Below are 57,671 nucleotides of genomic sequence, written 5' to 3'. Positions count from 1 at the left end.
AGGGTTAACAAAACGATGCAGCATGGTCTTTCCTGCTAGGCCTTCTTCAAAGCGAACAGGGATTTGCTTGAAAAGACCGATATTTACAGCCGCTCTCAATCTTTGTTGCAAAGCAGCACGGGTAACTTGGCCATCGGTTGATTCAATAATCTCGGTCGTTGAAACGTACCCATCTTTGCTGCTAAATCCACGAAGTGAAATTAGGTTAAGAAGCTCAACTATACTTTTAGTGACACCTTTGAAGTGTTGATATTGTTCTATCCATTCAACGGCTGTTTCAGATACCTCAAATAAATGACCATCTTTGTGGCTTCGTGCCTTAATTAACAATTTCTCTTCTGGTTTCATTTTTGATCCGTATCACACTAACCGTAATTTCACTATAGTTCCTGAATGATAAAGAAAGAATGATCATAAATAAAGAGAATTTATTGGCTTTTAAATAACTGATCTTTTTGATTAATATGATCTTAAATGATTAAGTGATCTAATGATCTGGCTGTAATTTTGCTTTTAAGTTTCTGAATTTAAAGTGTTAAATAAAATGCGCTTGGAAAGCATGATCATAAGTTACTCGAAACTATGATCATAAAACAGAAGAAAGCATGATCACAGAGAGTCAGAACGATGATCATTAAGTCATTGTAAGCATGATCATTATTGATTCGAAAGCATGATCATTATGGTTATACAGCTTATCCACAGTCGATCTTTGTCTATTTTGTTTCGAAGTACTTATTTGCAGCCAATGTGGACATTTTTGACGTCCAATTTATCGGAACAATGATCAAGCAAGTCGTGATTTTCATTGTTCCTGCTCTCTTTCGTACAAAATCCATTCGATATTGATTTATCACAGGTCGTCTCTAGTTTTAAAAAAGCACCTAATCAAAGGTAGGAAGCATGATCATGAAATTGTCATGTTTCTGTATTCCCATCTTGTGTCGATTGAATTTCCTAGCAATGAGGCTCAATAAGCCTTGAATCCCCATTCCAAAAGCATTTGTCCGTAAGTTAGCTCCAAGAATATATGCTTCCGGGACGATATCTACTTGATCATTTTTCCGAAGGTTGATCATTTTGAACTGACATTCATTCGGATCAATATTGGCGACGATGAACCTTGATCATGCTTCATAATCTGAGTTTATCAATTATAGAATTCGTCATTTACACCATGATCATTCTTCCGGTGTGATTCGATATGTCCATTATCCAATGGTACCGATTACTTTGAAATGGTGCGGTATCGGATCGTTTTTCTTAAATCGAAGTTTCAATTTTCATGTATTGTTATTTTTTGCCTGATTTACCTGTAATTTAGAATGAAAACCACATATACCGTAATCTATGGTTGTATTTCAATCGTTCCGGCGTTTTTTCTTGATATTAGCATTTACATTGTAAATAAGTGACGATGTAACATTTTAAATCTAGTGGAAAATCAGGTTGGTTATGCTCTATGAAAATGGTCAAATTTGTATTCGTTTTAGATACTATTTCATCAAACTGTAAAAATTCAGTCTATTTTATGTGATTTTACTCATAAATGTATGTTCATGTTTTTGTTGTTTTTATAGATTATCGCTGTACAATTTGTACTTAGTTAATCATTACGGAAACTGGCAATGAAAAGAGAACAAACGATTGATAAGCTCTATCAGCTAGCCGAACAAACTCAACAAGTTCAGGCTGACCGAATTGAGATTATTTTGGAAGAGCGAAGTGATGAGCATTTTCCGCCTATGTCTAAGGCTATGATGGAGACCCGTTCTGGCTTAACTCGACGTAAATTGGATGAAGCTATCACTAAGCTTGAGGCGGAAGGTCATCAGTTTACGAAGAATAATGCCAACCACTACTCAATTTCATTGACCGAAGCTCACATGCTGATGGACGCGGCTGAAGTGCCAAAGTTTCACCAACGTAAACAGCATGCGGGTAATAAGCCATGGGTTATCAACGTACAGAACCAAAAGGGTGGTACGGGTAAATCAATGACAGCGGTTCATTTAGCGGCATGTTTATCTTTGAATCTTGATAAGCGTTACCGTATCTGTCTGATTGACTTAGATCCACAAGGCTCTCTGCGCTTATTCCTAAACCCACAAATTAGTGGTGCTGAGCACGATAGCATTTATTCTGCTGTTGATATCATGTTGGACAACGTGCCAGAAGGCCAAGAAGTTGACCAAGAATTTCTGCGTAAAAATGTATTGTTGCCAACACAATATCCAAACCTAAAAACTATTTCAGCTTTCCCAGAAGATGCAATGTTCAACGCTGAAGCGTGGCAAAGCCTTTCTCAAGATCAGTCTTTAGATATTGTGCGTCTTTTAAAAGAAAAGCTTATCGATAAAATCGCGGATGATTTTGACGTGATTATGATTGATACCGGCCCGCATGTAGACCCGCTTGTATGGAACGCAATGTACGCGTCTAACGCACTGTTGATTCCATGTGCGGCGAAGCGTTTGGACTGGGCTTCAACGGTTAACTTTTTCCAACACTTACCAACCGTGTACGAAATGTTCTCGGACGATTGGAAAGGGCTTGAGTTTGTTCGCCTGATGCCAACCATGTTTGAAGATGATAACAAGAAACAGGTATCTGTACTGACTGAAATGAATTACCTGTTGAATGACCAAGTAATGATGGCAACCATTCCAAGAAGCCGTGCATTCGAGACTTGTGCAGATACTTACAGCACGGTTTTTGACCTTACTGTGAGTGATTTTGAAGGCGGTAAGAAGACTCTGGCCGTCGCTCAAGACGCGGTACAAAAAAGTGCTCTAGAATTAGAGCGAGTATTACATAGCAACTGGCCTTCACTTAATCAGGGATAACAAGAATGGCAATTAAAACATCTGACTTAAATGCAAAGCTATTTGGTAAGGCAAACAAACGTCGTGTTGCTACGCCTCAAGAAGCGCAAACTGCTGCTAAAGAACAGGCTCAAGTGATCGAGCTTTCTGTTGCTGGCGAAGATTTAGTTTCATTTGAATTGGTTCGAATTCCTGCTTCTGAGGTAGCAACTCGCACCGTTGTTTTTGAAGAGAATGCTCGTGAGCAATCTTTCCTAAACGAACATGCTCTTTCTGATGTTCTTACAACATTGAAAGAACGCGGCCAGCAATACCCGGCAGTAGGTCGTAAAAACAAAGACGGTAAGATTGAAGTTCTTGATGGTAGCCGTCGTCGTATGTCCTGTATTTTGGCTGACAAAGAGTTCCTAATCTATGTTGCTGAAAACATTAACGGTGAACACGCTAAGTTCTTATCTGATGTAGCCAATGCTCATAAACCACTTTCTCTGTACGAGAAGGGTAAAGAGATGCAAGCCAAGCTTGATAAAGGCGAAGCTGAAGACCAAAAAGCGTTAGCAAAAATGTTCCAGTGCAGCGAAGCGCTAGTGAGTGGTGCGTTGAAAGCCGCAGCTTTACCACTTGAACTACTTCAAGCGTACCCAAATGTGAGCGACCTTGGTCGTCCAACGATTGTTAAACTGCATAAACAATTCAGTGGCCTGACTGAAGACCAGCAGCAAACATTGCTCACTAAATGTGATGCGTCTGAAGGTTTTGTATGGCAGCGCAGTGAAGCACAAGGTGTGACTCGTCTAACTAAAGATGTAACGGAAACGCTAGAAGGTTGGATTCTTGAATTGGCTCCTGCACCAGCGAAAAAGGCATCACAAAAAATTGAACTGATCAAAGGCCGGGCATCATACAGCCGTAAGGGTTCAAACCTAGCGTTAAATCTTAAGAAAGTTGATGATGCAACGATGCAAGAAATCCTAGCATTCGTTCAATCAAAAATCGACTAAGTCGATTGCTTTCCAAAACTTCTCTAAAGCCGCTTTATGCGGCTTTTTATTTGGCTGTGATAAACTGTGTTTAGATGAATCTGGACACAAATTATGACAAGCCTAACCAACACATTTCTGCATACACTTTCTGATATCGCCCAACATAATGATCACCGTTACGGCGTGGTGTTTAATGGCGACGCGACATGGCAAAACTCCGCTATCTCTGGTTACCTCAAAGAGAACAAAACACAAACTGTTTTCCAAATTGGTGGGACTCCATTTGATGGCGTCATACATGCGCCTGTAAAGAAAGCTCAGCAGCTTCTCGGTCGCGAATGCCAAGTGCTTGTTTGTGATTTTAGAGAGCAGTTTGATGCGAATGGCTTTAGTGCAGCACTCGGCGCCTTGGTCGGTGGCGGACTGTTGTTGGTGTTACCGCCTGATATCGAAGATACTGAAGGTTTAGTGTTTGGCCAACGTTGGTTAAATATGTATTTCGAAAAGCTCATTTCAGTGTTTCAAGGTGATGGAGCGTCAGGGTTGGAGCGCAGATTCGAATCTCTCCCACAAAAGAGTAACGATCCAAAACATCTAGATCGATTTGAGCAGCAGAATGTCGCCATTGAGTTAGTCAAAAAAGTGGTGTCTGGTCATCGAAAGCGTCCTTTGATTTTAATTGCTGACAGAGGCCGTGGTAAAAGCTCGACGTTAGGTATTGCAGCAGCGCAGCTTTTGGCTGAACGTTCGAGCCTCAACATTGTTGTGACAGCTCCATCAGTTAAAGCCACTGAACCTGTTTTTGCACATGCGAATCAACGACTCAATGATTGCAAAGTCGTGAATGCCGCTCATATTCACTATCAAGGTGGCAGCCTTAGATTTGTTGCGCCAGACGAACTATTAAAATCAAAGCCCGAGTGTGATTTATTATTGGTTGATGAAGCGGCGGCGATTCCTATCCCAATGTTGAAATCTATGGTCGACAATTATCACCGTATGGTTTTTTCAACCACGGTGCACGGCTATGAAGGCAGTGGTCGAGGCTTTGGAATAAAGTTTGAGGCTTGGCTTACTAAACATCGTCCAGGTTGGAGGGGTTATAAGCTTGAACAACCTATTCGTTGGAAAAATCATGACCCGCTTGAAGCTTGGTTGTTTGATTGTTTCTTACTTGGTGCCGCCTCATCAAATGATGTAGCAGAGCGCGATGTTGAGCTGCTTGCTAGCGAGAAACTCAACTCACTAAGTTTGGTCGAGTTATCCAAGCGAGATTGTTTAACTAACCCGAGCATACTTCAACAATGTTTTTCGCTATTGGTTGATGCTCATTATCAAACATCCCCAAATGACTTGATGCAATTTCTCAACAACCCAGCGATTCAGTTGTACGCTGCTTGGCAGCAAGGAGAGTGTTTGGGTTGTATGTTGGTCACGCAAGAGGGCGGGTTAGACAGTGAATTGATTTCCCAGATTCAAATTGGAAAACGCAGACCACAAGGTCATCTGGCTCCGGTGTTGTTAGCTAATCAGCTTGGCGCAGTACAAGCGGCAACGAGCACCTGTACCAGAGTCATGCGTATTGCGGTTTCAACACGTCACCAAGGTCTTGGTATTGGCAGTTGGATGCTGGACGAGTTGTCACAGCATATTGAACAGGCCGACTACTTAGCGACAAGTTTTGGAGCGACTAGCGATTTGATTGCATTCTGGCGTAATAATGATTTTACACCAGTACATATTGGCCACCAGCGTGATCAGGCAAGTGGCTGTCACTCTGTGCTAATGGTTAAACCTCTTAATGCAAATTCAGAAAGTTGGATCAGCCAACTTGTGCACCATTTTGAGCGCAGCTTTTGTTTTGTCGTTTCTGGCTCTCTTGCATCTCTCGAAGTCGATATGGTGCGAGCACTTTTGCCAATTTATTCAGAATCGCTCTGCGAACTCGAAAGCCAGCTTATCAAGAACTATGTTGATGGAGGCAATAGTTACGACAGTATCGGCTACAGTGTGCTGAAGTTGGTACTCATTAGTAATGCACGCCAATCTCAGAAAGCGGCACTCGATTCTGAGAATGTTACTCACTCTTCCGTTTCTGATTTGTTGCTTGCCAAAGTTGTTCAACAGAAAGGGTGGGGGAGCTGTGTTGAACAGTTTAACTTTATTGGGCGTAAGCAAGTTGAGGCTCAATTTCGAAAAGATGTAGAAGCCTTATTGGTGAATTTACAGTGTAAATAGCGACAGTCAATTTCAAATGTGATTTACAGTGTAAATTAGAATGTTGAATTTACACTGTAAACTATTCATTAATCCCAAGCCTTCAGCCTCATTTCGATTCCACTATCTCAATTTTCTATTTAACTCAGACAACCCACCACATCACAGGACAGTGAAACTTAAAATTAAACCGTGTGAGAATTGAACCTTTTTTTGTAAAGGTGAGACAAATCATAAATGAGTACGTCTTATTTATGAGTCATCTTTGCAGTCACGAAAGTAAGTGATGTGACGCTGATTATTATAATGTGACGATTCTAAGCTCAGATTGATTTATATAGACTGAATAACAACTGAGTCATTAGGGATACTCAATTCGAATGTGGGATAACATCGTTACACTGTCGGAAGATAAGCAACAAGTGATGGCATGTCTGCCGTCAGGGTTTGTGGTTGATGCAAGCTTTGATAACAAGACACTGCCACCAGCCTTGGAAGCAATAGACGCATCAAGCTTTTTTCTTTTTGAAGAAGAAGTGCTGCGTTTTGTCACTCTTGCTAAAGAAGGCAAGGATGAAGCTTATGAAGGGATCTTGATTGCTGAAGTTCGTAATGCAAGTGTTGCGGTCGAATTGTCTGATGATGAGATGCTCGCAAGTCTTGTGGTTACGGGGCCATATAATGGACGCGCGCTGCGCGGAAGCGATATCATTCACTGTCTAGCTCAAGCCCATATAACAAAAGGAATTAATAAGTTAGCACTCAAAAAAGCATTGATGATGAGTAGTAAACTTGAACCCGGCGAAAATTTTACTCAGCCAGTTGCCAAGGGGACACAACCAGTAAATGGAAAAGACGCTAAGTTTGACGCTTTGGTTGAAGATATTACCCGCCAAGTCTTGAAGCCTCGCAGTAAAGACGAAGGCAAGATTGATATGCGAGACTTGGGTGAAACCATTACCGTCGGTCAAAATGATCAATTAATGAAGCGGACTCCCGCTACGAAAGGCATCGCTGGCTTTACCGTCCAAGGTCGAGTTATCCCTCCACTTCCTGGACAAGACAGTTTAATCAAGCCTGGCAAAGGCACCTTTATCTCCCCTGACGACCCTAACTTACTACTAGCCTCGTATCCTGGACTACCCATTGTTAAAGATCGAACCATTGAAGTGGATGACGCCTTATGTGTTAGCAACGTTGATGTATCAACTGGACACGTTAAATTTAAAGGTAATGTACTTGTCTCTGGCAACATTGAACCAGGAATGGTTGTGAAAGCTACGGGAAGCATTACGGTCGGTGGCTTCATTGAATCGGCTGAAGTTCAGGCGCAAGGTGATATCAAAGTCGCGAAAGGGATCATCGGACATACAACCAAAGAGGGAGAACCGAAAAGCTGTAAGGTATTTAGCAAAGGTTCTATCACGGCAAGCTATGCTCAAAACGCCGAGTTACAAACAGCGAGCGATATTCGCCTTGGCGTACACAGCATGAGTAATGAAATTCGCTGTGGTAACAACCTTATCGTGATGGACTCACTCAAGAAGCATGGCACACTCAGTGGCGGTGAAGCGAAAGTGGGTGGTAAGGTGGAGTGCGTTTTCTTGGGCGTTGAAGGGGATACTGCAACTAAGGTTCATGGTTTTGCACGCTATGATGGTTACCGACAGAAGATTGCTGAACTCAAGGACATCTATAGACATGCGCAAGAGCAAACTATGGATGTGATTCGCCTAGAGCTCGAATTTAAGAAACGACCAAAAGCTGAGAGAAGCGAAGAACAAGCGTTGAAAATTAAGCAGCAACGAGAAAAGAACAATCTAGCGATTGAAAATTTTAAGTCGCAGTTAGATACACTCGAAGCTGAGTTCGAAACTAACCTTGCCGAGTGCACCGTAGAGGTATACGAAAAGGTGTATACTCGAGTGACGATTCAGTTTGGTGATGAGACGGTCACGACTAAGCGAACTCATGGTGGAAGCGTATTTTCCTTCAATCAATACGAGATTCAATGTTCATTCAAGATGGAACAAGAAGGTATCTCATTATGAATTGAGGCAGGCTTGACCAAATTGCTGTTTTGACCGAAGAGTTGGCTCTATATAGGTTACGATAATCACCCCTGTCATTACTGAGATGAACAGATCAAGAAACATGAAATTAGTTCAAAAAAAATCCCTAAGCCACGGCTTAGGGATTTGTGTATAAGAGACAGGCTAATGCTCCCTCTTTGCTTTTTATTCTTCTGATTTACCGAGGTTATTTAAGTAACTTGAACGCTCTAGCTAGCAGCTCTTACTCGGCCTTGTTTAAGGTCTGAAAGAACTTGCGTTTTCGGACCATCGGCAATGATGCTGCCTTTCTCCATTACAATGATTCTGTCCACTACGTCTAACATAGAGGTTTTGTGAGTGATAAGGATCAGCGTCTCGCTTGGTAATAATTGGGAAAGCTGGTGCTTGATGTGCATTTCCGACCGGTTATCCATAGCACTGGTTGGTTCATCCATTAACAATACTGGCGGACGGCCTAGGAAGGCTCTAGCAATGGCAACCGACTGACGTTGACCACCAGACAGCAAAGCACCACCTTCACCTACTTGGCGTTCTAAACCTGCAGGATCTTGCTGAGTAAACGCGGTTACGCCCGCACGGTTCGCTGCATCCATCACGTCACGATCATCCACCAAAGGGTGACCTAAGGTGATGTTGTCTCTTACCGAGCCATAGAATAGGTTACTGTCTTGCGGCACACAGCCTATGTTGCGTCGTACGTCGACATGATGCAGTTGTTCCATGTCGGTTTCATCAATGCGTACGTGGCCTTCTGTGGGCTTGTATAGACCCATAATCAGACGTTCTAGTGTCGTTTTACCTGAACCAATTCGGCCAATAATAGCGACTTTTTCACCGGGTTCAATATTCAGGGTTAAGTCTCTAATGGAAGCGACCGGAGAGTTAGGGTAGTGGAATGTCACTTTGTCTAACGCGATATGACCTTTAATGATCGGACGGTGTATGTAGCGCTTACCTTCTTCTTGCTCATCTGGCATCGACATCACTTGTTCCATCAAAGTCATCGATGACTTCGCTTGGTTGTAACGTGTAGAAAGCAAAGACAGTTGAACAAGAGGGCCAATCGCACGGCCACTCAACATAGTTGCGGCAATCAAGCCGCCCATGGTAAGTTCACCTTCCGCTATGAGATGTACACCAAATATGATCATACCAACGTTAGTACTTTGCTGAACAAATCCTGCGGTGTTTTGGATGTTGTCGGTAATACGGCGACTTTTGATATTCCAATTTGCCATGTGCGCGACAGCTTCTTCCCATCGGAATTGGAATTGGCTTTGTGCACTGAAGAGTTTTACGGTTTCTAGCCCAGCTAAACTTTCGATTAAGTTTGCGTACTTTTGAGATGCAAGACGAGAGCCCTCTTCAATAGCGCGACGCAGGGGGCCTTGGATTAACAGTGCATAGATGATCAAGATTACAACACCAACGACGGGAACAAACACAAGGTTTCCGGCCATTAGCCAAATTAACGCCAAGAACATCAGCGCGAATGGTAAGTCGATTAAAGAGCCGATGGTTGCAGAGGCAAAGAACTCGCGGATTGATTCAAACTGTTGCAGGTTTTTAGCAAAAGCGCCGACAGAAGCGGGCTTCGCCTCCATACGAATGCCCAATACTTTACTGAATAGCTTGGATGAAATCAGAATATCGGATTTCTTACCGGCAACGTCAATGAAGTAGCTGCGCATTAACTTTAAAAGCAGGTCAAATAGGAAGACCACAAAGATACCACTTGCCAGCACCCATAAGGTTTCAAAGGCGAGGTTAGGGACTACTTTGTCGTAAACTAAGCGAGTAAACATGGGCGCGGCAATAGCAAATATATTGATCAGAATGGATGCAATCAATACATCTCGGTAGATGTTTTTCGACTCCCAAAGAGTGCTCCAAAACCAGTGACCTTTGCGTGTTTTTAGAACCTCTGGTGAACGTTCATCATAACGGAATTGCTTTTTCACCAAGAAGTAACGGCCGATAAATTGTTTTTTCAACTCTTCGATAGGAATGATAATAGGCATCATTCCGCTTTCCGTTGTAATAACTTCCGCTTCTTTTTTTTCTAAATCGATACTGTTGAGAACACATGCCTCGCCCTGTTTGAGAAGCAGAATAGCAGGGAGAATAAGGTGAGGTATACTTTCTAGGTCGGAACGGTTTTCTTGAGCCACTAATCCCGCTCGCTCCGCAGAACGAGGAAATAGGAAAGGGGATAGCTTTCCATTTGGTAGTGGTAGCCCATTGACCAACGCTTCGGGCGAGTTAGCTAACCCGTAATAGCGGCTAACGTAGATCAGTGAGTTCAATAGTGGATCTTGCATGCGATATAACCTTACAACTATTTATCAACAATGAAGCCTTGGAACACTTCTACGTAGTTATCAGACAAAATCTCGAGTTGAGTCTGAGTTTCAATTCGTGACGCAATGGTTGTCACACCAAGATTATGAGCCGTTCTTGAAATTGATGTTAATGTGAATTTCTGTTTTTCGTCGTCAAGGTTGTGAGTAAACAAGTAATCTAGCTTCACATAGCTAGGGCGGTATTCGTTGATGTAATCCAATGACTGGAAGTTACGTCCGTAGTTATCGACACCAAACACTGCTTCAGCGTTGCGAATGGTATTACACAAGAGTGCCGTGTAGTGCGGAACGTTAATGAAACAGTTTTCTGGAATCTCAAAGTGCAACAAGTGCGCGATTGAGGCACTGTGTTCAAGAGTTTTACCGATCCAACGGATGAAGCTTGGCTGAGAAATACTGCTTGGTGAGATATTGATAGCGACAGGGCTCGTTACTTCTTTCGCATTAAGTTTCTCAATCATCTTCTCGATAACGTATTGGTCGAGGACGTGGCTCATTTCAAGTTGTTCTAGTGCGTAGAGGTATTGGTTAGCCCCGTAATGAACACCATCTTTTTCAATCGCAGAGAACACTTCTTGGTGATACGTTTTACCAAAGGCATTGTTTGCAGCCTGAAGACGAAAGGTAATTAGGTCGTTGATGATCGCTTCTTCAACCAACATACGCCATTGTTGTTTGCCCATCACTGCGCCATGATCGTCAGCGGTGACGTAGCCATAAGAAAGCTCTCGATTTGCCTTGGCACTTGAGAGTGCGTTATCAACCAAAGACATGATTTCAGTGCTGGTTTTACGCGTATTGCTGTATGTCACGCCTAGCGCGATGTGCGGATTCGCCGTACCTGTTGGGTCTGAACCTAGGTTTTGAATGCAGTTTACGATGTTGCCAGCGACAAGTTTCAGTTCACTTTCGTCAATGTTTGGCATAATGAAGCCAAATTCGTCACTAGAAATACGAGCGATGGTGATATCTGGCGATGAGATTGCCCCCTTTAGCTGTTCAGCCAATTGATGAACTAAGGCATCACCTTCTTGGTAGCCTTTTTCGTCGTACTCTTCACCAATAAATTCGGCTTTTAGTAAGGCTAAACCACCTAAGCTGGACTCTTCTAACCACTGAGTTAATTGAGACATGTAATAAGCGCGGTTGCCTAGCTGAGATACAGGGTCGATATACGCTCTTTTACGCAGCTTTTGAGCTTCTTTCGCTTGGTTTTTGAATGCCAGTTCAACTTGTGTCGACATGTGGTTGATGCCATCAACAACCAAGGTAAGATCTTTTGTCTTCGGACGAGCCAGTGGTTCACCAAACTGATTCTTAGCGATTTGATCCATCTTAGTAATGATCAACGAGAGCGGACGTAAGGCACGCTTGAGGAGCCAAGAGATAGACACTAAACCTAACAAAAAGATCGTGCCAAAGATGCTTAATAAGCGGATGAATGCTTGCCAAAGTTGGTCGTAGGCTGGGCCAGGATGGCTTACTATCTCTACCTCTGCCAGTTGCATCCAGCCACTGGTGATTACGCGGCGGTCATGAACTGGCTCAAACAATTTAAGATTGGTGAACCATTGTGGTACTCCAGTTGGTTTTACAGGGTATGAACGGAGAATGTCTTCACCGCTGTCGAGAAAGATCAATCGAACGACGGAGTAAGAACTACCATCAAACAGGGCGTTGATAACAGACTCCACTGCCACCTTGTCCTTTTCTTCTAGGTAAGGGGCGAGAGCCAGTCCAACAGTATTAATGGTATTACTTACCTCAGAGCGTTGCTGCTCCTCTAAGTATCCACGGGTGGTATTGAATTCGATCATAAAAACTGACGTCATCAGTAGTATGAACACCGCAATCATCCCGACCACAAGCTGTTTATATAAAGTCATTGTACCTACTCATCGTAATTGATAATGGGTTTGTTTAATTTTAGATTGCGTTCACGAGAACGTAGGTCGTTCCATAAGCTCAATCTTGAAGATTTCCCTGCCAGCTTACCGCTGCCAGCTGCCGATTTAATTAACCAAAGGTTTTTACCATTGAAACTGTAAATTGGTCGTAGGTCTGGTCGCTTAGAGCCACGTTTTATTTCAGGGTTTAGGTTATCCAAAATTAGTGGTTCTGCACTGGGTGTTGAGTAGTACGCCAACACCATATGAAATTGGTTTAACTCAAGTGCTTTTACGTACACCAATCGTAATTTCTTATCTAGGACGCCGAGTTCAAGTAAAGAGAAGTATTTTGCGATAGTGAAGTCTTCGCAATCACCCGCGTTACTTCCTAAAAACTCCAGTGGTGTCGCCCAGTAGTCATTCTTCCCCCACAGCATGTTGTCAGCGGCAAAGTACATTTGGTTGAAGAATCGGTTTACCGAATCCAGCTTCTCTTTTTCACTTAACCCTTCGTATAACGTCATATTTGAGCGCCATGTCGCCACTCGTTTTCCGGCTCTTTCTCCGTAGGTCACAGTGACCGTGTCTATCCACTTTTGGTCGATCTTGTTGAGCGCCACAGAGGTGAAAGAAGTCAGGAGCATCAGCAATAGTAAAATCCGAGAGTTCATAGCCTTTGTTCTTATCTATTTGCAGTGTCTTGCAAGACGTTACCCAACATCCAATATCCTTATTCTCTTAACGCGTTGCTTTGAGCGCTTAATATTGGCTTCAACATAAAGTCAAGCACGGTTCTCTTGCCGGTGATGATATCGACAGAGGCCGTCATACCTGGAATGATAGGCAGCTCTTCGTTATATCCAAAGCTGTATTTTTTGGTACGTATACGTACGATGTAGAAGCTGTTGCCTTCTTCATCTTGAGTAGTATCGGCACTGATGTGCTCTAACACACCCTCTAGACCACCATATTTGGTAAAGTCGTAGGCACTGAATTTAACAATGGCGGTCAATTCTGGACGCAGGAATGCAATATCTTGCGGGGCGATTTTTGCTTCGACTAATAGTGAGTCTTCAGTCGGCACAATCTCAACGATGTTCATACCCGGTTGGATAACGCCACCGACAGTATTGATACCAAGTGTTTTGACTGTACCTGTTACAGGAGAGACCACTACAGTGCGGTTTACTCTGTCTTCTAGGCCAACTGCAGATTCGGTCAGTGCAGAGAGTTTATCTTGTGCTTGGTTGAGCTTTTCTTGTTGTTCCGAGCGGAAGTTGAGAGCCGCATCGATACGGCTGAGTATGGCTTCTTTGATTGCTGAGCGTAGTAGAGGGATTTTAAGCTCGCTTGAGGTCATTTCTCGGCGAGTGTCGTTGACTTGTCGTTGTAGCTTAAGCAACTCAATTCTTGGTACTACGCCTTCATCGGCAAGCGGCTTCGTGATGTCTAGTTCTTGGCGAGCGAATTGGTAACTCTGTTTTAGGTTTCGCACACGCGCTTTTATTTCAACAAGATCTTGTTGTTTCTGTTCAACTTGTTGATCAAAAACGGAAAGTTGGTTTTTAAGGTTGTTTAAATCTTGGCGGTATTCTGCTTTTTGGCGATTAACTAGGTCTGGCTGAACCTCGTAAAACTTAGGTGGGAAAGCGAGTTTTCCATAATCAAGAGTGACACTTTTCTTCCACTCTTTTTCGTTAAAGTCCTCGTTGATTACTACGCTGGTTAACGATGCGGAAAGCATCAATACGTTGGCGGTTAAGTTGGCAACTTGCTGTTCACGCTCACGGAAGTCAGAGCGGAATCGTGTGTCATCGATTAAAAGTAGTTGCTGGCCTTTTTGAACTTGTTGTCCTTCTTTTACTAAGATCTCTTTAACTAAGCCACCTTCAAGGTTTTGCACGATTTGGATTTGAGAGGAAGGGATCACTTTGCCTTGGCCAACGGTAACTTTGTCGATCTCTGCCCAAGCAGACCAGCCAACAGCAGCAATAAAAAACAGAACGATCACCCACAACATAATACGCGCACTGGTCGGCGTATTGAGGAGCAGTGCCGCTGTTTTATCATCGACATACTCAAGCTCGGTCTCGTTCAATTTGCTGAAATTTTTCTGACTCATAACAGTCCTTGTTCGCTAAATAAAAGTGCAAGCCTATTGAGTGTATTCCTACTTTTGATAAATGTTAAGAAATTGCTCCTTTAAATATTTGAATTTATATACATATTTTAATTCTTATCTGGTTTTGAAATCTGTTTTGTCGAGTTGGTGCTTTCTTAGCTTGTCATAGAGGGTTTTTCTTGATATTTGAAGCTCTTGTTGTACATCTTTTAAGCGCCCCTGATGGCGATGCAGTGCTTCAACCAAAAGGATTTGTTCAAAGCTGTCGGTTCGTTGGCTTAATGACAGCTGCTGTTCTTCAACGCCGGTAGTAAGCGAGCGGTTATCAGTTTGCTCTTGTTTATCATTTGATTCCACCTCATCACTGTCGAGGACTGGCTGCTTCACTTGAGTGAGCGCTCGTAATTCAGCATGTTGACGAAGCTGGCGAATATTTTCGCCCCAGTGAGTGGCTATCAAGCGTTGAATCTCTTTCTCTGTGATCACTGGCGGTGGCAACTGGTAACGACTTGCTGCACCTCTAGCAAAGTGTTTGAACAAAGAGCCAATATCCTCTGTTCGTTGCGCCAAAGGCAGTAAGTCAAATCGGCGCAGTTCACTTGTAATTGTAGTCGGTACTACTGCAGTTGCGATAATGATACAAGTTGCACTTGTCTTACATGAGTTTTCTCGAAGTAGAGTCGGTTTTAAAGCCGTCAACCACTGCCATTGCTCTGAAGTTAATGCTTCTGTTTCATGGATATAGAGTGTTCCGCCTTGATGTTTGTGAAAGAGCTGTAGGACAAACTGATGAAATGTCGTTTCGTCATTGCGTGGCAAATTAAACGCAGCAACCGGACAAAGTTCAGCGGTGGGATGGCTGTGTAAATCGTGAGTGTACTGCGCGGTGATTCGTTTACCTGTTCCTATGTCGCCAACAAACAGTAACAGCGGGTTCTGTTTGCAATCTAAGGTGATCAATTCGCGGCGCAACGCCTGTATTGATTGAGATTGACCAATCAGCTTTGGGCCAACTTGATTTTGCATCGCGAGCTCTTTTCTGAGTAGATTGTTCTCTTCAACTAAAGCGAGCTTATCGGCTGCTTTTTTTACTGCCGTTAATAGCGCATCAACAACAAACGGCTTCTCAAGAAAATCATAAGCGCCGGACTTCATGGCAGAAACGGCGGTTTGCACGTCACCGTGACCAGTGAGAACAATGATTTGAAAATTCGGATTTTGACTCAACAGCTTTTGCGTAAATTGAATGCCATCCATCACTGGCATGTGAATATCGGTGATCACAATGCCTGCTTGCGTGATGTTAATCTGCTTGAGAGCCTCGATGGCATTCGGAAAGCAGACAATATCGATACCTTCAATGAGCATGGCTTGTTCTACCGAGTCGCGAATTGCGGGTTCATCATCGACAAAGTAGAGTTTAGGCATAGAGTGCAAGTGTTGAGTCCTTAATGTTGAAGAAAGCTTTTAATAACAGTCTGTTAGCCTTTATTTTGGTACAGTGGAATATTCAGAGAGAATACCATGCCTGAAGGCTCGAGCTGGGTTGCGCTGATCGTGCCGTGATAGGCTTCAATGATTCGCTTCGATATCGAAAGTCCGAGCCCTAACCCTTCGGGCTTAGTGGTAAAAAATGGGTCGAACAAATGTTCAAGTTTGTCGCTGGCGATACCAATTCCGTTATCCCAAATGATCAGTTGACAGGCATCATCATTAAGCTGCCACTCTACGCCAATTTGAGGAATGGTCAGTTGATTCCCTTCTTGAGTTTCTAAGTCGTTTTGAAGCCCTACTTGTTGCGCGGCTTGCTGCGAAAGCGCTTGTGTTGCATTGTGCATCAGGTTAACCAACACTTGCTCAAGCTCGGTTGGGTGAATCGCGATATTAATGTCATCTGGCACGGTACTTAACCTAAGGGTAATACCTTGTTTGATCATCAGTGCGCTGAGAATGCTGGTGGCGTTGTTGATCGCTTGATGCAGATTCGCCACGTGATGTTCTTGCTTGGTTACCTTGCGTGTAAATACCTTAAGGCGAGCAATGATCTCGGTAATTGAAGTGTTTAGCGCGATCATTTTATCCAGATTACTTTTTACTAAGTCTGAACGTCCCATCTCAAGCAGTTTGACGCTGTTTTCGCTGTAGGTTCTAAGTGCAGCAAGTGGTTGATTAATCTCGTGGTTAATACTGGCTGACAGCTCACCCAGTACGGCTAACTTAGCGGTTTGCGTGAGCTCTTGCTCTGTCTGTTTTAACTTCAATTGAGACTCTTGATATTGAAAGAGTGTCTGTTGAAGTTGTTGATTGGATTGCTTCAGATACTGAGTTCGCTTATCTACGGTTTGCTCTAAGTTCTGATTGAGCTCAGTCAGTGCCACTTTCGCGAGGTAGGTTTGGCGCCACGACCAAGCAATGAGCACGACCAAGCTGTAAATCACGATGAAGATAACGTCGAGCTGCAGCACCTTGAGTAGTTCGGATCTTGTGTCCTTGATAGCAACGACTTGGTACTGGTTGTCACTGGTAACGGCAGGGTATAGGTTAAAAGTCCCAAGTTTAAATAACTGGTTTTCAGTAAGCACTTTGCTTGCATCGGTTGTTTGGTTCGTAGAGTTAAACGCATCAATGATCGAAATTTTGTTTTGACCGTATTGGCGTTGCGCTGCGATATCTTGTTGCTGTTGATCCGTTAATGGGAGTAATGAGTGATAAAGCCAAGGTGCCTGACTAGAGAGAAACACCACTTGGTTGGAATCAAGCACCACAATCTCAAAGTCGTCGCTAGTTAGAATATTTTCTAGGTTTTCTAAGCTTACTTTCACCGTGATGACGCCTACGATGTCATCGTCGATATAAAGTGGTGAAGATAAGAAATAGCCTCGTACATCAGAGCGAGCGCCGAGTGCGACATATTGGGTTTTATGGCCTTTTATTGCGGACGCAAAGTAGGGGCGAAACGCGAAGTTTTCGCCAACGAAAGTTCGAGGTTTTCGATAGTTACTTGAGGCAACCACGGTGCCGCTCGGATCGTGGATGTAGATGGTATCGGCTTGGCTTTGCCCCGACCATTCGAATAACAAGGTGTTGAGTTCAGCTGTGGAGATTTTGTCGGTCTTTAGTGATTTATCAAAGTAGGACAGCAGGCGTGGATCGTGGCTGAGCAAGTCGGGAATTTGTTTGAACTTATCTAATTCAGAATCGATCTGTAGGTTGGCTTTGTTCGCCGCTTCGTTGAGTTGTTGTGTGACAACTTGCTCTTGGTATTGACCTGCCAAAAAGTGAGTTGCGGTTAGCCCTGCCGCTCCCAATATCAATGAGAAAAATACAAAAGGCGTGATCAGGTTAGACAGTTTTTTAGACACGAGAAACTCAAGTTACAATCAGTTTACATATAGACTATCAATATGATGGTTGGCGTACCGAGATCTCGTTAACACAGAGCACCTTCAATGAGACAAAACCAAGGCTTAGACTTGTGTTTCAAAGGATTACGGCGCAGAATCACAAAAAAATTAAAAGGAGCAACCAAATGGAACTGACAGACATTCGTCGTGAATACGCTCAGGGTGGATTGAGACGTAAAGACTTAGCCGCAGACCCAATTGACCAATTTAACCTTTGGTTAGAGCAAGCGATTGAAGCTAAGTTGACGGATCCGACGGCAATGACAGTGGCGACGGTTGATGAAAATGGACAACCATTCCAGCGCATTGTTTTGCTAAAGAATGTTGATAAAGATGGTTTCGTTTTCTACACCAACCTAGGTAGCCGTAAAGCGCAGCAACTTGAGCACAACAGCAAGATCAGTTTGCATTTCCCTTGGCATCCTTTAGAGCGACAAGTTCATGTTGCTGGTACGGCTGAAAAGCTGACGGCGATGGAAAACATGAAGTACTTCTCGTCTCGTCCAAAAGAGAGCCAATTGGCAGCTATTGCAAGTAAACAAAGTAGTCGTATCTCTGCTCGTGGCATCTTAGAAGGCAAGTATCTAGAGCTTAAACAGAAGTTTGCAAAAGGTGAGATCCCAGTGCCTTCTTTCTGGGGTGGTTTCCGAGTGCGCGTCGATAGCATTGAATTTTGGCAAGGTGGTGAGCACCGCTTGCATGATCGCTTCTTGTTCTCACGTCAAGACAACAACTGGGACATTGATCGTCTAGCGCCATAGTTTGAGTCTGCCGGACTAAGCAGCAAAGAGAGTAAAATTAAGAAGATACCGTTGATTTTGTGTTCATCCACATCAACGGTATTTTTTTGTCTATATTTTCAACTTTCTGGGCGTTGTGAGTCGTTAATCAGTCGCTGTGTAGAACCACAGAGATCTGTTTCTTGAGTAAGGTTTCAGGAATCACAGAGCCTAACCCTGAATCCAATGCATACTCGATTAACTGGCTCTTACTGCGTGCATCAAACTTTTGCTTGAGCCTTGCGACATGCCCTTCGACCGTCTTGATTGAGATGTTTAACGTCAATGCAATGTATTGAGGTTTCTTACCGAACAGCAGCAAAAATAGGACCTCTGATTCACGTGAGGTCAGCTTCTTTTGCAGTTTAGACACACGCGGTGTTGAGCCTGCGATCGATGCCTGATTGTCTTTGGCGCAAGTTGCCTGACACACCCAATGACCTACTTCTAAAATCGCCGTATCAGTCAGCTCTTGCCCATAGAAGATGGTGCCTTGTACGTTGTCGTTGTCATCAAGCCAAGGCGTTTTGGTGAAGATATGGGCGTGCCAGCGTCCATCGGGGTAGGGGTGAATATCAAGGATCTTGAGTGTCGAACGCGTTTCCATTACATGCTGATCTTGAGCCCTAAAGTCTTGCGCGCATTCGATGGTTTGGCTCGGCATATCGAAATCTGTCAATCCAGTACAACTCTCACCCGGTTTTAAGCCGATCAACTGGTTGTAAGCGAGGTTTGCGTATACGAAAACAGAGTCAGTATCTTTACAGCCCCAGCAGCCTGGAAGTTGTTCGAACAAAGAACGATGTATGGGGTTTAGTGATTCTGGCAAGGTTTTATCTCGTAGATGGCGATGTTGCAATGATATCAGTTTACTATTGCACTGCAATGGCAATTACAGGTTGGAATACGTGTAGAAAAGATGGGGTGAGTTTTCGTTAATCAGAGTGTTGAATAACTGCATGATTTACGAGTAATAGATAGGCGAACCGCGTGAACGATAGGCAAAAAAAAAGCCAGCCTGAAGAGGGGCTGGCCAAAGACAAGATATGCCTTGTCGACATGTAGAAGATTTTCAGCTTAGTTTACGAGGGTCAGGCAAATTAAGCTGAGGCATCAGTTAGATACCCAGAGTGACTTACTACTCTATCGACGAATCTACTCCTAGGCGTGCTCATGCATAAGGGGGGAATTCCCCTATAAACACAATTCAATGCGATAAATGAGAGCCTAGAGTAAATATTTTAAACAATGGTACGAGTTATCGTGAGCTTATAGCTCTCGTAACACTCTAAAGCCAAGATAGTTGGCTGCTGTTGAAGGCGGAACGTATAGCTCGTTAAATGCTTTGGCTTCTTCAGGAGAGAAGCTCCACGCCCCACCTTTGGCTAGGCCTTTCTGAATGGTTGTCCACTCCCATACATTACCTACCATGTCGTAGAAACCTGTTGGTGTTGGCATGAATGATTTTACCGGAGAGGTACTTACATTTGACCACGGTGTGCCTGCCCACCCCGTATTCGCTTTACCTGAACGGAACTCATTACCCCACCAGAAGTTGGTTTCTTGGCCTGCTCTTGCTGCCGCTTCCCACTCTTGTGGTGTTGGTAAGCGATAGGTAAAGCCCGTGTTCTTGGATAACCAACGAGTGTAGGCCATCGCATCATTCTGACTGACACACACTACTGGTGAATTGTCTGCTTGCTTGAAGCCCGGTTTTTGCCAGTCACTGTCGGCAACAGAGGTAATTTCAGCATTGGCGAAGGTATCGCAGGTATTCATTAGCTCTGCATCGGTTTGGTAGCCAGTGCTCTCTACAAACGCTCTAAAGTCTTGTACACGTGTTGGGGTTGCAGCTAAGGCAAACGGCTGTTTTATTGTCACTTGCTTGGCGCTGTTTTCACCCAGTAGGTAACGACCAGAGCCGACAACAATCATTTCAGGGCTCTGAGTGCTATCTTTCATCGGATCCGCAAACTTGGTGCCCACGTTTAAGTTATTTTGCTTGGCTTGTAACACGGCTCTTAGGTTGTGATCGCGAGTTATTTTTAGCTCTTGGTGGAAAGAGATGTAGCCTTCTTTCTCGATCGTCACCATGTGCGGACCGGTTGGCAGCATCACTTCAACAGGAGTGCTGCCGTAGTTGACGCCGTTGATTAGTACTTTGTCGTTATACTGATTTGAGCGAACTACCAAGTTAACCCAAGCGACTTCTTTTTGTTGGTCGTTGGCTTGTTGATCAGTTTGTGTGAAACAGTTGGATGACTGAATACCAAGCAGGCGACAAGGGGTGTTCTTGTTTGGGCGAGTTTCTAGGTTCGCAGAGATGACAGCGCGGTAGCGGTTATCTTCCGAGAAGCCTGAAGAGGTCACTTTGTGTTGCAGAACGTGAATGTTCAGTGATGTAGACGACAAGTGCTCTTTAACGGTTTTCGACTCTGTCGTGTTATCAATCAGGCTGTGTTGGAACTGTTTCACCGCCTTCTGAAGCGCTAGGGTTACCGTTTGATCAGAACATTGGGCTAATGTCATGTCGCTGCTACAACGATTGGTAAAGCTGACTGTCTGCTCTTGTGTCTGGGTGATCTCGTTTCTGAGTCTTTCAGCTCTTGCTCTCAGCTTGTCTTGCTCTAGCTGTGCGATGGCTGTTTCGGTTGCTGCTTTCTCGGCTTGGATAGCTTCAAGCTCCATAGCCAAACCTTGCTGCTTCTGCTTAGAGTCAGAAATTGCAAGTTTGCCTTCTTTCACGGTTTTCCATGCGTCTTGGAAGTGATTTTGAGCCGTCGAGATATCGAAGTCTGGCTCATCAATCATGCGCGTGTAATCTTGCTCTAGGCTTGCTTTGGCCGCTGCAAGTTTTTGTTCTGCTTCCACAGATAGTTCAGCGAGACGTGCCGTTTGCTGTGCTTGGTTGTCGACTTGGTTTTGTTTGTCTGCGACTTTCTTTTCTATAGCCGTTAACTCGGCATGCTTCTCGAAAAGCGAACTTTCAAGATCAGTAACAGACGCGGCCGTGATTGCTGGTGGTGTTGCTTCAGCGAAAACAGCAGGTGTCATTAAGCAGGGAGCAAGTGCAAATAATAGAGTGGGTAAACCTTGGCGCATGATGGGCTACTTCAATCGTAATTTAGGTTAATCGACTATTCTAAACGACAACGCCATTTCGTCTGCAGCTACTGTTTATTAAAATCAACAGTTTATAACTATCAACAAAATGGCGAGTGTTCATTCAGCTTCGTGAAATCGGTATGGCGATCTTCTACTGAGGGAATTAGCTTTCTTTGCTAGGAAGAAGCTTAACCCAGATAGTATCGCTGCCATTGATGGTGACTGTGCGGTTGTATGACTCGTAACCTTGCTTAGAGATGGTTACTTGATGACGACCGCTTGGTAGCGCAACCTCAAGAGGTGTGCTGCCATACTTAATGCCGTTGATGGTCACAGAGTCGTTGTATTGGTCAGAACGCACAGTTACGTTTGCCCATTTCTTGTCGCTCTTTTTGACTGCAGCTGCATCGCTGCCAGTTAAACAGTAGCGTGTCGAAACGTTCAATAGGTTACATGCAGCAACTGCTTCAGGTTTTGCTTGCAGCTGAGCTTGCATTTGCATGAAGTAAGAGTTGTTGCCAGAGAAACCGCTCTTGATCGGCTGGCTATCCTGAACGTGGATGTTCAGCTGAACACCTTGCAAGTTCTGCTTCGCCAAAGTGCTTTCTGTGAGCTGCTCAAGTAACTGGGTCTTGAACGTTTGCACCGCTTTTTGGTTCGTTAGGTATTTACCTTGTGCAGTACACTCACCAAGCGTCATTGTTGATGCACATGTCGTGGTGTAGCTGGTTTCCAAAACTGCACTTTCACGCAGTTCTGTAGCAATACGTTTTACGCGAGCTTCAACTTTAGACTCTCGTAGATTCGCTAACTCATTATTTAGACGAGCTTGCTTTTGCTTGATCTGAGAAAGGTGAATCTCACCTTCATTCATCGCTTGTTGATTGTCTAACTGAGCCGATTGATTTTCTTTAACTGCGGCCCATGCATCTTGGTAGCTTTTTTGAAAAGAGACCAGATCCGTTTCTGGATCTTCAAGTAGACGACTGTACTGTTTGTCTAGTACAGACTTGGCTCTGTTACGTTTTGCCTTAAGTTCTTCACCTTCGCGCAACAACTTACTATTTTTGTTTTGTAGTTGTTTTAGGTTCTCAGTCGCCGATACTTTGGTTGCTGAAATACGCTCAATATCTGAGTTTTTCTCTGTGATTTTTGCATCGATGGCTGAAACGGGATCGACTTGATTCAGTTCTTCAGCTGATACCGATGCAGATACCCAAAGTGGGGATAGCGCAAGTAAAAGCGCTGAAATTCGAAAGTTAGTCATAGGTCCCTGCAACTTATAGATTGTAATTGGCTCATTGATAATGTGTCTGCTTTCTAGTTGTGAGTCACTAGTTATTAGCAATTAACACAGTATCCGTCTTTATACCGTTTTATTGTATTTCAATCTACTCAAATGCCGCGTTTCGGTACTTTGGATACACTTTTTATAAGTTTTATGCGAATTGTTTGAGCTATAGAAGCAAATTTTTCAGCGATGTTCTGGTGATTAAATTCTCATTTATGAGTCATCTTGAGTGAGTTGAATAATGAGGTTGGGATTTATAAAAAAGCACCGGAAATATTGATTTTACATAGCCCGTAGTTTGTACACTCTTGATCATCTTTCCGGAGGCATGATCATGATGATCGCGATAATGATCTTTTCGCTCTTGCGAGCAAATAACTCTCAGGAACATTTACAAATTCATCTTATGCGCATTTAAGAGTATTATTATTAGTATGTTGACCCGAGTATTTTCCTGTCATGTCTAAACCTTTACCCTTTCCTAACCTAGACCTTTCTCCGCTCGGCCTTACTGGCCCTAGACCAGCTGAGATAATCACTTTGCCATCGCACATGGATTGTCACGATCATAGTTATTCTCAGGTGGTAATTGGTTTAAAAGGTCAGGCTGAATTTGAAGTCAGTGGTAAGGGAAATCTTGTTGGCCCTGGACAAGGTTGTGTGGTGACAGCGAGCTCTGATCATGCTTTCGGTGGTGTGGTCGGTCAGTCCGATATTTTGGTACTTAACATGCCCGTGCCGAGTGACGACGACCCGCTGATGCTAGAGAAGATTAACCAGCTCGAATCTTCGAACGTCTATTTCCAATTAGATTCGCAAATTCAGAAGCTTATCCATATGTTAGTGCAAGAGATGCAGGCGAGCCCTGATGATCTCTTATTAAGCCGAGCGTGCAATGACACGGTGATCGCGTTAATGCAAAGACACATCTCAGCATTTGAAACGTCAGTGAAGGATTCGCGCTTCGATCTTGAAGCACTTGATCGTTACATCGAGCAACATTTAGCAAGTAAGATCTCAGTCGCGCAACTAGCGGGGAGCGTGTTCTTAGGCGAGAGCCAATTCCACATGCTGTTTAAAGAGCAAATGGGCATTACTCCTCACCAATATGTATTAGGTAAGCGAATCGACCGTGCTCGACGCCTTATTGAACAAGGAAATTTAAGCCTTGGTCAGGTCGCAGAACTTGCTGGATTCTCCGGTCAATCCTCTTTTACCCACACATTTTCACGCCTTCAAGGCATGTCACCATCTCAATACAAAAAGCAAATTTCTGTTAAATAGTGAAACGAAACGGCATATTATATTAAAGTTTAATATGTGACATTGTGTTTGTTTTGTTAATAAAGCGAGTTTTTAGCAAAAAACTCGGAGTTTTTGACAAGTATTCCTTATATACTCTAAATACACTGCAGCCATTGTAGAGATCCCGGGCTAATTCCGGGTGTGAGATTAAGGAAAACGCATGTTTACAGCTACTGATGTGTTAAAGCCAGAATTCAACGAGCAGTCGCTTGATGATCTATGGTCGCTTATCTCACCATTATATATGGTGGATGAAACCCAATGGCTAGAGCAACTTCTGCCACTAGCTACCCCTTCTGAGTCTGAAAAGCAGCAAATCACAGACAAAACGACTTCTTTGATCGAAGCTATTCGTGCGGATAAGACTTCTATCCAGATGATCGATGCGCTGTTGCTTGAATACAGCTTAGATACTCAAGAGGGCATCTTGCTGATGTGTCTGGCGGAAGCCTTGATGCGTATTCCTGATTCAGCAACGGCTGATGCACTGATTCGCGACAAGCTAAGCGTTGCGGATTGGAAGTCTCACCTAAAGAATTCTGACTCGGTTTTTGTTAACGCTTCGACTTGGGGCTTAATGCTAACAGGCAAGGTGGTTGGACTTTCATCGAATGAGCAGAGTGCTGGACAAGCGGTTAACCGTTTAGTGAACAAGCTTTCTGAGCCAGTGATTCGTAAAGCGATGCACCAAGCGATGAAAGTGATGGGTCACCAGTTTGTTCTTGGCCGCAGCATTGCTGAAGCGCAAAAGAACGGTAAGTCTATGCGCGACAAAGGCTTTACCTACTCATACGACATGCTAGGTGAAGCGGCACTGACCACAGCTGACGCAAATAAGTACTTTAAAGATTACCTAATGGCGATTGAAGCCGTAGGTCGAGATACTTATGTCTCTTCAAAATCTAGCCCAGCGCCATCAGTGTCTATCAAGCTTTCTGCACTTCACCCTCGTTACGAAGTGGCGAATGAAGACCGCGTACTGACTGAGCTATGCGACACGCTAGAGCAGTTACTGCGTCGTGCAATTGAGCTTGATGTAGCGATCACGATTGATGCAGAAGAAGCGGATCGCCTAGAGCTTTCGCTTAAGTTATTCGAAAAACTGTACCGCAGCGACCTAGTGAAAGGCTGGGGCAAGTTTGGTCTGGTTATTCAAGCCTATTCAAAGCGTGCGCTACCGGTTCTAGTTTGGCTAAACCGCCTAGCAAAAGAGCAGGGTGACTTAATCCCACTTCGCCTAGTTAAAGGTGCTTACTGGGATAGCGAGATCAAATGGTCACAACAAGCAGGTTTCGATAACTACCCAGTTTACACTCGCAAAGAAGCGACTGATGTGGCTTACCTAGCGTGTGCACGTTACCTATTAAGCCCAAGCGTTCGCGGCAATATCTTCCCGCAGTTTGCGAGTCACAATGCTCACACGGTTTCTGCTATTGCAGTGATGACAGACCATAAAGACTTTGAATTCCAACGCTTACACGGCATGGGTGATTCACTTTACAACCATGCAATGGAAGCTTACCAACAGTCGGTACGTATTTACGCGCCAGTTGGTAGCCATAAAGATCTACTGCCATACCTAGTTCGTCGTCTGCTAGAGAACGGTGCAAACAGCTCGTTTGTACACCGTTTGGTTGATGCTCGTTGCCCTGTAGCAGAGCTAACGCAGCACCCAGTCGATATGCTTTTGGCATTCGATACTTTGAACAACACTAAGATTCCTCTGCCGCCAGCGGTATTCCCTGAGCGTAAGAACTCATACGGTGTAAACATTGATATCGAAAGCGAAGCGCATCAGTTTGAAGAGCAAGTCAAAGGCTTTTTGAATAATCAATGGACTGCTGGACCTGTGATCAACGGCGAATCTCTTGCCGAAAGCATGATCAAGGCTGATCAGAATGTTGAGCAAGTAACAGCTCCTTACGATCGTCGAATTAACGTGGGTCAGGTCGCTTTTGCAAACCTTGATCATGTTTCCGCAGCGATCACTGGCGCAGATGCAGCATTCGCTGATTGGAACGCAACTCCGGTTGAAACCAAAGCGGCTGCGCTTGATAAGCTGGCTGACTTGATGGAAGAGAATCTAGCTGAGCTGGTGGCGATTTGTCATCAAGAAGCGGGTAAGACCATTCACGACAGTATTGATGAAGTGCGTGAAGCGGTCGACTTCTGTCGTTACTACGCAAAGCAAGCTGATAATCTGCAAGGTTTCGAACTAAAAGGCTTTGATGGCCAAACTCGAATCGCTTCTCGACAAGGTCGTGGTGTCTTCGTTTGTATCAGCCCTTGGAACTTCCCATTGGCGATCTTCCTTGGCCAAATTACCGCTGCACTAGTGGCGGGTAACACGGTTGTGGCGAAACCTGCAGAGCAAACAAGCTTGATTGCAGCTCGCGCGGTTGAGCTGATGAAGGAAGCAGGTTTCCCTGCTGGCACGATTCAACTTCTACCTGGTCGTGGTGCAGAGATCGGCAGTGCGCTAACGAGCCACGATGCGATTGCCGGTGTTGCCTTCACGGGTTCAACACCAACTGCACAACGCATCAACGTGTCTCTGGCAAGTCGTAACGCTAAGCCTGTGCCGTTTATCGCGGAAACCGGTGGTCAGAACGCGATGATCGTTGACAGTACTGCACTGCCTGAACAAGTGGTTCGTGATGTCATTCGCTCTGCCTTTGCTTCAGCAGGTCAACGTTGTTCTGCGCTACGTGTGCTTTACATTCAAGAAGACATTGCAGACCGCGTGATTGGACTCATTCACGGTGCGATGGATGAGCTAAGTGTTGGCATTCCACATCTTCATAAAACGGATGTGGGCCCGGTTATCGACCAAAACGCGAAACAGAAGTTGATGACGCACCTAGAAAACATGACCAAGACCCAGAAGAAAGTAGCTCAACTTTCTCTTGGAGAGGATTGTGAGCATGGTGACTTCGTTCCACCAAGTGCATTTGAAATCGATGACATTAGCTGTTTGAAAGAAGAGCAGTTTGGTCCTGTGCTGCATATCGTTCGCTTCAAAGCGAGTGAACTGGCGCAAGTGGTAGACCAAATTAACCAAACCGGTTTTGGCTTAACCATGGGTATCCACAGCCGTAACGAGACAACTTACCGTTGGATCGAAAAACACGTTCGTGTGGGTAACTGTTACATCAACCGTGACCAAGTAGGTGCTGTTGTTGGTGTACAACCATTTGGTGGTCAAGGCTTGTCTGGTACTGGCCCTAAAGCGGGTGGTCCTCACTACCTATACCGCTTTACTGATGTTCATTTCTCTCAATCACAAGACAAGGCATAAGGAGCAGTATCATGGTTCATCAAGTGACAGGTTTTTCTGATGCTTTCTTGGCGTGGGAACAATGGAATCTTACCGATTTTGATCATAAGAGTGCTCAGGTACTTGCATTCAAATCAGAGATCGAAAGCCAATCTACGTCTTTGGCGGCAGTGGCAACTTATCACCTAGAGCAAGCGTCTGCGCTGCTTTCTGAGCAGCATCTAATGGCTGGCCCTACTGGTGAAACAAACGAGCTGTATGCTGCAGGTCGTGGTGTGGCTTTGGTGATTGTTGATGATTGCCAAGACAAAGAGCCAGCACTGCAAACAGCAACGGCGATGATTACCGCTGCACTATTAGCGGGTAACAGCGTGCAACTGTGCAGTGATGACGTGCAATTCAACACGTTGATCGCTGATGCGGCGAAACAAGCGAATCTACCGACGAACTTGGTGCAGGTTGCTTCGTACGACGCGGCTCAACAGCTGCTGTCTTGCGATGTACGTAGCGCAGGTTACGTAGGTAATTCACAAACGGCTCAAGCTATCAATTTACAACTTGCTAAGCGTGACGGTGCCATCGTCAGTTTAGTAGCTGAAACGGATCTGACAGCAATGCATGTTGCTCACGATCCACACCTATCGCTACGCTTCATTACCGAGCGTACGCGAACTATAAATATAACAGCCGTGGGCGGTAACGCGACCTTGCTCGAACTTGGAAGCGAAGCTCACTAACCTTCAGTAACAATGGCTCTAAGCAATTGGGTTTTCTACCTCAGTGCTTTGGAGCCACAATCCCTAACTCAATGTAATGGCTTGCCTTTATTTAGGTAAGGGCAGGGTATTGGGTTAGGCATGGAAGGCTTTTTACAAATGAGGACTATCTAATGATAGAAAACAGTTTTGCAATAACGACGACGTTCATTGCGTATCTAATTATGATGCTGGCAATCGGTGTTATTGCTTACAAACGTACTTCTAGCTCGACAGACTACTTCCTTGGTGGTCGTTCGCTAGGCCCATGGCCTGCTGCACTTTCTGCTGGTGCATCAGACATGAGTGGTTGGTTATTACTTGGTCTACCGGGTTACGCTTACGCTGCTGGTTTTGAAGCATTCTGGCTTGCTGGTGGTTTGCTAGTTGGTACTTGGGCGAACTGGTTAATCAGTGCTAAGCGTCTGCGTACTTACAGCATTACGACAGAGTCACTGACACTACCTGAGTTCCTATCTCGTCGTTTCAATGATAATTCTAAGCTGATCCAAACAATTTCTGCTTTCTTTATCCTTTTATTCTTCCTTTTCTACACAAGTTCTGGCTTGGTAGCAGGTGGTAAGTTGTTTGAAACGGTATTCGGCCTAGATTACACAACAGCGGTAATCATCGGCACTGTATGTGTGGTTTCTTACACGCTATTTGGTGGCTTCCTTGCGGTATCTTGGACGGACTTGGTTCAAGGTCTACTGATGTCTGCTGCGCTATTGATTGTACCAATCGCAGCGATGAATGGCGGTCTTGGTCAGCTATCGACTGATCTTCACAACATCAACCCAGAGCTGCTAACGCTATGGAATGATGCGAAAGGTGAACCACTGTCTGCTATCGCGATCATTTCGCTAGCGGCTTGGGGTCTTGGTTACTTCGGTCAGCCACACATCCTTGCTCGTTTCAAAGCAACACGTACTAATAAAGACCTAGCAACAGCGCGTCGTATCGCTGTGGTATGGACAGCACTGTCTATGGTTGGTGCAATGCTAGTAGGTCTGGTTGGTCTTATTTACGTGACTAACTCCGGCGCGCCTAAGCTAGACGATGGCGAGAAGATCTTCATGCTTCTTGTTAACGCGATGTTCCACCCAGTAATCGCAGGTATCCTACTGGCGGCTATTCTTGCTGCAATCATGAGTACTGCGGATTCACAACTTCTTGTATCTTCATCTGCGATGGCAGAAGACCTTTACAAGCAAGTGCTTAAGAAAGATGCGACATCTGAAGAGATCGTTCGTGTGGGTCGCTTTGCGGTAATCATTATTTCTCTTATCGCGCTATTCCTAGCGATGACGCCAGACAGCTCTGTACTTGGTCTTGTGTCTTACGCTTGGGCTGGTTTTGGTGCGGCATTTGGTCCAGCTATCGTGATGAGCCTTTACTGGTCTCGCATGAACCGTAACGGTGCTCTAGCGGGTATCGTGGTTGGTGGTGTGACTATCGTACTTTGGAAACAGTTCACGGGCGGTTGGTTCGACGTTTACGAAATCGTACCGGGAATCATCCTATCGACTATCTCTATCGTTATCGTGAGCCTAATTACTGGCGAGCCAGAAGACGAAGTGAAAGCGCAACACGCTGAGTTCGAGAAGAACCTGGTAGAGCTAGACTAATTTACACTGTAAAAATACAAGAGAATTAGCAAAAGAACATGAGCTAAAAAGCAATTGCAAAAAGTAAATGTAAAAAGCAATAGAGTTACTTCGGTGGCTCTATTTTTTATTGCGCTGAGTCTTGATGATTTTTGGCAGAATTACCCATCAGCCGCGCCTCGCAAGCCCTTTTAAGAGGTATGTAGAGACTCACTTAAGGCATGTAGCAAGCGAGTTTAATCGGATGTATTAGGCTCTTAGCAAAACACCACTTTAAATGAGTACGGGCGATTTTACATAACGCTGAGTGATTTATAAAAAAAGATCCAGATCACAAAGATACTCATTCGGTTCAATATTAAATAATAATCATTAGTGTGGCCTGTATATTGTTGGTGAATAGCATAAAGAGGTTGTTATGAAAAAATATTATTTAGCGACGGCACTATGCCTCACCTTAGTTGGCTGTAGCTCAACATCAAAAACTACCGAAACGCCAATCCAGCCGGATCCGGCATGGACTTCAGGCCAGTTACAAAATGGCCTTACCTACCACGTTTACCCAGATCATGAAAAATCCGTATCTGTACGTTTAGTTGTGCACGCGGGTTCGATTCAAGAGACTGATCAACAAGAAGGTTACGCACACTTCTTGGAACACATGGCATTCAATGGCAGTAAGAATTTCTCTGAAAATGATGTGATTCGTCTATTCGAAGATGCAGGCGCTAGCTTTGGTGCTGATATTAATGCCTATACCTCTTATGAAGAGACGGTCTACCAGTTAGATTTGCCCGATAACATCCAATTGCAGTCTGCTTTGACGTGGATGCGTGACATTGGCGATGGTCTTGATCTATCAAGTTCAGAAGTTGAAAAAGAAAAAGGCGTAGTTCTTGGTGAGTTCCGTATGGCTCGCCTCGATGATAAGTCATTCGGAGATATATATTATGATCACTTCATTGAAGGTGGCCCGTACGAGTCGCAAGATGCACTAGGGACTAAATCGTCGATTGTGAATGTCACTCCTCAAGGCATCACCAACTTTTATCAGGCTTGGTATCAACCTCAAATCGTTGAGCTAGTGGTTTCTGGTGATGTGGACCTTAAAACCGTGATTCCACTCATTGAAGAAAAGTTTTCTAGCTGGGAGCGTGGCGACACGCCAAGACCAGAGAAACAGAGAACGACCTCATTCAATGAAGATGATTATGTTGAGTACGCAGGAAGAGAAGCGCCAAGCATCACTCTGACGTTTAATCGAGGTTTAAATAGAGTTGAAAATCATGCTAAGCAGCATCAACGCTGGTTAGATGAAACCTCTCAACAATTGATTCGACAACGATTAGAAGCGGTATTCAATGATGCCGCGCTGCCTACTCAATGGATAGCGTTTGATGGCTATCGAATGGGTGCTCTGCACTATTCGTCAATAAGTGTTGGGTTTCCGGCTGGAGACCGTGAAGTTATCCAGCAAGATCTGCTGTCTACCTTGGCATCACTGCGTGATTTTGGTGTTTCGGAAACGGATATTGTTGGCGAACAGCACTATTACCAAGACTTGCTGGATAATATCGAGCATGACTGGGATAAAATGGACAGCGTTGAACACGCGAACTACAAAGCGAGTGCTTTAGTCACTGATCGAATCGTCCAATCACAGAAAGACTATCAAGTAAGTTTGGAAGCTTTCATCGCTAACTTGAGCCTTGAAGTGATTAACGACAACATCAAAAATCTACTTTCTGATGATTACTTTATTGTTATTGGGATGGATGACTCTGAAGACAGAACAGCGGTCATCAACTCTCTCGATAGTTTAAAAGCCACGTATAGCGAGGCGGGAGTTCCGCCGCTTGCGATTGGAACAGCCAGTGCTTTTGCAGTACCTAGCTTGCAAGGCGAGGTTGTACTTGCGGAACAAATGTCCGTAGACCCATACATCCAAAAGTGGACGTTAAGCAATGGTATCGACATGTGGTACCTGCGTGATTATGGTGCGGGCGATGATGTTGGTTTGATGTACATGAGCCTCGGCGGAAAAGCCGCTTTGGATCCGAGCTTGTACCCTGCCGTTGAAGTTGCGTTACCTACGTTCGCTCGAAGTGGTGTCGGTGAATTTACGGGTTCTGAGCTTTTAGCGTACTTTGATCGTGAAGATATTAGAGCTGATTCCTTTATTGGCAACACGCGCCATGGTGTTGAATTTAGTATTAACAAAGATGGGCTTGAACACACGTTTGCTGCGCTTTATACCTTCATAACTGCGCCTAAAATTGTTCCCGAGCAGTTAGAGGCAGTGAAGCAGGAGTTTGTACAAGGTCAAGAATCTTTCTTGAGCAGCCCTGTTGGTCAGTTTGAACGAGCGGTAAACCACAATATTTATCGTCAGGAAAGTGGACATTATCTTGTAGATAAAGAGCGTGTTGAAGCGGTTTCTGTGGAAGACGTCGCTAATCTTCATCAGCAGCTGTTTGGCCAATTGAGACATAACCAATTGGTGATCGTGGGTGACATCGACCCAAGTGACTTAAAGCCTTTGGTTGAGCAATACCTGGCTTCGATTCCATTAGACAAAGCCGAGGTTCCAGACTTTAAGGTGGCTTACAAGCAGCCATCGGAATCACGCATTGATTTAGCCATCAATAATGTGAATAGTGCAGAGTACATCCTACGAGTTATCACTGAGCCTAGCGTTGAAGTTAAAATGTCGGCAAAAGATGTTTTCATGGAAGATTTACTGCAACGCTTGCTAGCGACTCGTTTAGATACCTATATTCGTGAAGAGTTGAGTTTAGATTACTCGCCTTATACGTATTCAGCATCCGCAGATAGTGAATTTAGTGGTGAGTGGGTTATCGGGGCGATGGTAGCGCCGGAGAACGTTGAACAAGTCGAAGTGGCGATCGATAAGGTGATTGCAGACCTTTTACAAGGCGTCTCTGAAAAGGAAATGCAAGCAGTCGTGAAACAGTTTGAAGCTGACTTTAAGCCTCTAGAGAATAGCTCTATCGACCAAGCGTGGTTTGTGTCTCGTTACTTGCTCCATGATTACGGTGTCGAAGCTTTGTCTCAAGTTGAGCGTGTTGCGAGATCGATCTCTGTCGAAGAGATGAATGCGTTGGTGCAAAGTATCTTTGGTGAAAATAGCCGTAAGGTTAAGAACATTATGCGTCCCAAAGCCTAAAGCTTGAAACCAACAGAAAGAGACAACTCAAAGCCAAGCGATCATCGCTTGGCTTTCTTGTTTTTCCACCATTCATAACATCTATACATCACCTGTTGTTAAGCCGTTTTAGAACTATGTAAATCTAAATTGCGAGAACGCTTAATCGGTTGCATCGTATCGTTTTCTAAAAAAGGTTTTAAATCAAGACAGCGTTTCATTTGTATTGTATATTGGCGATCTACGAGAATATTGTTTGGATATTAGATTGCTTAAACTGGGTACCCGATTAGTCTTAATGTTGTTTTTACTGAGCTTTGGCTTAGTGAATTCTAACGGCTATTCGTTTCCTTCTAAGCCGTTTCAAACATACTCGGCGCAAGAGCAATCTTCACCGAATGATCTTTGTAAACAAGCCGTTACGGATAATCCGTCGAGCTACTTAGAATGCGATAAGGATCGGTTTGGCAGCGTGCCTTCTGGTGATAGTTCCAACTATCACGACACTGAGTCGAGCCTCCAAGCAGCAAACTTCAGACGTATGCTCAGTAACGAGCAAGAAAGCGTGGCCGATCTTGAGCCTGCTTATCATCTACTGATCGACTTCTCTCCCCCTTCAATACTGGCTTCTCTGCTTTTCAACACACCGTTGTTGGATTCTAAGCAGCATTGGACCAGCACTGTGAGTTCTCGGTCCTTCCGGCTCTCTGGGTGGAAAGAGGGCAACATCCAATATTCCCACTTCCGAGAACTTCTTAGCTAATCGTTTGACCCTAAATTGGTCGTATCGTTGGTCACTTGTGCCCGTTGAGCTCGCCAGTTAACCAACACAAACATAGCGACATCAGCTTTAGCATCACTATCTTTCAATCAGCTTGTTCTGGTTGTGATTAGCCATCGCTCGTGTTCGCAAAATATTAGTTCAAAGAAGAGATCTTGACTGTGAAAAAACGCATTCCAAGAAAACAAATTAACCACTATTCAAAGTGGAAATACGTGGTGCTTATCGCCACTATCATCATCATGGTTCTGAGTGCTTTACCTTCTTGGTATGGCGAGAATGCATCGGTTCAAATTAACAATCGCTCTGAGCAAACCATCGACGCGACGCAGGTGACCCAATACCTTGCAAGCGAAGGCATTCAAGCCAAATCGGCATTTCAAAAAGACAACCGTTTGGTGGTGATCTTGGAAGATGCAGAACAACAAGCGAAAGCCAAAGAGGTGCTGAATGAGCGCCTATTGGATAACGCGACTGTTGCGCTAGCGATGGAGCCTGCAGCACCAAAATGGTTGACTGACATGGGCTTCGCGCCGATTCAGCTAGGCCTTGATTTACGTGGTGGTGTGCAGTTCCTGCTAGAAGTTGACATGGAACCGGTTTACCACGCACAAGCGCAATCTGTGGTCGACGAGATCACCAGCCAAGTGCGTTATGCACGCGGTAAAGTGGTGGACAACCAAGTTGAATTTAACTTCCGCACTGATGCAGATTTCGAGAAAGCACAAAAACTGATTCGTGAAGAGTTCCCACAATGGCAGCGTGACCGTTCAGATAAATCGCTAACGTTAACTCAGTCTGAAGAAGAACAAAGAACGCTACGCAACCTAACGGTTCAACAAAACCTACAAATCATGCGCAGCCGTATTGAAGAGCTCGGCATCACGGAGGCATCGATTCAACGCCAAGGTGAAAGCCGTATCCGTATCGAACTTCCGGGTGTTCAAGACCCAGCAGCCGCGAAAGACGTGATTGGTGCTACGGCATCATTGGCGTTCTACTCGGTTTACGACAACCCAACACGCAACACTCAAACGCTAAAAGATACCGATGGAAACCGTGTGGTTGTCGCTCGTAAAGCAGTACTAAGTGGCGAGCACATTATCGATGCACGCAGTGGCATTGGTGAAATGGGCAGCGCAGAAGTAAACATCACGTTGGATTCTTCTGGCGGTAAGAAAATGTCTGAGTTCTCTCGTCATAACATCGGTAAGCCAATGGCGACGGTTTACAGCGAGTACAGCCGCGACAGAGCCGGTAATAGCGAGAAAACCAGTGAAGTGATCAGCGTTGCGAACATCCAATCTCAACTGGGCAGCCGCTTCAGAATTACAGGTGCAGGCAGCATGGCTGAAGCGCAAGAGCTGGCTCTGTTGCTTCGCGCAGGCTCACTAACTGCGCCTGTTACCATTATTGAAGAGCGTACCATTGGTCCATCTTTGGGTGCAGAAAACGTGACTAACGGTTTTGCTGCATTGGCGCTTGGTCTTGGTCTTACTCTTACGTTTATGGCGCTATGGTATCGCCGTCTTGGTTGGGTCGCGAATGGTGCGCTTATCGTTAACATGGTAACGCTATTTGGTCTGATCGCATTGCTACCGGGTGCGGTATTAACACTGCCGGGTATTGCTGGCTTGGTATTAACCGTTGGTATGGCGGTAGATACTAATGTACTTATCTTCGAACGTATTCGAGACAAAATGAAAGAAGGACGCAGCTTTGCTAGCTCCATCGATCGTGGTTTCGATAGCGCGTTCTCATCTATCTTCGATGCTAACTTCACCACCATGATTGTAGCCGTCGCTCTTTACACCATTGGTAACGGACCAATTCAAGGCTTTGCTTTGACACTAGGCTTAGGTCTTCTAACCAGTATGTTTACGGGCATTTTTGCTTCACGAGCGATCATCAATTTGGTTTGGGGGCGTGACCAACGCCACGATGTAAGGATTTAAGCATGAGTACTTCAACAAAAATGACAATTTCAGAACGCTATTTTTCAAATAGTAATATGACTCTTCTGCGTAAGGTGATGTCGGTAATCTCTATTGTGCTGTTCATGAGCTCGGTGATGCTGGTGGCCGTGAAAGGGTTTAACTGGGGCTTGGACTTTACAGGTGGTGTGGTTGCTGAGGTTCAACTTTCAGAACAAGTGACCAAAGACGCACTGAAAACACAGCTTGATGCCGCTTTCCAACAAGACGTGCAAGTGGTTGGTATGGCAGAGCAAGACCGCTGGACCATTCGCTACAGCCAAATAACAGACGCACCGCAGATCAACTTAGTTGATGCTTTGGCATCGGTGAGTGACCAAGTGAAAGTGCTTAATAGCAGCGTGGTTGGCCCTCAAGTGGGTCAAGACATGGTTGACCAAGGTGGCTTAGCGGTATTGGTGTGTTTCTTAATGATCATGCTTTACCTAAGTGTACGATTTGAATGGCGTTTAGCTCTCGGTGCTTTGGCTGCGATCATTTACGACGTGACGATTATCTTCGGCTTATTCGCTTTGACTCAGTTTGAGTTCAACCTAACGGTGTTAGCGGCGGTATTAGCGATTCTGGGCTACTCACTGAATGACTCGATCATCATTGCGGACCGTGTCCGTGAGATGCTGCGTGGTAACCCTAACGGCGATACCGACAACCTGCTTAACGAATCAATCAAAGCAACGTTCTCTCGTACCATGGTGACTTCAGGTACGACGCTGTTGACGGTATCTGCGCTTTGGTTGCTTGGTGGCGCAGCGCTACAAGGTTTTGCTATTGCATTGGTTGTGGGTATTGCGAGTGGTACATGGTCTTCAATCTCGGTCGGTATCACCCTTCCGAAATTACTTGGCCTACAGCCTTGTCACTACCAAGTGAAACCGCCTGTAGAAGTTGAGGGTGAGTACCCTTAGGTTATCTACTGTCATAATGCTGCAACTCAGTAAGTGAGCTTACTTTAGCCCTTCGTTTTTAACCAAACGAAGGGCTTTATTTTATTTAAGAGTCAATTAGTTAGAGAAAAGATAGCCTATTTCAAAAAACGACGGGTTGAGCAGGCAAGCACTAATGATATGAAGTATGTTTATATGACGTTAGTAGAAATGAGGCAAGGGAATGGAATATCGACATCAATGTCACGTAGGCGACCACGGTGACGCACTGAAGCACCCTGTATTAAGTGCTCTGGTTCAGTCATTAATGCAGCAGCATTCGCGCCTCAATGTTATCGACACTCACTCAGGTACAGGGTGTTATGACCTAACCACTGCGCCAAGTAATCACGCGGGAGAATTTGCAGAAGGGGTTGGATACCTTTGGCGAAACAAGGCTTACCTTCCTGAGTCATTCGCATCTTTTATGTCGGTGTTGGAATACTACAATCCGAATCAACTTATCACGCTGTATCCCGGCTCGGCGGCGATTACCTATCAACAAGGTCGTAGCCAAGATAGCTTCTATTTCTCCGATATTCAGCAAGATGAAGCCGATTTACTGCAAACCAATATTGAGAAGTTGCAACGCGATCTCGATGTCTCTAGCAAGCTCACTATTACTGCGGGCGATGGGCTTAAAGCACTGCCTGACGATGTCGCTAAACATGACAGCCACCACCTGGTTGTGATCGATCCTCCTTACGAAACGGGTTCCGAATATCTCGCGGTGATTGATGCTTTGGTTAAGGCCTATCAGCAGTCAGAGAGAGTATCTGCATTAATTTGGTATCCGTTATACACAGATGATCGAAGCGCTTTAATATTGGACCACTGTGTGACAGCGGTGAAAGATGGCTTGTTGCCAAGTCCGATAAAGTCGGAATTACGATTGCGCGATCCGAAAGGAGATGACCGCCTTATTGGTAGTGGCTTGCTGTTATTTAACCCACCGCAAGGCATTGCAGGGACGGTTGCTGACACGCTTGATTATTTATATAGTCAGCTCGCAACTAATGGTGAAGGCTATTGGCAAATGAAAAGTCTATAAATCTGATTGGTATGGTATTTCTGATTAATTAGTAGACACAGCTCACTAAGTCACTGTTATTTATGTGGTTTAAATTGACCAAACGCTAACTTTTATCGATTGATTAATTGCCGTGAATCATTTAAAAATGGAATATTAGTGCGCGCAAGTGCATAATGGCTCATAAGTTAAATAATTAGCCCGAATTAATATCAGATTGTGGTTTACCCCCTAAACTGCATTAGGCTCGCACTAGTCACGCGAGCCTTTCTTTTGCCTGCCGTAAAACTCAAGCCAACACTATCACTTCAAAACCCGCTACAACGCTAGATAGTCGATGTAGCCTTTTTCGTTGCCGCCGAATAGAGTTGCACCATCGAGTTGTGCTAGCTCTCTGCCGTTTTGTAGGCGTGATACGAGATCTGGATTTGCTACGAATGGGCGACCAAATGCGACTAGGTCGGCGTAGCCTTTGCTTAAGACTTCTTCGGCGCGTTGTGGTGTGTAGCTGCCAGCGACGATGATAGTGTTAGAGAACAAGGCTCTTAGCTCAATTCGGAAGCTTTCAGGGATAACTGGAGCATCATCCCAGTCGGCTTCTGAAAGGTGCAGATAAGCGATATCACGAGCTTGCAGGGCTTTCGATGCTTCTAAAATTGTTGGCACTATGTCTGGGCAGTTCATATCTTTGAAGGTGATGAATGGCGCCAAGCGCACACCGACTTTATCGGCACCTATCTCTGCAATCACTGCATCAACCACTTCAATCAGGAAGCGAAGTCTGTTCTCACCGCTTCCGCCATAGTTGTCGTTGCGCTTGTTTGAGTTAGTTCTTAGGAATTGATCGATTAGGTAGCCATTGCCGCCGTGGATCTCGACACCATTAAAGCCTGCTTCGATGGCTTTCTTTGCTGCGTTCGCAAAATCTTGAACTACTCGATCGATGTCTGCTTGGGTCATTTTTCTTGGTTGGATGCAATCGACCATATTGCCGTTGCCATTCTCATCAGAAATCCACACCTGAGTTTCTATTGGAGCCAAAGCTGACGGCGCAATCGGCAGTTCGCCCTTTTGAAAGGTAGGGTGAGAAACTCGACCTACATGCCACAACTGACAGAATATTGCTGTACCTTGTGCTTTAGCGGCGGTGGTTACTGACTTCCAACCTTCGATTTGTGCATCGGTATAAACGCCGGGAGTGAATGAGTAACCTTGAGAGTCATCAGAGATCTGCGTCGCTTCAGTGATGATAAGCCCAGCGCTAGCACGTTGTTGGTAATAAGTCGCCATCATGTCGTTGGGCACATTGCCCGGTTGGCTGCTGCGAGCTCGGGTCATGGGTGCCATCACCACACGATTTTGCAGTGCTAACTCCTTTAATTGTGTCTTGTTGAATAATTTAGTCATGCTCTGGATTCCTATCTTCTGCTGATAGGGACTATTTTATTTGTTCGACTGAGTTTGATAATTAGCTAAAATATGAATTTATTATTCGGTTGAAATGAACAGTGTGACGAGGAAGAAGTAGCATGGATAAGTTTTCAGACATGGCGATGTTCGTCAGTATCGTGAAGCATCAAGGTTTGGCTGCAGCAGGACGCGAGCTAGGCTTATCACCTGCGACTATGACGGCAAGGCTGCAGGCACTGGAAGAGCGATATGGTGTGAAGTTGTTGAATCGAAGTACTCGACATGTGTCTTTGACCGATTCTGGCGAGCTGTATCACAGGGCATGTCTGGAGATATTGGATAACGTCAGTGAGACTGAAAACCTGATTCAAAATGGTGTCAAAGAGGTTAAAGGCCCTTTAAAAGTCGCCGCTCCCAAAGACATCGGCAAGCAGTACATTCTTCCTATTCTCTCTGAGTTCTGTCAGCAATATCCCGATGTGATCCCTTACCTCTATTTGAACGATAACCTGTCGAATATTGCAGAGTCGGGCATGGATGTGATTATTCGCTACGGAGAGTTAATTGACAGCAGTTTGATATCAAGACGTTTATCCACGAGCCGACGTGTGCTGTGTGCTTCTCCTGAATACCTTGCCAAGCATGGAACGCCATTAACGCCTCAAGACTTAACAGAACATGATTGCTTGGCAATGCTGCGTAGCAATGAGGAACTCAAGACTTGGCACTTTCAAGATCACGACATGAAAAAGTCGATTACCGTTGTGCCAAAACGATTTTCAGACGACGGTGAAGTGATTCGTTATTGGGCATTAAAAGGCGAGGGTATTGCGCTCAAATCAGTGTTGGATGTGCAAGATGACATAAAAAACCAACGTCTTGTCACTCTGCTCAACGGCTATATGAAAAACTTCAATACCTCGACCTCTGTATCGAGCGCCGACTTGAATGTGGTGTACATCAGCAAGAAGTATCAACCTAAGCGAATTCGACTATTTTTGGATTTCCTAATCGATAATTTTGGTCGTTTGACCGATAAATCAATTAATTAACGCGATATGACAAAACTCTCAAACTGAAAGCGGGACAGCGGACAGAACTGACTGGACTGGTTATGATGTGAGCAATAAATGGATGTTACTGGAGAGAACAATGAAAATAGTTGGCAACACGGTGATCAAACCATTGCATAAAGCGACCTGCCATTGCGGTGCGGTGGAGTTAGAGCTCAGCCTACCTAACGGCATCGAAAAGCCACGCCGTTGTGATTGCTCTATCTGTCGTCGTAAGGGTGCGATAGTGGGTTCGGTAGCCTTGGATGGTCTCAAGGTCCTCAAAGGTGCAGAGCATCTCAAGTTATATCAATTCAATACCAACACCGCGAAGCACTACTTCTGCTCGAACTGTGGTATCTATACTCATCATCAACGTCGTTCTAGCCCAAATGAATATGGATTCAACATTGGTTGTTTAGAAGGGGTGAACCCTTTTGATATTGGTGATGTGGTGACTAACGATGGGGTGAACCATCCTGCGGATCGCTAAGGAGAAAGTATGTCTGATTATGGTGCCTTGATTCGCTGGCAGAAAGGCGACGATGAGGTATTTAGCGACAACCAATACAGTCGCGGGCATACGTGGGAATTTGATGGTGGTGTTATTATACCTGCGTCGTCATCGCCTCATGTGGTGCCACTACCATTCTCTGTTGAAGAAAATGTTGATCCCGAAGAAGCCTTTATTGCGGCGATTGCCAGTTGTCATATGCTGACGTTTTTGGGCATTGCTGCTAAACAAAAGTACGTCATCGAGTCTTACGTTGATGATGCAGTAGGTGTGCTTGAAGAAGATAAAGCGGGGCGAGCTTGGGTTAGCCATGTGACGCTTAGACCCCAAATTCGATTTGGTGGTGATAAGCGCCCAACGGATAAACAGATCGAAAAGCTGCACCGTCTGGCGCACAGTAACTGCTTCATTGCCAATTCTGTTAAGACTGAGATAAAGATTGAGCTTCTTCATTGAGTTTTAACTGCTTCGTATTGTTGTTGATGCTGAATCTAGCTGTTTTGTAAAGGCTGTGTAATCCTAAGACCCTCTGTCGATTATCTGATATAAGTTATGTTTAGCGTCCCACTGAATAGTTTTGTACATCGTGTGAGTGATAAGAGCCAAGTAATGGCGAACGCCGCTGAGTGTGGATGTCAGTTGAATCGAGTTCGTCGCTCACGCAACTGGTTATTGGTGGCTCAAGAGCATCAATTGATCGAATTCAAAGCTTTGTTAACTCATGAAAAAGACGACTGGATAACAGTCGCCATAGACAAGGTACTGCCAAAACCTGTGGTGTGTTTGGCGTCGCTGTTAGCCGCAACTCCTTCTATGACAGTTGCTCAATTGGTTATGGAGTCTGGATGTTCAATGGCTGAAGCACGACGAGCCATTGATGACTATGAAGGGTTATAGATAAGTTGTGAGCGCTTGGAAAAGTACCGAGCAGTAAAAAGCCCGTAACGATATGGCGTTATTTCAGCGCGATATCGTTACGGGCTTTATCATCTGAGTTTCTGTGAAACCAGCGAGAGCGTTAAAGTTGAATTAAGAGTTAGCGACTTTTACACGAATCGTGTTTTTGCCAAGCTTAGTCATGTGCAGCTTGTCTAGTGCAGTTTTCGCTTCTTCTTGCTCTGGCATTTCAACGAAAGCGAAACCTTTTGAGTAGCCAGTTTCTTGGTCTAATACTAGGTTGCATGCTTTTACTGAACCGAACTCAGAAAATAGTACACGGATGTCTTGCTCTGTTGTTGAGCGAGATAGGTTACGAACTAGAAGTTTCATAATGAACCTTGAATATGAATTTACATCGCGCATTGTCGCACACTTTGAAGGTCACCCTTACAAAATAATTTAAGATCTCATTTGTTTGGTAGCCAAGATCTGCGGCAGCACTTTGAGTTGTTTGTCGTGATTATTCGTCGTCGAACTGTTTGATGGTGAAGATGTCTTCGATTCGGTTCAGCTCTTCTTGTTCTTTCTGACGAAGCTCTTCTTGGCGAGCAATTTTCATCTCATTAAGACGTTTCTTCTCTGACTTGGTCAGGAATTTAACGGCTTTTTTGTTGGTTAATGCGTAAGCAGCTACGTCTTCACCTTTTTCTCTGCGCTCGTTTACGCGTTGTGAGAAACGTTCATTGTCGCGAGCTTTACGCTCCGCTGAGGTTAACTTGCTCATGCTTTAAAGCCTTTTTAATTTATCGTGGTAGGGAATCTACACGTGGCGAAACAAAGGGGCATTCATCAGTATGAGGTATTGGCCATTTGTACGCTGGTGGCGCATCTTAGCACAGTGGGGGAGCATGTAGGCATGCTATTCGAGGGATTAAACGAAACAACCCACAACGCGTAGTAGCGGGCTGAATACAAAAGCTGTTTGATTCAGATTGAATTGAAAGGCGAGTTGTCTAAATCTTTTCGATGTACAGGATGACCTCTCCGACTTTGAAGCCGAACTTAGACATCTCGGTCTTATTGAACAATCGCTTTTCGTCCATCAAGAACATCCAATCATCCAATGTAACTTCATAGGTACTGCCGTCGACTTCAATTTCTAAATCGTACTTCCAGTAGAGCGCAGAGCCTTGGGTTTCACCATAAGCGGTTCCTACGACATCGTTAGCGGTGCCTGAGTAGGTGTTGTCGCCGGTTTTTATCAGGTTCCACACTCGGGTTGAGCGTTCACCATCGGCAAATGAGAACCACTCTTTGATTTCACCATTATTGCCTTTCCACGTAGCGATGAGTTTTGCATCGAAGCGTCGTAGCAAGTTGCCGGAGCGGTCGAGTACCATACCGTAAGCCATTAACTCGCCATTGAAGAAGGACTCAAGCTTGAGCTCTGGTGTTGTGTCGACATGATTATCAAGGCTGGCAGAGCCACAGCCTGTTAGCCAACTAAGAGACAGTATTGCGAGAGCAAATTTGATTATTTTTGTTTTTGAATTCATTTATTCAAACCTAATAGTTGTTTGCGTAGGCTAGGTTCGGAGGTGTTTTCAGATAGCCAGATAGCTAGGAAGGCATCGCCAAACTGTTTGTCTTGAATGACACCGATAGGCTGCTCATCGAAGTAAAAGCGGCTGACATTATCTTCGGCTACTCGAATCGTTAGTGTGCTTCCTGCTTCTACGTTGGGCCACATCGAGTAGAGTGGCTTCAACCAGCGCTCGATGTTGCTGTTAGGATAGCCAAGCTTGTTCCATTGCTCTTCGGTCGCTTCGACTAGGTCCTTACTGTCTATCGCACGGTAGTACTCTATTTTTAAAGCGCGTTCTGAACTCGAAGGTGAGGTGTAGAATTCAGCAGAGTAGAGTGTCCAAAAAAGGTAACTCATTTCTCCTTGTCCGCGCTTATTTAAATCGTCGACAGCAGAGGCGCGCGCTTGCCCAGCAAAGAGTAACGCTACCATTAATAGAAAGAGGGTGAAGACACCTAGTATTGCTCTTGTGGTTTGATTGTTCGCAGCAGTTTGAATGTTAGATTGGGCACACGCTTGTCTCTCAGTGCTCTTGGAATTGAGCGACTGCGTCCATTTGAGTGAGTAAGCCATAAGTCACCTCGTTGTTCTTGCCATTGTCGGTTTCATCAAGTTGGAGTAGGCCGCCACAAGAAGAGGTAAAAATATCCCCCAACTCAACGCAAGGGCAGCAACTACCGATGCATCTGGCCAAGCAGCAAGGAGGGCTCCCGCTTTTATCCCTCCCCAATAGCTACTAGTACCCGCTACGAACCCTAAGGCGAACAAGATCATTTTTGAGCATTTTAAGAGCCAATGAAGGCTGTGGTTGAAGCTAATCAAGAACATGATCCATAGGCAGACGAGCCACACAGGGAACCATGATTGATTGGCAATGGCAGGGTCGACGGCGAAGACGCCGAAGTGAAGCATGAGGCTATCAAGCAGTAGCCCCAATGGTAATAAAACGAGTATTTTAAGGTCGCTGTGGCGAGTCGGTGACAATAGGAAGTGAATGATCACCAGCAGCGGCGTTGCGAACGGGGCTTGAGCGGTGAAGAACGCGCTGCAAACCCAGGTCGCTTGAAACAGAATGAGATTAATAATCCAAAACCGTTTCATCTTTCGCTCCAAAGTAACGAGGTTTTCTTGCCACCAGATGATGAGTGCTGATCACGCGCTCGCGGAACGCACCTTCACAGTAGCAGAAGTAGAAGGTCCACAGGCGCTTGAACTCTTCTGAATAGCCCAGAGACTGCAATTCTTCCCAGCTGTTTTGAAAGGCAATGTTCCAGTCGTTCAATGTGCGTGCGTAATGTAGACCAATGTCGTCAATCTCTTGAACAACAAGGTCCGTACTGTTCGCAAGATGCTGGGTCATCACTGATACAGAAGGTAAGCAGCCGCCAGGGAAAATGTATTTTTGGATAAAGTCGACGCTTTTACGGTATTTTTCATAACGCCCATCAGCGATGGTAATCGCTTGAATCAGCATTTTGCCGGAAGGCTTCAACAATGAAGAACATTTCTCAAAGAAGGTTTGCAGGTATTCATGTCCCACCGCTTCTATCATCTCGATGGAAACCAACTTATCGTATTTACCCGTTAGGTTGCGATAGTCTTCTTTGAGTAGAGTAATTTTGTTGGTTAAGCCGAGCGATTTTACGCGCTGCTCTGCGAGCTCATGTTGTGCGTCTGAAATCGTTGTGGTGGTGACGTGGCAACCGTAATGTTGTGCCATGAAAATTGCTAAACCACCCCAGCCAGTGCCAATCTCAACCACACTGTCGGCCTCAGAGAGTTCTAAACGCTCACAGATCGTTCTCATTTTGTTCTGCTGTGCTTTCGATAAAGTCAGTGCTTCATCACTGTAGATAGCTGACGAGTACTGCATTGAGATATCAAGAAAGCGTTCGTACAGCTCGTTACCGATGTCGTAGTGAGCCAAAATGTTTCGTTTAGAGCCTTGCTCGGTGTTGGCATTTTTGCGACGAAGCAGTAGATTCTTAATTCGAGAAATCCACTGAGTTCTGTCGTCTAGCTCATCTAATTGAGCTTGGTTGCGAGCCATAATCTGGATCACGCGGGTTAGGTCTGGGCTGGTCCATTTGCCATCTATATAGGCTTCGGATGCCCCAATACTGCCGTTGATAACCACGTCTCTAAAAAAGGTCGCATCATGTATCACAATTCGACCTTTCAGATCTGCTTCTCTGTCTCCGAACACCGAATGCTCGTCTCGCTCGATGATTTCCAGCGTTGCAAATTGCAGACGCTCTAAGACCTTAAAAATTAAAGCTCGATACTTACAGTTGCTTGAAACAGCAACGGCTTTAGCTTGTTGTTCAATGTTGTTGTTTTGTTTTGCAAGCTGTTCCATTTCAACCTCGCTGAGAATTCATTCTAACTTTTTTGCCAACTAAGTTGGGTGGCATTCGTTGGTTTGAGCACACCCACAACATAATTGAGTATTGGTTTCGGCGCTTAAGGTGTTGAGTCTGGATGCGCCACAAACGGTACTTTTTTCAAGAATAACTTGAGAGCCTGATAATAAATCCCCATCACGACTTTCACCGTCATTGCCGGGATCTTAAAAACCGTTTGCCTAATGTTTGTTTTCGTTACTGACTGCTTGGTAAGTGCTAGCGTTGCATCGAAAATTCTTTCGCTTTGGCGGCTTTCGATGTGGACTAACGTACGTTTCGCTGGTGGCTTAATTTTCCAAAAATAGGTCATGTTTAAATCCATGAACGGTGAAACGTGAAAATTTTTTTTAACTTTCAACTTTTGGCGCATGTCGATCAGATAGTAGTGTCTCTCTCGCCAAGGTGTGTTGCTCACCTCGGCCAACATATATCGACACTTGTCTGCTTCGTCGTAACAGAAAAAGCAGTTGATTGGGCTGAAGTAAACACCTAAGCATCGGCATTGAGCCAGCATTGTTACTCGGTTTACATCAGACCAATTGCCACCAAGCAGTTGTACTTTGGATGCTATACGTTGTTTTAGAGATTTAGGTTCATCGCCAATTGCATTTTCTTCTTTTTCAGCAAGATAGTCCGATTCGACAAAGCGAATCGGGTTGTACCAGCGAGTTCCAAACAGCACACTGCGCGCGGTGGTCTTAGGCAGCTCATCGAGATCCAGCCCCATCATGTAGAGCTGGTAGCTGAACTCATGAGGGATATTGCCAAAGCGGCGATGCCTGACATTTCCCCAATAGATACCGCTGAACTCTTCACTGTGTTCGGATGCGATCTCCGTATTGGATGCTAGGGTCTCGGTGTTCATTGTGCTGAGCTCGTGCTGAGATCCAGACCAAAGCGCTTGGTCACATCCAATGCGCTATGCACGCCATCTTCGTGGAACCCGTTGTACCAATACGCGCCTGCGAAATGCGTATTCTGTTTACCGCAAATTCGGTCACGCTGTTGTTGTGCATTGACCGTGTTGGAGTTCAATACTGGGTGGTGATACACAAAGCTTCGGATGATCTTTTCTGGAGCAATAGCTTCACTCTGGTTTAAGGTCACACAGAAGGTGTCTTTGCTTTCTATTCCCTGCAGAATATTCATGTTGTAAGTGACGCAAGTTGGTCGCTTGCTATTACCATCTAGCATGTAGTTCCAACTTGCCCACGCCAGTTTTCTGTCTGGTAGCAAGCTAGTATCGGTATGAAGAACCACTTCGTTGCGGCTGTAAGGTATCTCACCTAATACCTCTTTTTCCTCAGCCGTTGCATCGCCTAACAGTGCTAATGCTTGGTCTGAATGGCAGGCGAAAATAACATCATCAAATTGCTTTGTTGCACCGTCTTTAAATTCGATAGTCACACCTGCTTCATGGCGAGTGACTTGTTGAATCGATGTGTTCAATGCCACTGGCTTGCTTAGGCGAGAAAGGATGATCTCAACATAAGAACGAGAACCTTTTGGAATCACATACCATTGAGGGCGATTGGTGATATCTAGCAGACCGTGGTTGTAGAAGAACTGTATGAAGAACTTGAGTTCGAACTTTTCCATCTCTTCAAGGCTTGTTGACCAAATAGCGGCACCCATTGGCAGAATGTAGTGTTGGCTAAAGAAGTCAGAAAATTGATGGTCACATAGGAAGCTGCGAAGGGTAACGTCAGGTGTGAAGCGGTTACTTTCAAATTGAGCCTTACACAACTTGTTGAATTTCAGAATGTCAGAGATTAATGACCAGAACTGCGGCTTGAAGATGTTGCTCCTCTGCGCGAATAGCGAGTTAACGCTGTGACCATTGTATTCAAACTGAGTGGTTTTGTTGTGAACACTGAAACTCATTTCTGTCGGTTGTCGTTCAACACCCAACTGTTCAAGTAGTTGATTGAAGTTTGGGTAGGTTCGATCGTTGAACACGATGAAGCCAGTATCAATCGAGAACGCCGAGCCTTGATGTTCAATATCAACGGTGGCGGTATGCCCACCAACGTAATCATTTTTTTCGAATACTGTTACGTCGTGGTGTTTATCTAATATGTGCGCGCAAGTGAGTCCAGAAATACCTGAACCAATAATGGCGATTTTCTTCATTGTTATACCATCCTTGAAGCGAGTTTTTGCCAAACTGAAGTTGGAAGCATTCTTAATAGCTTCATCAACATGATGAATCGTCGAGGGAAATCGATCTCACTCTTTCCTTGAGCAATTCCGTTGACGATTCGCTGAGTCGCAGCCTCACTACTTATAATCATAGGCATAGCGAACGTGTTTCGCTCGGTTAAAGGTGTTTCGACGAAGCCAGGATGCACAATTGAGACATGAATATTGTGCTTGGCGAGATCAACCGAAAGCGTTCTTCCTAAGTAAGTGAGTGCTGCCTTTGAAGCGCCATAAGCCTCGGCCCTTGAAAGAGGCAGAAAGTTGGCGCTAGAGCTTACTAAAACCAAGCGTCCGCCGGGTTTAATGTTTTTCAACCAAGATTTTAGAGCGTAACCAATAGAGATTAAGTTAATGTTGATGACTCGCTCAAAAAGCTCTGCATCAAAGTTGACTGGGTCATCGATGTATTCGCAGTCCCCCGCATTGAGAATCAGAAGGTCGAGAGGCTTGTCTTGGTCAAGCTCCGGGAAGTTATGATAATCCGTCAAGTCAAAGCAAAGAGGTGTAATCGACGACTCTGCGATGTCTGTCTCGTGTGAATCGACTAGGGCGTTTAATTTCTCTTGGCTACGACCACAAGCAATGACTTGATGACCTTGTTGGGCATAATCGAGAGCGAGTGATTGACCGATGCCAGAGGTCGCGCCTGTAATCATAATACGCATTATCGGCTCGCTCTTTTTTTGATGGATTTGATGGCGCAGCCCAATACCGGAATATGTTCATACAACATAGAGCCGACATCGAGATAGTCTCTGTGGTAAATCACTTGATCGTCGAGCATTTTGAGGTGGCTGTGGCCTTGCACCTCAATAGGCTTCTGCCCATTAAGTTGTTTGTGTACAAAGTGCATTGTCCAATATACCGATGCTTCGCCGTTAACTTCAAACGTGTGCTCGATGTGAAAGTCACAGCTAGTCACTTGGGTGTAAATGTTGTCGAAGTAGTGAGTTAGCGCTGCAATTCCTCTGACATGATGCAGCGGGTCTTGGAATTCGATATTAGGGTGATAAACTGTCTTTAGCACGTCGAAATTGTCCGTTCCGAGCTCTCGATACATGTTGAGAAAGTTATCAAGCCATAGAGAGTTATCCATAATATTCACTCTAATTATTTGAAAAAGGCTAAGGCTCTCAATCGTGCTTCTTTATGTTCAACGATGGGTTGCCAGTATTGACTGTTTATTCCGTTTTTTGCTATGTAATCATGTGGGAAATGCACATGCTTATCCGGAATATTTTGCAGCTCTGGTATGTACTTACGGATAAAAATTCCTTTCGGATCAAACTTTTCACTCTGGGTGATCGGATTGAAAATTCGGAAGTAAGGTTGTGAATCACAGCCGGTACTTGAAGCCCACTGCCAGCCGCCATTGTTGGCACTGAAATCACCGTCAATTAGGTGTTCCATAAAGAAGCGCTCACCCCAACGCCAGTCAATCAACAAGTGTTTAGTTAGAAAGCTAGCGACTACCATTCTTAACCTGTTGTGCATCCAGCCAGTTTCGACCAGTTGACGCATGGCCGCATCAACCAATGGATACCCCGTTTTTCCTTCACACCAAGCTTTGAAGCTCGGATGATCTTTATACCAATCTAAGCCATTGTATTTCTGCTGGAAGTTAGCGCCTTTAACCAGTTTAGGATGGTGGAACATCAAGTGCTTATAAAAATCTCGCCAAATTAACTCGTTGAGCCAAGAAAAAGCGGGCAGTTGGGTATCAAACAGTAAATCGGGTTGCTGTTGGATCAGTTGAATGGCTAACCATCTTGGGCTTACCGCGCCAATCGCTAAGTAAGGCGATAAACCGGAGGTCCCTTTTACTGAAGGGATGTCTCTCAGGTGAGCGTAGTCGTTGACCTTGTTGGCTAGAAAGTTAGGTATCACATTGCCAAGTACGTCTTGGCTTAGCGGCCAACGGCTTGAGTCGACACGTGGAAAGTCGAAACCATAGTCACTGGCAAGCTGGAGCATTTTAAGATTGTCAGGCAACTGAGTCTTAGCATTGTTATTAGAAGCGAGTGCAGCCGGGCTACATTGAATCCCTTTTGCTTGTACTTCTTTTAACCAGGCATTTTTAAATGGCGTGAAAACCTTGAACATCTCACCTTGTTGGTTAAGCACACTGCCTAGAGGGAGCATCACATCACAGTCGCTGATCTGAAGATTTATGCCGCTCGATATCAGTTGTTGGTCACGAGCTTGTTCATCGACCTCTGGCTCTGAATTGGCGAAAACAGCCTGAGAACCGATTTGTTGGTACAGCTCGGTCAACTGCTTGGCTTGATCATCAAAATCGGTCGCTTTGAGGTGCAGCAGGGTTATGCCCAAGTCGGCGAGTTCAGCTTCCAGTTGCTTTAAATGACGGAAGATAAAGTCTGCTTTAATCGGAGCAAGGTGATGTTGATTCCACTTTTGTGGTGTTGAAATAAAAACGGCGATTGAAACGCCGTTTTCGATTGCTGAGACGAGAGCCGGATTATCGTGAATGCGTAGGTCTCGTCTTATCCATAGAATATCGCTCAATATCCGTATCTCAATTTAAGTTCTTGCGGGTGAGGATTTAAGTACACCTGTGACTGCAGGTACTCGTTTGGGTATTCCATCAAATAATGATTGATCAGTGTGAGTGGCACTAACAGAGGAATCACGCCCTCTCTGAAAGATGCGATCTGGTTAGACAGCTCTTGCTTATGAGCACTGCTTAGTTGCTTTTTAAAGTAACCCTGAAGGTGTTGAAGTGTGTTGGCGTGCGTACCACGGTTTGCATGGTGCGATAATGCCGTCATCAGCCCTTCGATATACGTATCTGCAAGCTCATTTATATCTAGCTCGTTGCCTGCTAGTAACTTACCAAGGCTTTTGTAGCCTTCAACATGATGACACATTACTAGGTACTTGTGGGCGCTGTGGAACTGGATAAGCTTGTGCTTAGTAATTCCTTCATCTACTAGGTCTAACCACTTCTGATACGTGAAAACACGAGTCATGAAGTTTTCGCGCAAAATCGGATCGTTCAGGCGACCATTTTCTTCCACAGGCAGCAATGGGTTGCCTTCCATAACCTGCTTAGTGAACATGCCAATACCTGTTGATTCAGAGCCGCGGCCATGATGGTGATACACCTTAACGCGCTCCATGCCGCAAGTAGGACTTTTTTGGCACACAATGAAACCAGCGATGTGTTGGTTATTCTTGGAGTAGTTTTGACCGAATTCGATTATCTCATCAGTGACGTCGCCAGTACCATCAGGACGGGAAACGTGAATGATATCGTCTAACATCCGTGTCTGACGAATAGTTGGGCGAGGTGTTGGCAATCCAACTGCCATTTCAGGGCACACTGGCTCAAGCTCAACATAATCTGCAAGGTCTTCAGTACAGAAGCGAGATCGTTTATGGCCAGTATCGAACCTAACTTTATGACCGGCGACACATGCACTAATGCCTATTTTTATTTTTTTATTCATTGGTCAATTCCTTACGCTCATTGCTCATTTTACTTCTTGTTATGTAGGATGTTGCTTATCCCATATTAATTTAGTTTGTTTTTGACGTTGTTTCCTAGCCGACTTTTAAAGTTCTGTGATGTAACTTAATAAATATATTTACCTAGTGGGTTGAACAGTTGGCTCACCCCTTTAGTGAAGTACAAGGCGTCGCTTGATACTGTCAGGCACACACATCCTTCCTTCGTTTCTGGCTGGTGCGTATGGTTTCCATCTAACCAAATGAAATCGCCTTTGTTGTAGACACCCATCTCGTCTTCGAAACTGCCTTCTAACAATAGAGTAATCTCGAAGCCCTTGTGTGTGTGGCAAGGAACTTGTCCATCTTTATCGATGTGCAACAAACTAGTGTGGTGCGCGTCGTCTTCAAAATCGAGTCGTGCTCGAGATATCTTCCCAAGGTTCATCCAGTCCTTTCTCGCGATTGAACTCAATGCTCGTGGAATAGTGAAAGTAGTGTCAGCGACTGCCACTTGCTCAGCTTTCGATTCCACCTCGATTGATTGCGACAGATCAGCAGTGATCTGATCAATCACATCAAAATTGAAATCTATGTCGTCGGCAAGGAAGCTATCCATTTCGTCGCTTGTTGCTGTTTGCTGTTCATCAAATACGCTGTCAGCTGCATTAGCCGTTAGCTTCTGCACTTTTGCCAGGCAGTGTTCACACAGCTCAACATGGCTGGACACAATTAGAGAAACTGAGTCAGCAAGCGTGCCATCAACAAAGTTTTTCAATATTGCATCGTTTGGGTGATGTTTAATCATGGCTTTGTTCCCCCATGTGAACCTTAAGTTTGGCTAGAGCGAGTCTTAAACGGGATTTCACGGTTCCAAGAGGGACGCCGAGTTGCTGTGCGAGTTGCTCTTGTGACAGCTCTTGGAAGTAAACGCCTTTCACTATAGTTTTCTGGGCTACTGGAAGCTTCTCGATTTGCGTCATGACATGGCGGCTCATTAAATGATCGCCAAACGGCAAATCTTCATTTTGGTTCTCGGCCACCATTGCGTCTAATGGCCAAATGTCGTCGGCTATCGTTTGCTCTGCTTTCGCTTTTACCTTGCGAAGCATATCGAAGGCTGCATTTCGCATTACTGTGTAGACCCAAGTGGTCGCTGCTCCTTTGTCTTCGTTATAAAGGTGTGCTTTCTTCCAAACATTGGTCATGGTGTCTTGAACCAATTCATTAGCAGCAGCTTCGCCGCCAAGTTTGCTGATGCCAAAACGTTTAATTTTCGGTGCGAAGAACTTGAACAAACAGGTGAATGCGTGCTTGTCTCGATTTTCTCCCACCGAAATCAACCAGCTTGAGAGCTCTGTAGGTACCTTGTTTTCACTCGATAATTTGTTGTCGGGAATGATGACATGCTCCTTGCCCTTCCCTTTACTTCTGCTTTCCACTTGCATAGTCAGTAACCATCATGCGAATTTGTGTGGCACTACGTGTAAAGCATCAGTAGGGATCACTTTTGTCTAAATTAATTTTTACCATACAAAATTATAGTGAACAAAAGTATTCACTGCCCCGTAATGATTTGATTCAAAAAAGGAACGAGCGAAGGAAAACTCGCCGGTTCTGTAAATTCTGATTTCTTTTCTAACGGGATTGGCATCATCTCTAGCAATCGCGCACAAATCCACTGCGGGCTATCAAAGTCTGGGGTCGGGTAGAGCGTTCTGATTGAATCGTGGTCACGGAACAGCTGGACTAGAAATGCAGTAAAGACATTGGGCACATCATAATCGAGCGCTGGCCAATGGGGTATATCACGGGATTGGCTTCTGATCAGGCCGTCACTTTGGCGATATGAAGAGTGCAACTGCACCAAGTTTTGCCCTTCTACGTCGATCTCTAACAACTGATCATCCGACATATTGAAATCGACAATCGTTACCTTGGTTCCCCACGTACTAAGATGTTCGGACTTTGTATTGTCTTGCGTCACGATAATAAAACCTTCGCCTTTGGCTGCGTGCGCTACCATGGCGAGATATTTTTGTTCGAAGATTCTTAACCTTTGTCTCCCTCCTGGCAAAAGAAAGATGGGGAGAGGGAACACAGCAAGCTCTAGAGAAGACTCTACGGGTTTGTCTGGTTTGGCTTCTGTCCGCGTGATCTTCCCAGTTGAATTCGGCACATAGCACTCCTTAGTTCAAAGATGATTTAGGAGGGTATACGGACTGTCTGAGAGGTTCGATCAATCTAGGTCAGGAGGTGGTTGTTTATTAATCGAGGTTGTTTGGAAAACCAGCTGCAATAGAAGGATATGTTTTTGTTGCACTTGTTCATAAATTCATAGTTCGTCTCTTCTTTAGTCGATTTCATTAGGTAGTATGTGGATAAATAGTAAGCGAGCAGAAAGAGGTGGATGGTTGCCTCTGTCTAACTTTCTTCTTTACTTAACATCACATCGAAGGACTGGTCATGATTGTTATTTATGGTATCAAAGAGTGCTTAAACCCGATTAAGCTAGAGCTCTCTAATGTTTTGCAGCAGTGCTTAAATAGTGAGATGGGGTTGCCAGATGACAAGCGTGCACATCGTTTTGTGCCATTGGAACGAGATGACTTCTTTTACCCAGAAGGGCGAACGCAGGCCTATACCGTTATCGAGATTAATATGATGGAAGGGCGCGCTGTTAACACCAAAAAGCGCTTAATTAAGAAGATCTTTTCTGAGATTGAAAAGCAGCTCTCTATCTCTCCGAACGATATTGAAATCACCATTAAAGAGCAGCCTTCACATTGCTGGGGTTTCCGAGGGATGACTGGCGATGAAGCACAAGATCTGAAGTACAAAGTGAACGTTTAGGTCTTGTCTGACGTTTCATTTTGCGTTCCCCAAACAACATTCAGCGGCTTTAAAAGCACGAAGCCGTTGTTGGAAGTAGCAGTTGAATGGGTAAACCTCTGAACTGTGATAGTGGAGCTGTTAACTATCGTCGCTCTCTTTTAAATATCGGTGCCAATTGGCGTTGATGACATCAAAATGCTCTACACAAAACTCCTTTCTGTCTTTCAGATAGTCGTTTTCTACTTCATCAAGTAAGTTTTTGTAGGCCTCAGGATCGCTGCCATAGACCAAACATAAGGTTGAGAAGTAGCGTTGTAGATCGAAGCTGTGCTCATCAATGTATTCACCCAAATCGTAATACTCTGGGCGGTCCTCTGATTCGAAGGCGAACATATCAGCTGCGCTTATCGCTGCATCTGTACCGTGTTCGACATAGTTGATTAGTAGGATGGTCGCTAAATTATCAACCGCGTCTTCTTCTTTACCCAGAATGACAATTTTCTGATCTTCAACATAGGCATGGCCAGCCTCGTGAATCAGTGTATGGAGCAAGGTATCGATGGCGCCAGTTTGCGCGGATTTCCCATACTCTTTTTCGTATTGGTTCTTTTCAAAATAGTTGAGTGATTCGGCGTAGAAGCTGTAAGGAATCAGTACATGATGAGTTTGCGGGTCGTAGAGCGGCCCCTCATCACCACCGTATTGAATGACCAAAGGCTGTTTGAACAGAAACAACTGATTTGATAGGTCTACCATTGTGTCATTAACGCCACTCTGCTCAATCTCTTGCTTAAGCTGTCTCTCTGCTTCGTTTTGAGGCGCTGAATATTCAATAATCAGATTGTTGTCGTGCATGCTTTCATTAGAGGCTTCGCTGGATGCATAACTTGTGGCAAATACAGATCCAAGGACTAGGCTGTAGGTTAATGCTCTTTGTTTCGGTGATGTCATTACGCTTCCTTATGGTTGATGTCTGATCGGTGGATTAGTGACATTTTGTATCGATGGGCTGATAGACAGTTTAGGCTGTTTTTTACTCCAAAGGCTATTTATCAGATAAATTTCGGTTCAGGTAAACCCTTGTGCTATACTCCGCGCCCCAATCCGAATTGGCTTGTTTAATCTTAGGAAATTATTATGAGTGCTAAAAACGAACTTCAACAAATTAATAACCGTTTAGACAAGTGTCGCCATAAATTAGCGGCTGCTAAAGCTCGTAATGATCGTCCTGTTGTTCGTCAATTTGAAGACGAAATCAAAAAGCTAACAAAGAAGATTGCCCAGCTTAAGCACAAGCAAAGCTACGATGTGAATCAAGAACGTAAGTCGTTGCTTGATATGCCATTTAGCCGCGAAATTACTAAAGCTGAGCAAGCGGATATGGGTAAACTGAAAAAGTCTGTAAAAGGATTAGTCGTTGTTCACCCAATGACGAAGATTGGTAAAGAGCTTCGTATTGAGGTTATGACGGGTTATGCCCCTAAAAAATTCTAATTACCAGCGATGGTAATAAAAGAGGAGCTAGCAATAGCTCCTTTTTGCTTTTTTAGGTATTCAGAAAGGGTTAAATCGACGATCGCATTGGCGAACAGATAAACAGATAAACAGATAAACAGATAAACAGATAGGTGTTGATTTGGGTCACAAAACCTCTCATCGCCTACTAAAGTTAACGTGTTACTAACATGACATTTAGCTGACACGCTAATGTGTTCGGTTTTCTAATCCAACAATTTCTCATCAATTTGCATAAATATAGGCAGAGCAACACAAGCACTTACAGATAAAACTAGACTCATTAGGGAAGATGAGAACGTAAAACAATAGAGGTTATATGAATCAATTAATTTCAATAGGGCCACTAGAATCTTTCTTAATCGCGATCAGCGTTTTGTTTCTAGGTCATTTTGTAAACGCAAAGCTACCGATTCTCAAAAAGTACAATATCCCAGAGCCCATTGTGGGCGGCTTAATTGTTGCTTTTGCGATTACAGGTCTGCATTTTAACGGCGTTGATCTAGAGTTCTCCCTACCTTTACAGAACACATTCATGTTGATGTTCTTTGCGACTGTAGGTCTTGCCGCTAACTACACACAGTTAATGAAAGGCGGTGCGAAGGTATTCTTGTTCTTGGGCGTCGCTTCGGTATACATCATCATCCAAAATGGTGTGGGTGTGACGTTAGCTACTGCGCTTGGTCTTGAGCCGCTAATGGGCTTGATAGCAGGTTCTATTACGCTATCTGGTGGTCACGGTACGGGGGCAGCTTGGTCGCAAACCTTTTCTGATACTTATGGCATTGCCAATACGCTAGAAATCGCGATGGCTTCGGCAACCTTTGGTTTGATCATTGGCGGTATCATCGGTAGCCCGGTGGCACAAAAGCTGATCGACAAAAACAACCTTGAATCAGAGTACGGTACAGGTACACAAACGCACGAGCGTTTCCCTGAGCTGGTGACGTATAACGAGTATGAAGAAAAGATAAAGTGACAGCCAAGAAGGTGATTGAAGTATTGTTCATTCTCCTTATCTGTATCACTGGTGCGAAATACCTAGAGCAGTGGGTGGCGACTTTTGAGATATCTTGGTTGATGATTCCTGACTTTGTTTACGCTCTTTTTATCGGTGTATTCATCACCAACGTTTTTGAAGTGACTAAGCTGCATAAAACCGACAGCGAAACCGTGGATATTCTGGGTACTGTGTCATTGTCTCTATTCTTAGCGATGGCGTTAATGAGCCTGAAACTGTGGAACATCTTCGACCTTGCGATCCCATTCTTGGTGATCTTGAGTGTTCAAGCTGTGGTACTTGGTCTGTTCTCTTACTTTGTGACGTTTAAAGTGATGGGTTCAAACTACGACGCAGCGGTTATGTCGGGTGGTCACTGTGGTTTCGGCCTAGGCGCAACACCTACGGCGGTAATGAACATGGGGTCTTTGGTGAACCGATTCGGTCCATCACCACAGGCGTTCATGGTGGTGCCAATCGTCGGCGCATTCTTCATTGATATCGTTAACCTGATTATCCTGCAAGGTTACATCTCGTTTATCGGTTAATGTGAACAAATCGCTTAACGCATAAAAAGCCAGTCTATTGACTTAACACTGATCAGTTGAACGATCCTACAGATGGTTAAAAATACCCTTAAGCACTTTTGTTTAAGGGTATTTTTTATGGTTCATCGCGGATTAGCGGGAACTAAAAACAAAAAAAAACGGTAGTAAGTGATATGGTTTAGTCGCCAAACAAAAATCATACACAAACTACCGTTTCCATGCCGAATCATACTTTCCTATCTTCATTCTGGGAAGGCTTTAAAATAGTAAAGTCTCACCAGACAGCATCACTTATTACCCTGACTCTTAAACCTAACTCTGAGGCAAAATGCCCTTGTGGTCTTGAGGCCGAGGCTATCCATGAGTA

Annotated in this window: 47 protein-coding genes and 1 pseudogene (1 of these 48 running past the window's edge); 21 read left to right on the top strand and 27 right to left on the bottom strand. The window is 44.6% G+C overall.

The features are described from left to right. A protein-coding gene (locus tag L1D11_RS07235) for a replication initiator protein RctB domain-containing protein (RefSeq protein WP_239832182.1) crosses the window boundary here: on the bottom strand, nt 1-348 show its 5' end (the start). It extends 1,632 nt beyond the left edge of the window; 348 of the gene's 1,980 nt are visible here — the first part of the coding sequence; it begins with the start codon at nt 346-348; its stop codon lies beyond the left edge, outside the window. Nucleotides 349-1,628: 1,280 nt separating this feature from the next. Between L1D11_RS07235 and L1D11_RS07230 the strand changes: the two genes are divergently transcribed. The 4 genes from L1D11_RS07230 (at nt 1,629) to L1D11_RS07215 (ending at nt 8,076) form a co-directional block, all read left to right on the top strand. Then, the gene (locus L1D11_RS07230; RefSeq protein ID WP_239832181.1) at nt 1,629-2,846 is read left to right on the top strand and encodes a ParA family protein; all 1,218 of its coding nucleotides are present in this window, start codon (nt 1,629-1,631) and stop codon (nt 2,844-2,846) included. A gap of 5 nt (nt 2,847-2,851) precedes the next feature. Then, nucleotides 2,852-3,826, top strand: a complete 975-nt coding sequence (locus L1D11_RS07225) for a ParB/RepB/Spo0J family partition protein (protein WP_239832180.1) — start codon at nt 2,852-2,854, stop codon at nt 3,824-3,826. Nucleotides 3,827-3,919: 93 nt separating this feature from the next. Next, nucleotides 3,920-6,046, top strand: a complete 2,127-nt coding sequence (locus L1D11_RS07220; RefSeq protein ID WP_239832179.1) for a GNAT family N-acetyltransferase — start codon at nt 3,920-3,922, stop codon at nt 6,044-6,046. A gap of 359 nt (nt 6,047-6,405) precedes the next feature. After that, on the top strand, nt 6,406-8,076 hold the full coding sequence (locus tag L1D11_RS07215) for a FapA family protein (protein ID WP_239832178.1): 1,671 nt from the start codon (nt 6,406-6,408) through the stop codon (nt 8,074-8,076). A gap of 230 nt (nt 8,077-8,306) precedes the next feature. Here the strand turns inward: L1D11_RS07215 and L1D11_RS07210 are convergent, their stop codons facing one another. The 6 genes from L1D11_RS07210 to L1D11_RS07185 all read right to left on the bottom strand — a co-directional run bounded on the left by L1D11_RS07210 (nt 8,307) and on the right by L1D11_RS07185 (nt 17,836). Beyond that, the gene (locus L1D11_RS07210; RefSeq protein WP_239832177.1) at nt 8,307-10,421 is read right to left on the bottom strand and encodes a type I secretion system permease/ATPase; all 2,115 of its coding nucleotides are present in this window, start codon (nt 10,419-10,421) and stop codon (nt 8,307-8,309) included. Between the two features lie 17 nt (nt 10,422-10,438). Then, nucleotides 10,439-12,349, bottom strand: a complete 1,911-nt coding sequence (locus L1D11_RS07205; RefSeq protein ID WP_239832176.1) for a LapD/MoxY N-terminal periplasmic domain-containing protein — start codon at nt 12,347-12,349, stop codon at nt 10,439-10,441. 5 nt (nt 12,350-12,354) lie between these two features. After that, a complete protein-coding gene (locus L1D11_RS07200) occupies nt 12,355-13,023 on the bottom strand; it encodes a transglutaminase-like cysteine peptidase (RefSeq protein WP_239832175.1) in 669 nt (222 codons plus the stop codon). Between the two features lie 59 nt (nt 13,024-13,082). Next, complete coding sequence (locus L1D11_RS07195) at nt 13,083-14,474, bottom strand: HlyD family type I secretion periplasmic adaptor subunit (RefSeq protein WP_239832174.1); 1,392 nt, start codon at nt 14,472-14,474, stop codon at nt 13,083-13,085. A gap of 114 nt (nt 14,475-14,588) precedes the next feature. Next, nucleotides 14,589-15,902, bottom strand: a complete 1,314-nt coding sequence (locus tag L1D11_RS07190) for a response regulator (protein ID WP_239832216.1) — start codon at nt 15,900-15,902, stop codon at nt 14,589-14,591. Between the two features lie 53 nt (nt 15,903-15,955). Beyond that, entirely contained in the window at nt 15,956-17,836 is a 1,881-nt protein-coding gene (locus tag L1D11_RS07185) for an ATP-binding protein (protein WP_239832173.1), read from the bottom strand. Nucleotides 17,837-18,003: 167 nt separating this feature from the next. On the opposite strand from L1D11_RS07185, the gene pdxH reads away from it, so the two are divergent. Further along, nucleotides 18,004-18,639, top strand: a complete 636-nt coding sequence (gene pdxH, locus L1D11_RS07180; RefSeq protein ID WP_239832172.1) for a pyridoxamine 5'-phosphate oxidase — start codon at nt 18,004-18,006, stop codon at nt 18,637-18,639. Between the two features lie 127 nt (nt 18,640-18,766). On the opposite strand, the gene L1D11_RS07175 is transcribed toward pdxH, so the two are convergent. The 3 genes from L1D11_RS07175 to L1D11_RS07165 form a co-directional block, all read right to left on the bottom strand. After that, a complete protein-coding gene (locus L1D11_RS07175; RefSeq protein WP_239832171.1) occupies nt 18,767-19,516 on the bottom strand; it encodes a helix-turn-helix transcriptional regulator in 750 nt (249 codons plus the stop codon). A gap of 410 nt (nt 19,517-19,926) precedes the next feature. Next, nucleotides 19,927-21,759, bottom strand: a complete 1,833-nt coding sequence (locus L1D11_RS07170; RefSeq protein ID WP_239832170.1) for a formylglycine-generating enzyme family protein — start codon at nt 21,757-21,759, stop codon at nt 19,927-19,929. 166 nt (nt 21,760-21,925) lie between these two features. Then, complete coding sequence (locus L1D11_RS07165) at nt 21,926-23,029, bottom strand: PEGA domain-containing protein (protein ID WP_128163041.1); 1,104 nt, start codon at nt 23,027-23,029, stop codon at nt 21,926-21,928. A 483-nt stretch (nt 23,030-23,512) separates the two neighbouring features. Between L1D11_RS07165 and L1D11_RS07160 the strand changes: the two genes are divergently transcribed. The 9 genes from L1D11_RS07160 (at nt 23,513) to rlmJ (ending at nt 37,912) form a co-directional block, all read left to right on the top strand. Further along, nucleotides 23,513-24,337, top strand: a complete 825-nt coding sequence (locus tag L1D11_RS07160) for an AraC family transcriptional regulator (protein WP_239832169.1) — start codon at nt 23,513-23,515, stop codon at nt 24,335-24,337. 181 nt (nt 24,338-24,518) lie between these two features. Further along, a complete protein-coding gene (gene putA, locus L1D11_RS07155) occupies nt 24,519-27,656 on the top strand; it encodes a bifunctional proline dehydrogenase/L-glutamate gamma-semialdehyde dehydrogenase PutA (RefSeq protein ID WP_239862304.1) in 3,138 nt (1,045 codons plus the stop codon). Between the two features lie 11 nt (nt 27,657-27,667). Then, on the top strand, nt 27,668-28,372 hold the full coding sequence (locus tag L1D11_RS07150) for a hypothetical protein (protein WP_004736898.1): 705 nt from the start codon (nt 27,668-27,670) through the stop codon (nt 28,370-28,372). 155 nt (nt 28,373-28,527) lie between these two features. Further along, nucleotides 28,528-30,018 (top strand): sodium/proline symporter PutP, encoded by a 1,491-nt coding sequence (gene putP / locus L1D11_RS07145; RefSeq protein WP_239832215.1) that lies wholly within the window; start codon nt 28,528-28,530, stop codon nt 30,016-30,018. A 397-nt stretch (nt 30,019-30,415) separates the two neighbouring features. Further along, a complete protein-coding gene (locus L1D11_RS07140; protein ID WP_239832167.1) occupies nt 30,416-33,184 on the top strand; it encodes a M16 family metallopeptidase in 2,769 nt (922 codons plus the stop codon). Nucleotides 33,185-33,461: 277 nt separating this feature from the next. Continuing rightward, nucleotides 33,462-33,926 (top strand): hypothetical protein, encoded by a 465-nt coding sequence (locus L1D11_RS07135; protein WP_239832214.1) that lies wholly within the window; start codon nt 33,462-33,464, stop codon nt 33,924-33,926. A gap of 173 nt (nt 33,927-34,099) precedes the next feature. After that, entirely contained in the window at nt 34,100-35,899 is a 1,800-nt protein-coding gene (gene secD / locus L1D11_RS07130; RefSeq protein WP_239832166.1) for a protein translocase subunit SecD, read from the top strand. A gap of 2 nt (nt 35,900-35,901) precedes the next feature. Next, the gene (gene secF / locus L1D11_RS07125; RefSeq protein ID WP_239832165.1) at nt 35,902-36,843 is read left to right on the top strand and encodes a protein translocase subunit SecF; all 942 of its coding nucleotides are present in this window, start codon (nt 35,902-35,904) and stop codon (nt 36,841-36,843) included. Nucleotides 36,844-37,045: 202 nt separating this feature from the next. Then, nucleotides 37,046-37,912 (top strand): 23S rRNA (adenine(2030)-N(6))-methyltransferase RlmJ, encoded by an 867-nt coding sequence (rlmJ, locus tag L1D11_RS07120; RefSeq protein WP_239832164.1) that lies wholly within the window; start codon nt 37,046-37,048, stop codon nt 37,910-37,912. Between the two features lie 297 nt (nt 37,913-38,209). On the opposite strand, the gene L1D11_RS07115 is transcribed toward rlmJ, so the two are convergent. Next, nucleotides 38,210-39,298 carry an alkene reductase gene (locus L1D11_RS07115; protein WP_239832163.1) on the bottom strand — a complete coding sequence of 363 codons (1,089 nt, stop codon included), beginning with the start codon at nt 39,296-39,298 and terminating at the stop codon, nt 38,210-38,212. Between the two features lie 122 nt (nt 39,299-39,420). On the opposite strand from L1D11_RS07115, the gene L1D11_RS07110 reads away from it, so the two are divergent. The 4 genes from L1D11_RS07110 (at nt 39,421) to L1D11_RS07095 (ending at nt 41,764) form a co-directional block, all read left to right on the top strand. Further along, nucleotides 39,421-40,353, top strand: coding sequence for a LysR family transcriptional regulator (locus L1D11_RS07110; RefSeq protein ID WP_239832162.1), 933 nt, complete (start codon nt 39,421-39,423; stop codon nt 40,351-40,353). Nucleotides 40,354-40,453: 100 nt separating this feature from the next. Further along, entirely contained in the window at nt 40,454-40,846 is a 393-nt protein-coding gene (locus L1D11_RS07105) for a GFA family protein (RefSeq protein ID WP_239832161.1), read from the top strand. 9 nt (nt 40,847-40,855) lie between these two features. After that, nucleotides 40,856-41,323, top strand: a complete 468-nt coding sequence (locus L1D11_RS07100) for an OsmC family protein (RefSeq protein WP_239832160.1) — start codon at nt 40,856-40,858, stop codon at nt 41,321-41,323. Between the two features lie 96 nt (nt 41,324-41,419). Further along, on the top strand, nt 41,420-41,764 hold the full coding sequence (locus L1D11_RS07095) for a ribosome recycling factor family protein (RefSeq protein WP_239832159.1): 345 nt from the start codon (nt 41,420-41,422) through the stop codon (nt 41,762-41,764). Between the two features lie 132 nt (nt 41,765-41,896). Here the strand turns inward: L1D11_RS07095 and L1D11_RS07090 are convergent, their stop codons facing one another. The 15 genes from L1D11_RS07090 to L1D11_RS07020 form a co-directional block, all read right to left on the bottom strand. Further along, the gene (locus L1D11_RS07090; RefSeq protein ID WP_004736983.1) at nt 41,897-42,136 is read right to left on the bottom strand and encodes an RNA-binding protein; all 240 of its coding nucleotides are present in this window, start codon (nt 42,134-42,136) and stop codon (nt 41,897-41,899) included. Between the two features lie 130 nt (nt 42,137-42,266). After that, nucleotides 42,267-42,530 carry a DNA polymerase III subunit epsilon gene (locus tag L1D11_RS07085; protein WP_239832158.1) on the bottom strand — a complete coding sequence of 88 codons (264 nt, stop codon included), beginning with the start codon at nt 42,528-42,530 and terminating at the stop codon, nt 42,267-42,269. Nucleotides 42,531-42,759: 229 nt separating this feature from the next. Continuing rightward, entirely contained in the window at nt 42,760-43,302 is a 543-nt protein-coding gene (locus L1D11_RS07080; RefSeq protein ID WP_239832157.1) for a DUF3833 domain-containing protein, read from the bottom strand. Further along, complete coding sequence (locus tag L1D11_RS07075) at nt 43,299-43,904, bottom strand: chalcone isomerase family protein (protein ID WP_239832156.1); 606 nt, start codon at nt 43,902-43,904, stop codon at nt 43,299-43,301. The genes L1D11_RS07080 and L1D11_RS07075 overlap by 4 nt, the downstream gene beginning before the upstream one ends. Nucleotides 43,905-43,907: 3 nt before the next feature. Continuing rightward, nucleotides 43,908-44,432 (bottom strand): DUF2878 domain-containing protein, encoded by a 525-nt coding sequence (locus L1D11_RS07070; RefSeq protein ID WP_239832155.1) that lies wholly within the window; start codon nt 44,430-44,432, stop codon nt 43,908-43,910. Further along, nucleotides 44,410-45,690, bottom strand: coding sequence for a cyclopropane-fatty-acyl-phospholipid synthase family protein (locus L1D11_RS07065; protein ID WP_239832154.1), 1,281 nt, complete (start codon nt 45,688-45,690; stop codon nt 44,410-44,412). Before L1D11_RS07065 ends, L1D11_RS07070 begins: the two co-directional genes overlap by 23 nt. A gap of 104 nt (nt 45,691-45,794) precedes the next feature. Next, nucleotides 45,795-46,601, bottom strand: coding sequence for a DUF1365 domain-containing protein (locus L1D11_RS07060; RefSeq protein ID WP_239832153.1), 807 nt, complete (start codon nt 46,599-46,601; stop codon nt 45,795-45,797). Then, nucleotides 46,598-47,869: an FAD-dependent oxidoreductase gene (locus tag L1D11_RS07055; protein WP_239832152.1), complete on the bottom strand. Its 1,272-nt coding sequence runs from the start codon at nt 47,867-47,869 to the stop codon at nt 46,598-46,600. The genes L1D11_RS07060 and L1D11_RS07055 overlap by 4 nt, the downstream gene beginning before the upstream one ends. A 2-nt stretch (nt 47,870-47,871) precedes the next feature. After that, nucleotides 47,872-48,603 (bottom strand): SDR family NAD(P)-dependent oxidoreductase, encoded by a 732-nt coding sequence (locus L1D11_RS07050; protein WP_239832151.1) that lies wholly within the window; start codon nt 48,601-48,603, stop codon nt 47,872-47,874. Beyond that, entirely contained in the window at nt 48,603-49,034 is a 432-nt protein-coding gene (locus tag L1D11_RS07045) for a nuclear transport factor 2 family protein (protein ID WP_239832150.1), read from the bottom strand. The genes L1D11_RS07050 and L1D11_RS07045 overlap by 1 nt, the downstream gene beginning before the upstream one ends. A 14-nt stretch (nt 49,035-49,048) precedes the next feature. Then, nucleotides 49,049-50,464: a deoxyribodipyrimidine photo-lyase gene (phrB, locus tag L1D11_RS07040; protein WP_239832149.1), complete on the bottom strand. Its 1,416-nt coding sequence runs from the start codon at nt 50,462-50,464 to the stop codon at nt 49,049-49,051. Further along, nucleotides 50,461-51,408: a DUF1722 domain-containing protein gene (locus L1D11_RS07035; RefSeq protein WP_239832148.1), complete on the bottom strand. Its 948-nt coding sequence runs from the start codon at nt 51,406-51,408 to the stop codon at nt 50,461-50,463. The genes phrB and L1D11_RS07035 overlap by 4 nt, the downstream gene beginning before the upstream one ends. Nucleotides 51,409-51,533: 125 nt before the next feature. Further along, nucleotides 51,534-52,214, bottom strand: coding sequence for a ChrR family anti-sigma-E factor (locus L1D11_RS07030; protein WP_239832147.1), 681 nt, complete (start codon nt 52,212-52,214; stop codon nt 51,534-51,536). Continuing rightward, a complete protein-coding gene (locus tag L1D11_RS07025) occupies nt 52,207-52,854 on the bottom strand; it encodes a sigma-70 family RNA polymerase sigma factor (protein ID WP_239832146.1) in 648 nt (215 codons plus the stop codon). Before L1D11_RS07025 ends, L1D11_RS07030 begins: the two co-directional genes overlap by 8 nt. Before the next feature lie 110 nt (nt 52,855-52,964). After that, nucleotides 52,965-53,585: an LON peptidase substrate-binding domain-containing protein gene (locus tag L1D11_RS07020; protein ID WP_239832145.1), complete on the bottom strand. Its 621-nt coding sequence runs from the start codon at nt 53,583-53,585 to the stop codon at nt 52,965-52,967. 287 nt (nt 53,586-53,872) lie between these two features. Here L1D11_RS07020 and L1D11_RS07015 point away from each other — a divergent pair, with 287 nt between their 5' ends. After that, nucleotides 53,873-54,259, top strand: a complete 387-nt coding sequence (locus L1D11_RS07015) for a tautomerase family protein (RefSeq protein ID WP_239832144.1) — start codon at nt 53,873-53,875, stop codon at nt 54,257-54,259. 120 nt (nt 54,260-54,379) lie between these two features. On the opposite strand, the gene L1D11_RS07010 is transcribed toward L1D11_RS07015, so the two are convergent. Beyond that, nucleotides 54,380-55,192: a DUF4344 domain-containing metallopeptidase gene (locus L1D11_RS07010; RefSeq protein ID WP_239832143.1), complete on the bottom strand. Its 813-nt coding sequence runs from the start codon at nt 55,190-55,192 to the stop codon at nt 54,380-54,382. A gap of 186 nt (nt 55,193-55,378) precedes the next feature. Here L1D11_RS07010 and L1D11_RS07005 point away from each other — a divergent pair, with 186 nt between their 5' ends. Continuing rightward, nucleotides 55,379-55,735 (top strand): YibL family ribosome-associated protein, encoded by a 357-nt coding sequence (locus L1D11_RS07005; RefSeq protein ID WP_008216793.1) that lies wholly within the window; start codon nt 55,379-55,381, stop codon nt 55,733-55,735. A 340-nt stretch (nt 55,736-56,075) separates the two neighbouring features. After that, a pseudogene (gene gltS, locus L1D11_RS07000) lies at nt 56,076-57,304 on the top strand (sodium/glutamate symporter). Nucleotides 57,305-57,671: the final 367 nt, after the last annotated feature.

This window comes from Vibrio sp. Isolate32 (assembly GCF_022397955.1).
In the GTDB taxonomy this organism is placed as follows: domain Bacteria; phylum Pseudomonadota; class Gammaproteobacteria; order Enterobacterales; family Vibrionaceae; genus Vibrio.
This window is presented reverse-complemented; position numbering and strand designations above follow the sequence as displayed.

What these genes read in the sequence shown, in the direction of transcription:
- L1D11_RS07230 (WP_239832181.1), top strand. Translation starts at nt 1,629, where the DNA reads ATGAAAAGAGAACAAACGATTGATAAGCTCTATCAGCTAGCCGAACAA.
- L1D11_RS07225 (WP_239832180.1), top strand. Translation starts at nt 2,852, where the DNA reads ATGGCAATTAAAACATCTGACTTAAATGCAAAGCTATTTGGTAAGGCA.
- L1D11_RS07220 (WP_239832179.1), top strand. Translation starts at nt 3,920, where the DNA reads ATGACAAGCCTAACCAACACATTTCTGCATACACTTTCTGATATCGCC.
- L1D11_RS07215 (WP_239832178.1), top strand. Translation starts at nt 6,406, where the DNA reads ATGTGGGATAACATCGTTACACTGTCGGAAGATAAGCAACAAGTGATG.
- L1D11_RS07210 (WP_239832177.1), bottom strand. Translation starts at nt 10,421, where the DNA reads ATGCAAGATCCACTATTGAACTCACTGATCTACGTTAGCCGCTATTAC.
- L1D11_RS07205 (WP_239832176.1), bottom strand. Translation starts at nt 12,349, where the DNA reads ATGACTTTATATAAACAGCTTGTGGTCGGGATGATTGCGGTGTTCATA.
- L1D11_RS07200 (WP_239832175.1), bottom strand. Translation starts at nt 13,023, where the DNA reads ATGAACTCTCGGATTTTACTATTGCTGATGCTCCTGACTTCTTTCACC.
- L1D11_RS07195 (WP_239832174.1), bottom strand. Translation starts at nt 14,474, where the DNA reads ATGAGTCAGAAAAATTTCAGCAAATTGAACGAGACCGAGCTTGAGTAT.
- L1D11_RS07190 (WP_239832216.1), bottom strand. Translation starts at nt 15,902, where the DNA reads ATGCCTAAACTCTACTTTGTCGATGATGAACCCGCAATTCGCGACTCG.
- pdxH (WP_239832172.1), top strand. Translation starts at nt 18,004, where the DNA reads ATGGAACTGACAGACATTCGTCGTGAATACGCTCAGGGTGGATTGAGA.
- L1D11_RS07170 (WP_239832170.1), bottom strand. Translation starts at nt 21,759, where the DNA reads ATGCGCCAAGGTTTACCCACTCTATTATTTGCACTTGCTCCCTGCTTA.
- L1D11_RS07165 (WP_128163041.1), bottom strand. Translation starts at nt 23,029, where the DNA reads ATGACTAACTTTCGAATTTCAGCGCTTTTACTTGCGCTATCCCCACTT.
- L1D11_RS07160 (WP_239832169.1), top strand. Translation starts at nt 23,513, where the DNA reads ATGTCTAAACCTTTACCCTTTCCTAACCTAGACCTTTCTCCGCTCGGC.
- putA (WP_239862304.1), top strand. Translation starts at nt 24,519, where the DNA reads ATGTTTACAGCTACTGATGTGTTAAAGCCAGAATTCAACGAGCAGTCG.
- L1D11_RS07150 (WP_004736898.1), top strand. Translation starts at nt 27,668, where the DNA reads ATGGTTCATCAAGTGACAGGTTTTTCTGATGCTTTCTTGGCGTGGGAA.
- L1D11_RS07140 (WP_239832167.1), top strand. Translation starts at nt 30,416, where the DNA reads ATGAAAAAATATTATTTAGCGACGGCACTATGCCTCACCTTAGTTGGC.
- L1D11_RS07135 (WP_239832214.1), top strand. Translation starts at nt 33,462, where the DNA reads ATGTTGTTTTTACTGAGCTTTGGCTTAGTGAATTCTAACGGCTATTCG.
- secF (WP_239832165.1), top strand. Translation starts at nt 35,902, where the DNA reads ATGAGTACTTCAACAAAAATGACAATTTCAGAACGCTATTTTTCAAAT.
- rlmJ (WP_239832164.1), top strand. Translation starts at nt 37,046, where the DNA reads ATGGAATATCGACATCAATGTCACGTAGGCGACCACGGTGACGCACTG.
- L1D11_RS07115 (WP_239832163.1), bottom strand. Translation starts at nt 39,298, where the DNA reads ATGACTAAATTATTCAACAAGACACAATTAAAGGAGTTAGCACTGCAA.
- L1D11_RS07110 (WP_239832162.1), top strand. Translation starts at nt 39,421, where the DNA reads ATGGATAAGTTTTCAGACATGGCGATGTTCGTCAGTATCGTGAAGCAT.
- L1D11_RS07105 (WP_239832161.1), top strand. Translation starts at nt 40,454, where the DNA reads ATGAAAATAGTTGGCAACACGGTGATCAAACCATTGCATAAAGCGACC.
- L1D11_RS07100 (WP_239832160.1), top strand. Translation starts at nt 40,856, where the DNA reads ATGTCTGATTATGGTGCCTTGATTCGCTGGCAGAAAGGCGACGATGAG.
- L1D11_RS07095 (WP_239832159.1), top strand. Translation starts at nt 41,420, where the DNA reads ATGTTTAGCGTCCCACTGAATAGTTTTGTACATCGTGTGAGTGATAAG.
- L1D11_RS07090 (WP_004736983.1), bottom strand. Translation starts at nt 42,136, where the DNA reads ATGAAACTTCTAGTTCGTAACCTATCTCGCTCAACAACAGAGCAAGAC.
- L1D11_RS07085 (WP_239832158.1), bottom strand. Translation starts at nt 42,530, where the DNA reads ATGAGCAAGTTAACCTCAGCGGAGCGTAAAGCTCGCGACAATGAACGT.
- L1D11_RS07080 (WP_239832157.1), bottom strand. Translation starts at nt 43,302, where the DNA reads ATGAATTCAAAAACAAAAATAATCAAATTTGCTCTCGCAATACTGTCT.
- L1D11_RS07075 (WP_239832156.1), bottom strand. Translation starts at nt 43,904, where the DNA reads ATGGCTTACTCACTCAAATGGACGCAGTCGCTCAATTCCAAGAGCACT.
- L1D11_RS07070 (WP_239832155.1), bottom strand. Translation starts at nt 44,432, where the DNA reads ATGAAACGGTTTTGGATTATTAATCTCATTCTGTTTCAAGCGACCTGG.
- L1D11_RS07065 (WP_239832154.1), bottom strand. Translation starts at nt 45,690, where the DNA reads ATGGAACAGCTTGCAAAACAAAACAACAACATTGAACAACAAGCTAAA.
- L1D11_RS07060 (WP_239832153.1), bottom strand. Translation starts at nt 46,601, where the DNA reads ATGAACACCGAGACCCTAGCATCCAATACGGAGATCGCATCCGAACAC.
- L1D11_RS07055 (WP_239832152.1), bottom strand. Translation starts at nt 47,869, where the DNA reads ATGAAGAAAATCGCCATTATTGGTTCAGGTATTTCTGGACTCACTTGC.
- L1D11_RS07050 (WP_239832151.1), bottom strand. Translation starts at nt 48,603, where the DNA reads ATGCGTATTATGATTACAGGCGCGACCTCTGGCATCGGTCAATCACTC.
- L1D11_RS07045 (WP_239832150.1), bottom strand. Translation starts at nt 49,034, where the DNA reads ATGGATAACTCTCTATGGCTTGATAACTTTCTCAACATGTATCGAGAG.
- L1D11_RS07035 (WP_239832148.1), bottom strand. Translation starts at nt 51,408, where the DNA reads ATGAATAAAAAAATAAAAATAGGCATTAGTGCATGTGTCGCCGGTCAT.
- L1D11_RS07030 (WP_239832147.1), bottom strand. Translation starts at nt 52,214, where the DNA reads ATGATTAAACATCACCCAAACGATGCAATATTGAAAAACTTTGTTGAT.
- L1D11_RS07025 (WP_239832146.1), bottom strand. Translation starts at nt 52,854, where the DNA reads ATGCAAGTGGAAAGCAGAAGTAAAGGGAAGGGCAAGGAGCATGTCATC.
- L1D11_RS07015 (WP_239832144.1), top strand. Translation starts at nt 53,873, where the DNA reads ATGATTGTTATTTATGGTATCAAAGAGTGCTTAAACCCGATTAAGCTA.
- L1D11_RS07010 (WP_239832143.1), bottom strand. Translation starts at nt 55,192, where the DNA reads ATGACATCACCGAAACAAAGAGCATTAACCTACAGCCTAGTCCTTGGA.
- L1D11_RS07005 (WP_008216793.1), top strand. Translation starts at nt 55,379, where the DNA reads ATGAGTGCTAAAAACGAACTTCAACAAATTAATAACCGTTTAGACAAG.